The sequence below is a fragment of the Roseateles aquatilis genome, from assembly GCF_002205645.1.
Classification (GTDB): domain Bacteria; phylum Pseudomonadota; class Gammaproteobacteria; order Burkholderiales; family Burkholderiaceae_C; genus Roseateles; species Roseateles aquatilis.
Window position 1 is genome coordinate 337,687 of record NZ_NIOF01000002.1, and the last position, 57,671, is coordinate 395,357.

General features: G+C 71.1%; 40 protein-coding genes (2 of these 40 only partly in view). 18 read left to right on the plus strand and 22 right to left on the minus strand.

Translation table 11 applies throughout. The annotated features are described in order from the left end of the window. A protein-coding gene (locus tag CDN99_RS07025) for a response regulator (RefSeq protein WP_238139405.1) crosses the window boundary here: on the minus strand, nt 1-1,084 show its start. The gene continues 1,139 nt to the left of window position 1, outside the view; the window shows 1,084 of its 2,223 coding nt (coding positions 1-1,084); its start codon is at nt 1,082-1,084; its stop codon lies off the left edge, out of view. After that, a complete protein-coding gene (locus CDN99_RS07030) occupies nt 1,081-6,189 on the minus strand; it encodes a HAMP domain-containing protein (protein ID WP_088383994.1) in 5,109 nt (1,702 codons plus the stop codon). The genes CDN99_RS07025 and CDN99_RS07030 overlap by 4 nt, the downstream gene beginning before the upstream one ends. A gap of 171 nt (nt 6,190-6,360) precedes the next feature. Between CDN99_RS07030 and CDN99_RS07035 the strand changes: the two genes are divergently transcribed. Next, nucleotides 6,361-6,828: a response regulator gene (locus CDN99_RS07035; RefSeq protein WP_088383996.1), complete on the plus strand. Its 468-nt coding sequence runs from the start codon at nt 6,361-6,363 to the stop codon at nt 6,826-6,828. A gap of 37 nt (nt 6,829-6,865) precedes the next feature. Here the strand turns inward: CDN99_RS07035 and gbd are convergent, their stop codons facing one another. Next, nucleotides 6,866-8,026: a 4-hydroxybutyrate dehydrogenase gene (gbd, locus tag CDN99_RS07040; protein ID WP_088383998.1), complete on the minus strand. Its 1,161-nt coding sequence runs from the start codon at nt 8,024-8,026 to the stop codon at nt 6,866-6,868. Between the two features lie 119 nt (nt 8,027-8,145). Between gbd and CDN99_RS07045 the strand changes: the two genes are divergently transcribed. From CDN99_RS07045 to CDN99_RS28975, 3 genes are all read left to right on the plus strand, one after another. After that, a complete protein-coding gene (locus CDN99_RS07045; protein WP_088384000.1) occupies nt 8,146-9,102 on the plus strand; it encodes an alpha/beta hydrolase in 957 nt (318 codons plus the stop codon). 101 nt (nt 9,103-9,203) lie between these two features. Continuing rightward, nucleotides 9,204-10,079 (plus strand): YbgC/FadM family acyl-CoA thioesterase, encoded by an 876-nt coding sequence (locus CDN99_RS07050; protein WP_088384002.1) that lies wholly within the window; start codon nt 9,204-9,206, stop codon nt 10,077-10,079. 173 nt (nt 10,080-10,252) lie between these two features. Then, a complete protein-coding gene (locus CDN99_RS28975; protein ID WP_193531696.1) occupies nt 10,253-13,543 on the plus strand; it encodes a hypothetical protein in 3,291 nt (1,096 codons plus the stop codon). A gap of 16 nt (nt 13,544-13,559) precedes the next feature. Here the strand turns inward: CDN99_RS28975 and CDN99_RS07060 are convergent, their stop codons facing one another. From CDN99_RS07060 to ygfZ, 4 genes are all read right to left on the minus strand, one after another. Further along, on the minus strand, nt 13,560-14,837 hold the full coding sequence (locus CDN99_RS07060; protein WP_088384004.1) for an alpha/beta hydrolase family protein: 1,278 nt from the start codon (nt 14,835-14,837) through the stop codon (nt 13,560-13,562). Nucleotides 14,838-15,036: 199 nt separating this feature from the next. Then, on the minus strand, nt 15,037-16,767 hold the full coding sequence (locus tag CDN99_RS07065; protein WP_088384006.1) for a cation:proton antiporter domain-containing protein: 1,731 nt from the start codon (nt 16,765-16,767) through the stop codon (nt 15,037-15,039). Further along, nucleotides 16,767-17,102 carry a DUF4936 family protein gene (locus CDN99_RS07070; protein WP_088384008.1) on the minus strand — a complete coding sequence of 112 codons (336 nt, stop codon included), beginning with the start codon at nt 17,100-17,102 and terminating at the stop codon, nt 16,767-16,769. Before CDN99_RS07070 ends, CDN99_RS07065 begins: the two co-directional genes overlap by 1 nt. Then, nucleotides 17,099-18,079: a CAF17-like 4Fe-4S cluster assembly/insertion protein YgfZ gene (gene ygfZ / locus CDN99_RS07075; protein ID WP_088384010.1), complete on the minus strand. Its 981-nt coding sequence runs from the start codon at nt 18,077-18,079 to the stop codon at nt 17,099-17,101. The genes CDN99_RS07070 and ygfZ overlap by 4 nt, the downstream gene beginning before the upstream one ends. A gap of 136 nt (nt 18,080-18,215) precedes the next feature. Between ygfZ and mltG the strand changes: the two genes are divergently transcribed. From mltG to CDN99_RS07120, 9 genes are all read left to right on the plus strand, one after another. Continuing rightward, on the plus strand, nt 18,216-19,211 hold the full coding sequence (mltG, locus tag CDN99_RS07080; protein WP_375134424.1) for an endolytic transglycosylase MltG: 996 nt from the start codon (nt 18,216-18,218) through the stop codon (nt 19,209-19,211). A 38-nt stretch (nt 19,212-19,249) separates the two neighbouring features. Beyond that, on the plus strand, nt 19,250-19,861 hold the full coding sequence (gene tmk, locus CDN99_RS07085; protein WP_088384014.1) for a dTMP kinase: 612 nt from the start codon (nt 19,250-19,252) through the stop codon (nt 19,859-19,861). Further along, nucleotides 19,855-20,916 (plus strand): DNA polymerase III subunit delta', encoded by a 1,062-nt coding sequence (gene holB / locus CDN99_RS07090; protein ID WP_088384016.1) that lies wholly within the window; start codon nt 19,855-19,857, stop codon nt 20,914-20,916. Before tmk ends, holB begins: the two co-directional genes overlap by 7 nt. A gap of 52 nt (nt 20,917-20,968) precedes the next feature. Next, nucleotides 20,969-21,361, plus strand: a complete 393-nt coding sequence (locus tag CDN99_RS07095; RefSeq protein WP_088384424.1) for a PilZ domain-containing protein — start codon at nt 20,969-20,971, stop codon at nt 21,359-21,361. Between the two features lie 91 nt (nt 21,362-21,452). Then, on the plus strand, nt 21,453-22,235 hold the full coding sequence (locus CDN99_RS07100) for a TatD family hydrolase (RefSeq protein WP_088384018.1): 783 nt from the start codon (nt 21,453-21,455) through the stop codon (nt 22,233-22,235). A 3-nt stretch (nt 22,236-22,238) separates the two neighbouring features. After that, a complete protein-coding gene (locus CDN99_RS07105) occupies nt 22,239-23,000 on the plus strand; it encodes an ankyrin repeat domain-containing protein (protein WP_088384020.1) in 762 nt (253 codons plus the stop codon). 141 nt (nt 23,001-23,141) lie between these two features. Further along, nucleotides 23,142-23,414, plus strand: coding sequence for a hypothetical protein (locus tag CDN99_RS07110; protein ID WP_088384022.1), 273 nt, complete (start codon nt 23,142-23,144; stop codon nt 23,412-23,414). A gap of 157 nt (nt 23,415-23,571) precedes the next feature. After that, nucleotides 23,572-24,252: a YiaD family glycine zipper/OmpA-like lipoprotein gene (locus CDN99_RS07115; RefSeq protein WP_088384024.1), complete on the plus strand. Its 681-nt coding sequence runs from the start codon at nt 23,572-23,574 to the stop codon at nt 24,250-24,252. Between the two features lie 25 nt (nt 24,253-24,277). Further along, a complete protein-coding gene (locus CDN99_RS07120; RefSeq protein WP_088384026.1) occupies nt 24,278-25,069 on the plus strand; it encodes a hypothetical protein in 792 nt (263 codons plus the stop codon). A 123-nt stretch (nt 25,070-25,192) separates the two neighbouring features. On the opposite strand, the gene CDN99_RS07125 is transcribed toward CDN99_RS07120, so the two are convergent. Next, nucleotides 25,193-25,810 (minus strand): PaaI family thioesterase, encoded by a 618-nt coding sequence (locus CDN99_RS07125; RefSeq protein WP_088384028.1) that lies wholly within the window; start codon nt 25,808-25,810, stop codon nt 25,193-25,195. Between the two features lie 84 nt (nt 25,811-25,894). Between CDN99_RS07125 and CDN99_RS07130 the strand changes: the two genes are divergently transcribed. Beyond that, the gene (locus CDN99_RS07130) at nt 25,895-26,416 is read left to right on the plus strand and encodes a MarR family winged helix-turn-helix transcriptional regulator (protein WP_088384030.1); all 522 of its coding nucleotides are present in this window, start codon (nt 25,895-25,897) and stop codon (nt 26,414-26,416) included. Between the two features lie 318 nt (nt 26,417-26,734). After that, nucleotides 26,735-28,171 carry a YXWGXW repeat-containing protein gene (locus CDN99_RS07135; protein WP_088384032.1) on the plus strand — a complete coding sequence of 479 codons (1,437 nt, stop codon included), beginning with the start codon at nt 26,735-26,737 and terminating at the stop codon, nt 28,169-28,171. Between the two features lie 48 nt (nt 28,172-28,219). On the opposite strand, the gene CDN99_RS07140 is transcribed toward CDN99_RS07135, so the two are convergent. The 13 genes from CDN99_RS07140 to CDN99_RS07200 form a co-directional block, all read right to left on the minus strand. Further along, on the minus strand, nt 28,220-29,644 hold the full coding sequence (locus CDN99_RS07140; protein ID WP_088384034.1) for a methyl-accepting chemotaxis protein: 1,425 nt from the start codon (nt 29,642-29,644) through the stop codon (nt 28,220-28,222). Nucleotides 29,645-29,832: 188 nt separating this feature from the next. Further along, nucleotides 29,833-30,624 carry an exodeoxyribonuclease III gene (locus CDN99_RS07145; RefSeq protein WP_088384036.1) on the minus strand — a complete coding sequence of 264 codons (792 nt, stop codon included), beginning with the start codon at nt 30,622-30,624 and terminating at the stop codon, nt 29,833-29,835. A 93-nt stretch (nt 30,625-30,717) separates the two neighbouring features. Continuing rightward, the gene (locus CDN99_RS07150; RefSeq protein ID WP_088384038.1) at nt 30,718-32,301 is read right to left on the minus strand and encodes a hypothetical protein; all 1,584 of its coding nucleotides are present in this window, start codon (nt 32,299-32,301) and stop codon (nt 30,718-30,720) included. Nucleotides 32,302-32,438: 137 nt separating this feature from the next. Next, nucleotides 32,439-33,017 carry a DUF4337 domain-containing protein gene (locus CDN99_RS07155; RefSeq protein WP_088384040.1) on the minus strand — a complete coding sequence of 193 codons (579 nt, stop codon included), beginning with the start codon at nt 33,015-33,017 and terminating at the stop codon, nt 32,439-32,441. A gap of 133 nt (nt 33,018-33,150) precedes the next feature. After that, on the minus strand, nt 33,151-33,654 hold the full coding sequence (locus tag CDN99_RS07160; protein ID WP_088384042.1) for a dihydrofolate reductase: 504 nt from the start codon (nt 33,652-33,654) through the stop codon (nt 33,151-33,153). A 60-nt stretch (nt 33,655-33,714) separates the two neighbouring features. Further along, entirely contained in the window at nt 33,715-35,184 is a 1,470-nt protein-coding gene (locus CDN99_RS07165; RefSeq protein ID WP_141100681.1) for a hypothetical protein, read from the minus strand. Between the two features lie 217 nt (nt 35,185-35,401). Continuing rightward, complete coding sequence (locus tag CDN99_RS07170) at nt 35,402-38,224, minus strand: DUF11 domain-containing protein (protein ID WP_088384046.1); 2,823 nt, start codon at nt 38,222-38,224, stop codon at nt 35,402-35,404. Beyond that, a complete protein-coding gene (locus tag CDN99_RS07175) occupies nt 38,221-43,689 on the minus strand; it encodes a DUF11 domain-containing protein (RefSeq protein ID WP_088384048.1) in 5,469 nt (1,822 codons plus the stop codon). Before CDN99_RS07175 ends, CDN99_RS07170 begins: the two co-directional genes overlap by 4 nt. Before the next feature lie 167 nt (nt 43,690-43,856). Beyond that, nucleotides 43,857-46,457 carry a beta strand repeat-containing protein gene (locus CDN99_RS07180; protein WP_088384050.1) on the minus strand — a complete coding sequence of 867 codons (2,601 nt, stop codon included), beginning with the start codon at nt 46,455-46,457 and terminating at the stop codon, nt 43,857-43,859. 27 nt (nt 46,458-46,484) lie between these two features. After that, a complete protein-coding gene (locus CDN99_RS07185) occupies nt 46,485-47,039 on the minus strand; it encodes a hypothetical protein (protein WP_088384052.1) in 555 nt (184 codons plus the stop codon). Between the two features lie 295 nt (nt 47,040-47,334). Then, entirely contained in the window at nt 47,335-49,113 is a 1,779-nt protein-coding gene (locus tag CDN99_RS07190) for a TolC family protein (protein WP_088384054.1), read from the minus strand. Continuing rightward, nucleotides 49,110-52,160, minus strand: a complete 3,051-nt coding sequence (locus CDN99_RS07195; protein ID WP_088384056.1) for an efflux RND transporter permease subunit — start codon at nt 52,158-52,160, stop codon at nt 49,110-49,112. The genes CDN99_RS07190 and CDN99_RS07195 overlap by 4 nt, the downstream gene beginning before the upstream one ends. After that, nucleotides 52,157-53,527, minus strand: coding sequence for an efflux RND transporter periplasmic adaptor subunit (locus tag CDN99_RS07200; protein WP_088384058.1), 1,371 nt, complete (start codon nt 53,525-53,527; stop codon nt 52,157-52,159). The genes CDN99_RS07195 and CDN99_RS07200 overlap by 4 nt, the downstream gene beginning before the upstream one ends. 207 nt (nt 53,528-53,734) lie before the next feature. Here CDN99_RS07200 and CDN99_RS07205 point away from each other — a divergent pair, with 207 nt between their 5' ends. Together CDN99_RS07205 and CDN99_RS07210 are read left to right on the plus strand one after the other, a co-directional pair. Beyond that, nucleotides 53,735-55,117, plus strand: a complete 1,383-nt coding sequence (locus CDN99_RS07205; RefSeq protein ID WP_088384060.1) for a sensor histidine kinase — start codon at nt 53,735-53,737, stop codon at nt 55,115-55,117. Next, on the plus strand, nt 55,114-55,749 hold the full coding sequence (locus CDN99_RS07210; RefSeq protein ID WP_088384062.1) for a response regulator: 636 nt from the start codon (nt 55,114-55,116) through the stop codon (nt 55,747-55,749). Before CDN99_RS07205 ends, CDN99_RS07210 begins: the two co-directional genes overlap by 4 nt. Nucleotides 55,750-55,913: 164 nt before the next feature. On the opposite strand, the gene CDN99_RS07215 is transcribed toward CDN99_RS07210, so the two are convergent. Then, nucleotides 55,914-56,672: a phosphoribosyltransferase gene (locus tag CDN99_RS07215; protein ID WP_088384064.1), complete on the minus strand. Its 759-nt coding sequence runs from the start codon at nt 56,670-56,672 to the stop codon at nt 55,914-55,916. Between the two features lie 158 nt (nt 56,673-56,830). On the opposite strand from CDN99_RS07215, the gene ku reads away from it, so the two are divergent. Further along, on the plus strand, nt 56,831-57,671 hold the 5' portion of the coding sequence (gene ku / locus CDN99_RS07220) for a non-homologous end joining protein Ku (RefSeq protein WP_088384066.1). Its footprint extends 155 nt past the window's final position; only the first 841 of its 996 coding nucleotides appear in the window; it begins with the start codon at nt 56,831-56,833; its stop codon lies off the right edge, out of view.

Consider the following 57,671-nt stretch of genomic DNA (forward strand, 5'->3'; position numbering starts at 1 on the left):
GTTCATGCGACAACATCGCGAGGAACTCGTCCTTGCGCCGGCTCGCTTCCAGCAGCTCGGCCTCGGCCTGGCGTCGCTCGACGATCTCCGCTTGCAGTGCACCGTACAGGCGTGCGTTCTCGAACGCGATCGCCGCGCGGCCGGCCAGTTCCTCCAGCGTGGGCCAGTCGGGCGGCTGATGCGGCTCGGCGAGCAGCAGGCCGCCGAGCAGGCGTTCGCCGGCCACCAGCGGCAGCACGGCGCCGCTGGCAGTCTCGCGGTGGAGCAGGGCGCGCGGCGAGGCCTCGTCCGCGCTTGCCGGGCCGCTCGTGGGCACGACCGGCTCCAGCGCGTTGCGCGTGGCGTTGTAGAGCACCTCGGACAGCATCTGCTCGCGACCCTCGGCGAAGAGGGGCACCTCCTGTGCCGACGGCGCGTCGCAGCGCAGCACGCGTTCGTGGCCATGGCCGGCGTCGCGCAGCCACAGCAGCGCGCGCGGCGCGAAACGCGGCACCAGCAGCGCCAGCAGCTTGCGCATCGCGACGTCCGCGTCCAGCGAGTCGGCCAGCTCGCGCCCCGCCTGCGCCAGGAAGATGGAGCGCCGCGTGCCTTCCTCCGCGGCGCGCTGCGCGGCCTCGGCGCGGGCGATGGCGATGCGCTCCAGCGCCTGCTGCCGCAGCCGCTGCTGCATCAGGAACAGGTCGACGAAGACCCGCACCTTGCTGCGCAGCACGTCGGGGATCACCGGCGACAGGATGTAGTCGACCGCGCCCAGCGAATAACCCTGCGCCGTCTGCAACTCGTCCGCATAGGCGGTGACGAAGATGATGGGCGTGTGTGCCGAGCGCCGGTAGCCGCGGATCAGCCGGGCCGTCTCCAGGCCGTCGATGCCCGGCATGTTGACGTCCATCAGGATCACCGCGAATTGCTGCCGCAGCACCTCGCGCAGCGCCTCGCTGCCGGAGCGGGCGATGACCAGGTGCTGGTCCAGGTCGGCCAGGATGGTCTCGAAGACGAGCAGCTTCTCGGGCAGATCGTCGACGATCAGGATGCTGGCGCGCTCGGCGGCGTCGGGCGCCGCGTAGCCGTCGAAGAGCGCGCTCAATGGCATAACCAGCCCCGCAGCACCGTCAGCATGTAGGCCGGATCGACAGGCTTGGAGAGGTAGTCCCACGCGCCCGCCTCGATGCACTTCTGGCGGTCGCCCTTCATCGCCTTGGCGGTCACCGCCACCATCGGCAGCTCGCGGCCGCGCGGCAGGCGGCGGATCTGCTGCATGGTCTCCAGCCCGTCCATCTCCGGCATCATGATGTCCATCAGCACGATGTCGATGGTCGGGTCCTCCTGCGCGATGCGGATCGCCTCGCGGCCGTTGTCGGCGGAGACGATCACCATGCCGTGCCCGTCCAGCACCGTCGCCAGCGCGAAGATGTTGCGCATGTCGTCGTCGACGATCAGCGCCTTCTTGCCCGCCAGCGGACATCGGGCCTGCTGCACTTGATGAAGCGCCTCGCGCTCCCGGTCGCCCAGGTCGGCCGGCGCGCGGTGCAGCGCCAGCGCCAGGTGGGCCAGCGCGGCATCGGTGTCGGCGGCATGGTGCACCGGCAGGCCGTGCGGCCGGGCCCAGCGGTGCGCGCCGAGTTCGTCCGACCGGCCCAGCGCGTCGCCGGCGCCGGAGTTCAGCGCCACGACCGGCAGCGGCAGCGTGCCGGAGCGCCGCTCCAGCGCGTCCAGCACGTCCTGCGGCCCGAAGCCGCAGGCGGCGGCATCCAGCAGCAACGCGTCGACGCCGGGCAGCACGGCCCGCGCGTCCTCGACCGAGTCGACGAAGACCGTCTCGACCTCGTGCGACAGCGGCGCCAGCGGGGCCAGCATCGCCATGCGGGTCGGCCCGGCCGGCATCGCCACGGCCAGGCGCCGCACCGGGCGGTCGACATAGCGCTGCAGGTCGCGCAAGGCCGCGTCGACGTCGTCGCGCGACTGCAGCGGCTTGGACAGGAACCCCAGCGCGCCCGCCTGCAGCGCGCGGTCGCGCGACTCGTCGGTGGAGACGACGCACACCGGCAGGTGACGGGTGTCGGGATCGGACTTGAGCCGGTCCAGCACGCGCCAGCCCTGCATGTCGGGCAGGAAGATGTCCAGCGTGATCAGGCTGGGGTGGAACTCCTGCGCCATCGTCAGCGCGCCGGCGCCGGTGGTGCTGACCAGGCCCTTCATGCCGGCCTGGCGTGCCGAGTCCAGCAGCACGCGTGCGAAGGCCAGGTCGTTCTCGACGATCAGCAGCACGCGGTCGCCGTTGGCGATGTCGTCGCGGTCGTCCTTGGCGACGTTGGCGAAGACGATGCTGTCGGGCGGCGAGTCCAGCTGGACCTCGCCGGTCGCCAGCGGCGGCGGCGCGGCGCCGGTCGTGCCCGGCCCGTCGGCGCTGGTCGTCCCGGGACGGGGCCGGCGCGCGGCGGCGCGCTGCACGGCGGCCTCGGCGAGCTCCGCGGCGCTGATCGGCGGCATCGCCCCCGGCGCAGGGCCGCCGACCGCGGCACTGCTCGCGGCGACATCCGTGGCGTCATGCCCGTCGTCGCCGTCGCCGTCGCCGCGGGCTGGCGGCGCGCTGCTCGGCCGCGGGCGCGCGTTGCGGGCCGGCGAGTAATGCTGCGGCAGGTACAGCGTGAAGGTCGAGCCGCGGCCCGGCGCGCTGACCAGCCGGATCTCGCCGCCCAGCAGCCGCGCCAGCTCGCGGCTGATCGCCAGGCCCAGGCCCGTGCCGCCGTATTTGCGCGAGGTCGAGCCGTCGGCCTGCTGGAAGGCCTCGAAGATGATCTGCTGCTTGTCCGCGGAGATGCCGATGCCGGTGTCCGCCACCGCGAACGCGATCACCTGCCCGGCGTGGTTCAGCACCTCGTGGTCGGCTGACCAGCCCTCGCTCGCCGCCGCCACGGTGAAGGTCACCTGGCCCTGGTGCGTGAACTTGAAGGCGTTGGACAGCAGGTTCTTGATGATCTGCTGCAGCCGCTTGACGTCGGTGACCAGCGACTTGGGCAGCGGTTGCTCGACCTCGACCGCGAAGCCCACGTGCTTGGACTCCGCGAAATGCCGGAAGCTGCGCTCCACCGAGCGCTGCAGCTCATCCAGCCGCAGTTCGCTGACGTCCACCGCCACCGTGCCGGACTCGATCTTGGACAGGTCCAGGATGTCGTTGATCAGCATCAGCAGGTCGTTGCCGGACGAGTGGATGGTCTTGGAGAACTCGACCTGCTTGGACGTCAGGTTGCCGTCGTTGTTCTTGCAGAGCTGGTCCGACAGGATCAGCAGCGAGTTCAGCGGCGTGCGCAGCTCGTGCGACATGTTGGCCAGGAACTCCGACTTGTACTTGGAGGTCAGCGCCAGCTGCTCGGCCTTTTCCTCCAGCGCCTGCCGGGCCTGCTCGACCTCGGTGTTCTTGCGCTCCACTTCCTGGTTCTGGTGGGCCAGCAGGCGGGCCTTCTCCTGCAGCTCCTGGTTGGTCTGCTGCAGCTCCTGCTGGCGGCGCTGCAGCTCCTCGGCCAGCGACTGGGACTGGATCAGCAGGTCCTCGGTCCGGGTGCTGGCCTCGATGGTGTTGATCACGATGCCGATGGATTCGGTCAACTGGTCGAGGAAGGCCAGGTGGGTGGAGCTGAAGCGCTCCAGCGAGGCCAGCTCCAGCACGCCGCGCACGCGGCCCTCGAAGATCACCGGCAGCACCAGCACCTCCATCGCGGCCGACTCGCTCAGGCCGGTGGCGACGCGGAAGGCCGTCGACGGCACGTTGGTCAGCAGGATCTTCTCGCGGTCCAGCGCGCACTGGCCGACCAGCCCCTGGCCCAGGTCGAGCTCCTTGCCGTGCGTGGCCTCGCCGCCGGAGGCGTAGCTCGCGAACATCTTCAGGCGCGGCGTGTCGCCCCGCATGTTGAGCACGTAGAACTCGGCCTGCTGCACATCCACCACCGGCGCCAGCTCGCTGAGGATCAGCCGGCCGACGGTGTCCAGGTCCTTCTGGCCCTGCAGCATGCGGCTGAACTTGGCCAGGTTGGTCTTGAGCCAGTCCTGCTCGGTGTTCTTCTGCGTGGTGTCCTTCAGGTTGCGGATCATCTCGTTGATGGTGTCCTTCAGCGACGCCACCTCGCCCTGCGTGTCCACCGTGATCGAGCGCGTCAGGTCGCCCTGCGTCACGGCGGTGGCCACCTCGGCGATCGCGCGCACCTGCGTGGTCAGGTTGGCGGCGAGCTCGTTGACGTTCTCGGTCAGGCCCTTCCACGTGCCGGACGCGCCCGGCACCTTGGCCTGGCCGCCGAGCTTGCCCTCCACGCCGACCTCGCGCGCCACCGTCGTGACCTGGTCGGCGAAGATGGCCAGCGTGTCCGTCATCGAGTTGATGGTGTCGGCCAGCGCGGCGATCTCGCCCTTGGCCTCCACCGTCAGCTTCTGCGCCAGGTCGCCGTTGGCCACCGCCGTCACCACCTTGGCGATGCCGCGCACCTGGCCGGTCAGGTTGCCGGCCATGAAGTTGACGTTGTCCGTCAGGTCCTTCCAGGTGCCGGAGACGCCGCGCACCGTGGCCTGCCCGCCCAGGCGGCCCTCGGTGCCGACCTCGCGCGCGACGCGGGTCACTTCCGCGGCGAAGGAGGACAACTGGTCCACCATCGTGTTGATGGTGGTCTTGAGCTCCAGGATCTCGCCCAGCACGTCGACGGTGATCTTCTTGGACAGGTCCCCGGCGGCCACCGCCTTGGTCACGTCGGCGATGTTGCGCACCTGGGACGTGAGGTTGGACGCCATCGAGTTGACCGAGTCGGTCAGGTCCTTCCACGTGCCGGCCACGCCCTGCACGTCGGCCTGGCCGCCGAGCTTGCCCTCGGTGCCGACCTCGCGCGCCACGCGCGTCACCTCGGCGGCGAAGGACCGCAACTGGTCGACCATCGTGTTGATGGTGTTCTTGAGCTCGGAGATCTCGCCCTTGACGTCGACGGTGATCTTCTTGGAGAGGTCGCCGGCGGCCACCGCGGTGGTCACCTCGGCGATGTTGCGGACCTGCGAGGTCAGGTTGCCGGCCATGAAGTTGACCGACTCGGTCAGGTCCTTCCACGTGCCGGCCACGCCCTGCACGTCGGCCTGGCCGCCGAGCTTGCCCTCGGTGCCGACCTCGCGCGCGACACGCGTCACCTCGGCGGCGAAGGACCGCAGCTGGTCCACCATCGTGTTGACGGTGTTCTTGAGCTCCAGGATCTCGCCCTTGACGTCGACGGTGATCTTCTTGGACAGGTCGCCCAGCGCCACCGCCTTGGTCACGTCGGCGATGTTGCGCACCTGCGAGGTCAGGTTGCCGGCCATCGAGTTGACCGAGTCCGTCAGGTCCTTCCACGTTCCCGACACGCCCTCGACGCGGGCCTGGCCGCCGAGGATGCCCTCGGTGCCGACCTCGCGCGCCACCCGCGTCACTTCGGACGCGAACGAGCGGAGCTGGTCGACCATCGTGTTGATGGTGTTCTTGAGCGTCAGGAACTCGCCCTTGACGTCCACGTCGATCTTCTTGGACAGGTCGCCCTGCGCCACGGCGGTGGTCACGTCGGCGATGTTGCGGACCTGGTCTGTGAGGTTGCCGGCCATGGAGTTGACCGAGTCGGTCAGGTCCTTCCACGTCCCGGCCACGCCCTTGACCTCGGCCTGGCCGCCGAGCTTGCCCTCGGTGCCGACCTCGCGCGCCACGCGCGTCACCTCGGCGGAGAAATCGCCAAGCTGCTCCACCATCCGGTTGATGGTCTTGGCGGTGTGCAGGAATTCGCCCTGCAGCGGCCGGTTGTCCACCTCCAGCGCCATGCTCTTGGTCAGGTCGCCCTCGGCCACGGCGCCGATCACGCGCGCGGCCTCGCTGGTGGGGTGGACCAGATCGTCGATCAGCGCGTTGATGCAGTCGATCTGCTGGCCCCAGAAGCCCCGCATCTCGGGCAGGGCGGCGCGCTGCTTGAGCCGGCCCTCCTTGCCCACGACCTGTCGCAATCGGGAGAGCTCGGCGGCCATGCTGGCGTTCTGCTCGACGACCTCGTTGAAGGCGTCGGCGAGCTTGCCCGCCACCCCCGTCCAGTGAAACGGCAATCGCACGTCCGGGTCGCCGCGCCGCAGCGCATGCAAGGCCAGCAGCATCGCGTTCAGGTGTTCGGCCGGCACGACGGCGACACCTTCCTCCAGCACACTCATGGGCTTCTCCGGCCGTTTGAAAGCGGCATAACCTGAGAACTTTAGTCGTGCCCGACCTGAGCGGTGCCTGGGTTTTGGAGGGGGCGGGTGGGCACGCCGGTTGCCGATGCAAGGGATCGCCGGACGCCTCGCCGCCCGCGTGATGTCGCACTTGAAAATTGAGACGCCTCGATGCCTGAACAATCGCCCCACGCCCTGCGGGTGCTCGTGATCGATGACGACCCGGAAGGGGCGCGAAGCCTCAGCGAGCTCTTTCGCTGCTACGGGTGCGCGACGGCCGTCGCGTACAGCGGGCGCGTGGGGCTGAGGCTGTCCAAGCTGTTCAAGCCGGAGCTGGTGTTTGTCGATTTCGACATGCCCGACATGAACGGGCTGGCGGTGGTGGCGGAAGCCAAGCTCATCGACGCGGAGGGCGGCCGCCGCGCGATGTATGTCTGCCTCACCGGCGGCGGGCCCGAGATCACCGAGGAGAACGCCGGCGCGGCGGGTTTCAACCGGCTGCTGTACAAGCCGCTGAAGGTGACCGACCTGCTGGCGGTGCTGCTCGCGGCCCGGCCCGGCAACTTCGTCGCCGGAAATGCCGCCCCGGCGATCCGGCCCGCGCGATCACCGCACGGCGATCGTTCCCCCAGGCATTGAGGCTATGGCGCCGATGGGCGCGAGCGTCATCGGCGTGTCACATCGACTCGTCGAGCATGCGGCGGTAGTCGCTCGGGGAGGCCTCGCGCGGATTGGTCTTGTGGCAATGGTCGTGCAACGCGCGGTCGATGATCTGCTCGAACAGGGCCGTCTGCACGCCCATTTCCGCCAGGCCTACCGGCAGCCCCAGCCGGGCGCTCAGCGCCTTGACCGCGTTGGCCAGCTCGTCGGGCGGCGTGCCTTCCTGCAGATTCATCGCATGGGCCATGCGGGCGATCTTGTCGTCGCGGCGCATGCTCTCGTGCTGCCCGTTGAAGCGGATCACCGCCGGCAGGAACACCGCGTTGAGCGTGCCGTGGTGCAGCCGCGGCATCAACCCGCCGAGGGCGTGGCTGAGCGAGTGCACGCAGCCCAGCCCCTTCTGGAAGGCCATCGCGCCCATCATGCTGGCGGCCATCATGTCCAGCCGCGCGTCGATGTCGTCGGGGTGCGTGGTGGCCCGCTCGATCCGGCCCCAGCCGCGGCGCAGGCCTTCGAGCGCGATGCCGTCGGCCGGCGGATTGAAGGCCGCCGACATGAAGGTCTCCAGGCAATGCGCGATCGCGTCCATGCCGGTCGCCGCGGTCAGGCCGGCCGGGAGCTTGCGCGTCAGCTCGGGATCGCAGATGGCGGACTTGGGCATCAGCTCCCAGCTGTGGAAGCCGAGCTTGCGCCCGTCGTCGACGATCAGGATCGCGCCGCGCGCCACTTCCGAGCCGGTGCCGGCCGTGGTCGGCACGGCGATCAGCGGCGCGGCCCGGGCGGTGATGTTGCCGGCGCCGCCGAGGATGGTGGCGTAGTCCGTCAGCGGGCCGTCGTGGGTGGCGGCGATCGCCACGCCCTTGGCCAGGTCGATGCTGGAGCCGCCGCCGACGGCGATCAGGCCGTCGCAGCCGTGCTCGCGGTACAACGCCACCGCCTCGCGCACGGCGGTCTCGGTCGGGTTGGGCGGCGTCCCGTCGTAGACGGGCAGGGTGGCGGGGTCGACGGGGGAGGCGGTCCAGTCGTCGAGGACCAGGTCGAGCACGCCGGCCGCGCGCACGCCGGCGTCGGTGACGATCAGCGGCTTGCGCAGGCCGATGCGCGCGCATTCCGCGCCGATGGCGCGGCGCGCGCCGGCTTCGAGATGGATGTGGGTCAGGTACTGGATCAGGGCCATGTCGTGTCCTTCGACGCCGTGAGGAGCGATGTCTGGGAAAATCCCGCCTTTGCGGCTTGGCGGACGGCCGAGCCTACGTCCTGGAGTTCCCGTTGAGTAGCACCTTGTTGACACCGCGGATGGCCGCGGTGCTGGAGCGCATCCACCGCGCCAACCGGCCTTCGTTCCACCACCTGTCGCCCAAGCAGGCGCGCATCGCCTATCTGATGGGCGCGGAGATCCTGGACCTGCCGCGGGCGCCGCTGGCGCGCATCGAGAACCTGGCAATTCCCGGACCCGCGGGCGACATCGCGGCGCGCCTTTACGCGCCGCTCACGCGCGAGGACGCCGCCGCGCGCGACGACCTCGGCCTGCCGGTGCTGCTGTACTTCCATGGCGGCGGTTTCGTCATCGGCTCGCTGGAGACCCACGACAGCCTGTGCCGGCAACTGGCGCTGCGCAGCGGTGCCGCGGTCCTGGCCGTCGACTACCGGCTGGCGCCCGAGCATCCGTTTCCGGCCGCGGTCGACGATTGCTGGGCCGCGCTGGCCTGGCTGGCCAGGACCGCGCCGGACCTGGGGCTGGATCCCCGGCGCATCGCGGTCGGCGGCGACAGCGCCGGCGGCACGCTGTCGGCGGTGACCGCGCTGCATGCGCGGGACGTCCGGCAGGCGCTGGGCGTCGACCTGGTCCTGCAGTTGCTGGTGACGCCGGGCGCGACGGCGCACGCGGACACCGACTCGCACCGCCGCTTCGCGCAGGGCCACCTGCTGGACGCGGACACGATCGCCTGGTTCTTCGGGCAGTACATCCCGCCGGAGCGGCGCGAGGACTGGCGCTTCGCCCCGCTGCAGGCGGACGATCACGAAGGCGTGGCGCCGGCCTGCTTCATCCTGGCGGAAGCCGATCCGCTGATCGACGAGGGCGTGGCCTACGCCGACGTGTTGCGCGCCCACGGCGTCGAGGTGCAACTGGAGCTGTACCGTGGCGTGACACACGATTTCATCAAGATGGGCCGTAGCATCCCGGAGGCGGAGCAGGCGCTCGATGCCTGCGCCGGCGCGCTCAGGCGAGCGTTCGGCCTGGACGGCGCGTGACCTGGCGCCACGCCGTCGCGCCCGCCTCTGCCTCGCTTCACCACGACCCGATCTCCGACCGCTTCCGATCCGTTCATCGATCGCCTCACCGACCGCCCCGCATGACCAGCAGCCCCGTGCCCACCCGCGACCGCTTCCGTTTCCTCGATCGCCTGCGCGTGCGCTGGTCCGAGATCGACGCGCAGCAGATCGTCTTCAACGGCCACTACCTCACCTACTTCGACACGGCGGTGGGCGGCTACTGGCGCGCGCTGGCGCTGCCGTACGCGCCGACGATGGCGGCGCTGGAGGGCGACCTGTTCGTCCGCAAGTCCACGATCGAGTACCTGGGCTCCGCCCATTACGACGAGCTGCTGGACATCGGCGTGCGCACCGAGCGGGTCGGCACCTCGTCGCTGACGGTGGCTTGCGCGGTGTTCCGGGGCGACGAGTGCCTGGTGCACGGCGAGCTGGTGTATGTCTTCGCCGACCCGGCGGTGCGCGTGCCCAAGGCGGTGCCGCAGGCGCTGCGCGACCTGCTACTGGGCTTCGAGCGCGGCGAGGCCATGACCGAGGCGCGCGTCGGTGGCTGGGCCACCCTGGGCCAGGACGCCCACGGCATCCGCCAGTCCGTGTTCGTCGAGGAACAGAAGATTCCCGCCGAGATGGAATGGGACGCCGCCGATGAAAGCTGCACGCACGCCGTCGCCTACAACCGGCTGGGCCGGGCGCTGGCGACGGGGCGTCTGCTGGAGCACGTGCCGGGCGTCGCCAAGATCGGCCGCATGGCGGTGCTGTCGCCGATGCGCGGCAGCCGCGTCGGCCGCCAGGTGCTGGACGCGTTGATGCAGGCCGGCCGCGAGCAGGGCTACCGCGAGGTCCTGCTGCATGCGCAGCTCAGCGCCGAGGGCTTCTACACGCGCGCCGGGTTCCAGCGCCGCGGACCGGTGTTCGAGGAGGCCGGCATCGCACACGTGGAGATGGTGCGCATCTTGTGACCGTGTGCCGGCCGCACGGCGTCGGCTTCGATCCGAACGAGGGTGACCTCGATCCCGGGAGGCGTGCCCGCATGGGTTGCGCTTGAGGGTCGTGAAGCAGTCATTGACGACTGCGCCGGGACGATCCGCTTTCCATACTTTCGGCTTTGCCCGTCGGGCGAGGTGCACGAGAGATGAAGAAGAATCGAAACGTTGCGAGGCGTGAGGCCGTTCTCCGAGGCAAGCGTGTCGAACTGACGGACGACGATGAGCGCGTCGCGGACGCGCAGGGTGGGACCGCCGTCGATGACGGGCCCACATCGGCGGCGGCCGGCGCCGTCGACTCGGCCATCGTGGTCGCCTCGAACGAGGGAACGGCCGTGGCCGAGAAGGGCGCTGGCGACGATGCGGACGAGGACCGCGGGCCCGTCGGCCTGGCATGGGGAACCCTGCCGGTGCTGGCGTTCGCAGGCCTGACCACGGCGGGCATGGGTGCCAGCGTGCCGCCGGTCGCGCCGACGCCGAAGCCCCCACCCGAGCCGAAGCCGGAACCAACCCCTGAGCCGAAGCCAGAACCGGCCCCTGAGCCGAAGCCAGAACCAACCCCTGAGCCGAAGCCGGAACCGGCCCCTGAGCCGAAGCCAGAACCAGCCCCTGAGCCGAGGCCAGAACCAACCCCTGAGCCGAGGCCAGAACCGGCCCCTGAGCCGAAGCCGGAACCAGCCCCTAAGCCGAAGCCGGAACCAACCCCTGAGCCGAGGCCAGAACCAGCCCCTGAGCCGAGGCCTCTACCGAAGCCCGAGCCCGAGCCCGAGCTGCCGGCACCGAATCCCGTTCCGAAGACTGAAGACCCACCTTCCGCGCCCGAGCTTGGATTGGTCAATGACAGCGGCATCGATCCCACGGATCGCCTGACCAACGATCCCACGGTGATGGTGTCGGGGCTGCTCGACGGCGCGACCTGGTCCTACAGCGTCGATGGAGGGCGCACCTGGCGGCAAGGGGAGGGTGATCGCATCCCGGAGACGGCCTTCGACGGGGACGGGGTCCAGGACCTGCTCGTGCGGCAGCAGTCGGGCACGACGGGGATGACCAGTCTCCCCAGCGGACTCTCCTTCACGTTGGACAGGACGTCGCCGACGGTGCCGCCTTTCGATGCGCGCCCCACCACCATCGATCGCGACACAGGGGATCGCGCCCCAGCGTTCTTCCTGTTCGCGAAGGGGCCGGACGAGTCCGGCACGTTGCGGTGGCAGGCGGGCGACCAGGAAGGCTCCGGAACGTCGCGTTCCCTGCGTCTGCCCGACATCGTCCTGCGGCGTCCCGGCGATGTTGTTTACTGGCATGAGGACGCCGCCGGCAACGCCAGTCCCAAGGAAACTCAATACCTGGATGGGGCTGCGCCAACGGTCCTGTCCATGATGCCGCGCGGTGGCTTCGTCGACGGGTCGACGCCGGAGCGCCCGCGCATGCGGGGGGGCGACTTGCTGATCCAGGGGCTGGAGCCGGGCGGGCGGTGGTCCTACGCCATCGACGACGCTTCATGGAAGGACGAGGTCGGGGACGTGCTCTCGGATGCCTTGCTGCGGGTGCCGGGGAAACACGTGGTGCGCACGATTCACACGGATTCGCATGGCAACGAAAGTGATCTGGCCCGCTGGCAGGTGGAGGTTGTCGACAGCTTCAAGCTGCGCCTGAAGAACGATACGGGCCGGACCGAGGCGCAGAAAACGGATCTATACACGTTCGATGCCACGGTCCTCGTCGAGCAAGCGAATGGCGGCTTCCACAGCGCCTTCTTCAGCATCGATGGTGGGAACTCCTGGCAACCTGTCGTCGGATCGAGCATTCCCTCTGACCATTTCTCGGGTGACGGCAAGAAACAGGTGATCGTCAAGGGCTTCGTCGGGGATGGCGTGCCCATCGGCGAGGCGACGTTGGATTTCGAGGTGGATCGCACGCATCCCGGCCCGGTCAGGCGTGTCGCCCCTGAGGGGATCTTTGTGTCGGACACAGGCGAGCCGTGGACCACCGCGTCGACCGGTCGCAACCTGCTCATTTCGACACCGGGACTCAGCGTGCTCGATCTGGAGGAAGGGACGTCGCTGCTGTACACGACGTACGCCGCGCAGGAGCAGTCGCAACAGCTGTCCATGTCGCGCTGGAGACCGGACGCGTCGATTCCCGCCGACGCGTTTGAAGAGGGGCGGCAACTGTGGGGCCTGTCGGCGGTCGACCGCGCCGCCAATGCGTCGGACCCCATGTTCTTTGGGACGTGGCTGGACACCCTCCGCCCTCAAGCACCCCAGGTCGTCCTGACCCGGACCGCGGAGGCATGGATGGCCACGGACGAGTCGCTGGAGGCGCATGGCCGTCTGGAGTACCGAAGGCCGGAGGGCGAGTGGCGTCCCTACGAGCCCGCTGGCATTGTGGATGAGCCGCGAGTCGACGCGCTGCTTTTCCGGCAGGTGGACCTGGCGGGCCATGCCAGTGACGAACGAGCGCCGATTCACATCGAACGGGCCAGTCCGATCAAGTTGCGGCTGAAGAACGACACGGGCGTGACCGAGCCGCAGAAGTCCGACCTCTACACGTCGGACGCGACGGTGGTGGTGGCTGGCATCGAGCCGTGGATGGGCCACGTGGAGTACCGCATCGACGGCGGCGACTGGAAGCGTCTGGGCGACGGCAAGGAGATCGGCGCCACGTCCTTCGCGGGCGATGGGAAGCCGCGTGTGGAGGCGCGGGTCCACGACAAGAGTGGGGGCGTCTTCGATCCGGTGAGCTTGAGCTTTGAACTGGACACGACACCGATGAACACGACGACCTTGCGTGTCGTTCACAATAAGGGGCTTGTCTCTGAGCTTGGTCAACTCGATGCGAAGGGCGAATACACCCTCTCCAATCAGGCGCTCGTGCAGTTGGTCGATCTGGAACCGGATGCGACGTGGACGTATGCGTTCTACAACATCCAGGATACAAAGCAACGCGGCTCGCCGCTCGTCGGCAACGGAGAGTTCATTCCGAAGGAAACGATCGATGAAGGGGCGCAAGTGATTGGCGTCCACGTCAGTGATCGTGCCGGCAATCCAGACAATGTCATTCAGTTGATCAACCTGTGGCTGGACACCACGGCGCCGCGGCAACCCGAAGTGACTGTGCGGTCAGAGGGGGCCAGGTACAGCTTTATTGTCGAAAATCCGGTGGCCTCGGAGCGGTTGGAGTGGTTCAAGGACAATGACTGGATTCAGATGGACAACGCGAGGCTCGATACTCCGCCGCTCTCTTCGGTGACGAAGTTCTTGATTCGCGCGGTCGATCCAGCTGGCAATCCGAGTAAACCATTTGAGTGGGATGCGTGGCCGGAGTTGCCGGAGCGCCTTGACGAAGAACCGCTGAGCCAGCCACAAACCTGGGCATCACCGCCCACGCTGCCGCCATCCTTGTCGCCCTTGCCCGCCGACGCGGGACTTCCTGTGGTGTGACGCTTCGGCGCGAGCCTCACCGCCCGGTGCCGCCCATCACCGTCCCGACCCGCCCCATCCACGCCTGCGCCGGCCCCGCCAACCAGGCGCGGGCCTGGGGCGATTGCTTGAGCTGCACGTCGAGAAACGCCACGCTGACCTGCTGCGCAGCGATCACGCCGAGCTGTTGCTCGTGCAGGCGCCGGTAGTCGGGCACGGCCGGCACCGGGGCCATCCGCGTCGCGCCTTCCTGGGCCCGGCCACCCCGACCGCCGCCGCGGCGGCCCTGCCCCTGGTCCGAATCGGCCGCGCGGCCCCGTTGATTGGCCTTGTGCTCTTCCTCCGGCCGCGGCTCGTTGCCGGCCAGGGCGGTATGGCTGACCTCGGCCACGCTCAGCAGCCAGCGGCGGTCCGGCGGCATCGCCTGGAACGGCGCTTCCCGCCAGCGCGTGTCGCGGACCTGCCCCAGCAGGTCGGCATCGCCGGGTCCGGTGATGCTCAGCACGGGCATGGCGATGTCGCGATAGCGCTCCGCGCGGTCCGTCTTCAGGTCCGCGATCACCTGTGGGCTGATGACGATCGCCGCCAGCGGACGGACCGTCTTGAGGGCCAGCAGCGTGCCGTCGGCCTGTCGCTCGCCGGCCAGCGCCATCGCCGATTGCGCGCCGAGCTCGAAGCCCGCCACCACCGTCCTCGACCAGTCCAGCGAGCGCCAGGGCGCCTCGCCCTGACGGCCGAGCCGCTGCGCCTCGGCGAGCAGCTCGTCCAGGCGCGCCAGGCGCTTGCGCATCTCGGCCTCGGCGTAATGGCGGCGGCCCAGCTCGGTGAACTCCGCGGCGCGGGCGAGGTCGGAGGACCAGGCCGTCGCATCTTCGTCCAGCGGCTGCAGCGACAACACCGCGTAACCGGCGCCGGCCCAGGCGCGGCGCCAACGCAGGCCGGCGGTCTCCGATTCGCCCAGCCCGGGCAGGTACAGCACGACCGGTCGCGGCGTGGCCCCGGATCCGGCCATCGCGACGCTCAGGCGCACCTCGTCGCCCCGCAACCGCCAGGTCAAGCTCTGCACGGCGACCGCATCCCCCTGCGGCGCATAACCGCGCGACGCGAAGTCGCGCTGCTGCTCTTGTTCCTCCGCGCGGGCCTTGGGCGGGCCGCCGCAGGCGCTCAGCAGCAGCGCGGTGGCCAGCAGCAGGCCGCCGGCCACGCCACCGGCCAGGGCGCGGGCCGCCGCCCGCGGACGGCCGCCGGCCCCGGAGGCGGCGAGACTGGCGGCGGCGGGACTGGCGGCGGACGTATCAATGAGGCGATCGATCATGGGCCGCGACGCTATGCGCGCGATGTAAAGCCGCGATTGCTGAGCGTGCAGGGCAGGGCGCGCACGCCCCCGCCGCTCACCCCCCGCCGCTCAACCCCGGCCGCTCAACCCCGGCCGCTGAACTCCGGCCGCTGAACTCCGGCCGCATGCCCCGGCCACATGACCGTGGCCGCATGACCCGGTGGCGGGGGCCGGTGCCTCAATGCGCCGGCGTCATCGCCGGCGCCATGTCGTCGGGCACGGACGCGTTGAAGCGCTGCAGCACGTGCCGGCTCATGCCCTTGGCGAGCTCTTCCTCGCCGTAGAACACGGTGCCGAGGTTCTCGCTGCGCAGCAGCTCGGACTCCTCCTCGCCATGGGTGCGCAGCACGATCTCGATGTCCGGATTGAGCTGGCGAGCCGTGTCGGCCATCTGCCGCGACTTCATCGAGTCGGGCGTCGCCACCACCAGCATGGCCGCGTTGGCGATGTGCGCCTGCACCAGCACCATCGGATCGCTGGCGTCGCCGCTGACCGCCGCGATGCCGCGCTTGCGCAGCGCCTCGACCGTCTCCCGGCTCTGCTCGGCGACGACGAACGGGATCTGACGCTCCGTCAGCGCGTCGGCGATGCGCCGCCCGACGCGGCCGAAGCCGACGATCACCACCTGGCCTTCCAGGAACTGGCGCTCGGTCGTCTGAGGCAGCTCCGCGTAGGGATCGTCGCGCGCCTCCAGCTTGCGCGCGAAGGCCGACCGGCTCAGCACCCAGCGCTGCAGCGGCTTGATCATCGCGAACATCACCGGGTTCAGCGCGATCGAGATCAGCGCCGCCGCCAGCACCAGGTTCATGCCCGCCTTGGGCAGCAGACCCAGTTGCAGGCCCAGGCCGGCCAGGATGAAGCTGAACTCCCCGATCTGCGCCAGGCTGGCGGACACCGTCATCGCCGTGTTCAACGGATACCGGAAGACGATCACGATCGCCATCGCGGCGATCGCCTTGCCGATCATCACGATGGCCACCACCGCCAGCAGGTGCAGCGGCTGGTCCACCAGCGTCATCGGGTCGAACAGCATGCCCACCGAGACGAAGAACAGCACCGAGAACGAGTCCCGCAGCGGCAGCGATTCCTGCGCGGCGCGGTGGCTGTACTCGGACTCCCGCATCACCGTGCCGGCGAAGAAGGCGCCCAGCGCGAAGGACACGTGGAAGAGCTCCGACGCGCCGTAGGCGATGCCGATCGCCACCGCGATCACCATCAGCGTGAACAGCTCGCGCGAGCCGGTGCGCGCCACCTGCCACAGCATCCAGGGCAGCACGCGCCGCCCCACCACCAGCATCAGCACCACGAACGCGGCCATCTGCGCCAGCGTCTCGGCCAGCGTCTGCCACAGCGGCGTGCCGGCCGGGTCGACCGCGGCGCCGCTCAGCACCGGTGCCAGCGGCGGCAGCAGCACCAGGATCAGCACGGTGGCCAGGTCCTCCACGACCAGCCACCCGACGGCGATCCGGCCGTTGACCGACTCCAGCGTGCCGCGCGACTCCAGCGCCTTGAGCAGCACCACCGTGCTGGCGCAGGACAGCGACAGGCCGAAGACCAGCGCCGCGCCGGTCGACCAGCCCCACCACATCGCCAGGCCCAGGCCCAGCAGTGTGGCCGCGCCCATCTGCACGATGGCGCCGGGCAGCGCGATGCGCTTGACCGCCATCAGGTCGCCGAGCGAGAAATGCAGGCCGACGCCGAACATCAGCAGCATCACGCCGATCTCGGACAACTGGGCCGCGATGCCGACGTCGGCGACGAAGCCCGGCGTGGCCGGTCCGATCGCGATGCCCGCCAGCAGGTAACCGACCAGCGCCGGCAGCTTCAGCCGCTCGGCGATGAAACCCAGGATCAGCGCCAGGCCGAAGCCCGCCGCCAGCGTGGAAATGAGGGAGACGTTGTGTTCCATCAGCGTGCCGCTCCCACCGGGGCGACGGCGGCGAAGGCCTCGCGATGGCGGGGGCCCTGCGCATACGCGCCCAGGGCGGCGGCGATCCGGCGCTCCGCGTCCGCCGCGTCGGGCAGCTCGGGGCCGTAGATCTCCATCCAGGTCCGGAAGACCGGATCGTTGTCATGGCGCTGGAGCAGCCGCACCGGCCGGCTCCCTCGCGCCTGTTCGAAGGCCGCCTGCGCGACCGCCAACTGGTCCGCGTGGACCTTGTAATAGACGTAGAGCTCGATCGGCGCGGCGATCGAGCCCGCGGCAGGATGGACGGTGGCGCGCGTCGGCGGCGATGAGGTCATGGCGAGGTTTCTCCGAGGGGATAGGGCAGGGAACGGGGCGTCAGCAGCGCACCCTGGGCGCTGCCCAGGTGCAGGGTGCCGGACTCGAGCGCGGCGAGCTTCACTTCGGCCAACAGCAGCGGGCGGCCTTCCTGGCGGCCGAAACCGGCCACCATGCCGGCCGGCTGCTCGGGATCGCCGCTGTGGAAGATCTCTTGGCCCGGCCGCGCGTCGGCGTCGACACCGTCCAGCGCGAACAGATGGGTACGGCGCTTGATCGTGCCGCGGTACTGGCTGCGGGCGACGATCTCCTGGCCGGGGTAACAGCCCTTTTGGAAGTTCACGCCGCCGATCAGTTCCAGGTTGATCATCTGGGGCACGAACTGTTCCACCGTGCCTTCGCGCACCCAGACCAGTCCGGCCGTGACGTCCAGGCCCTGCCATTCCTCGGGGTCGATGGTCGGCAGCGCCGGCGCCGGGGCGTCCGCGGGCTGCAGCAGCAGGAAGCGCGGGGTGAGGCCGTCGTCGGGCAGCCGCGTGGCGAACGCCTGGCGGCCGTCGGGCAGCGCCGGGCGGCCCACCGACCAGACCTCGACCGGCGCCGCGGCGCCGAGCCAGTCGCGTGCCTGGGCGCCGGACAGGCCCCACACGGCCCAGGCGGCGCCGTCGTCGGTCAGCTTGGTCTTGGCACGCAGCACGAACATCGACAGGCGCTTGAGCGTGGCGGGCAGCACGTCGGCGGGCAGCGCCAGGAGCACCGATTGCTCGTCCGGCTTGACCGCCAGCATCGTCGCCAGCAGCCGGCCCTTGGCCGAGCAGAAGCCCGCCAGTCGCGCCTGGGCGGGCGCCTGGAGGGCCAGGTCTTGCGTCAACTGGCTGTGCAGGAACTTCGCGGATTCCTCGCCCTGGGCGCGGATCACGCCCCAGTCGGCGAGGCGGACGGCGCCCAGGGCCGAACCCGGGACGGCGGGGGTGGCGTGGTGGAGGTCTTCGATCATGGGGCCGATTATCATCAGCCCCGCATTTCATAGAGGGTGTTGGGTCTTGGCACGCGCGAAAAACAGATCGAGAACACAGGCCGCCGGGCGCGGCACGGGCGACCACCGCGGCCGACGCGGCGCGCAAGGCGGCCGGATCGGCCGCTGGCTGCTGTCGGTGCTGGTCGCCGCGGCGGTGCTGGCCGGCGGCGCGGCGGGCGCCGCGTGGTGGTGGCTGGGCCAGCCGCTGGTGCTGGCGGGGACGAGCGTGGAGCTCTCCATCGAGCCCGGCACCGCCCCGCAGCAGGTCGCGCAGGCCTGGGTCGGGGCCGGCGTGCAGACCGATCCGCGCTTGCTGTACGCCTGGTTCCGCTGGTCCGGCCAGGCCCGGAAGATCCGCGCCGGCAGCTATGAAGTCCATGCCGGCGTCACGCCGCGCGAGCTGCTCGACAAGATGGTCAAGGGCGACCAGGTGCTGGAGCAACTGCGCCTCATCGAGGGCTGGAACTTCCGCCAGGTGCGCGCCGCCATCGCGGCCGCGCCGGCGCTCAAGCAGACCACCGCCGGCATGACCGACGACCAGATCATGACCGCGCTGGGCGCGCCGGGGCAGGCGGCCGAGGGGCGTTTCTTCCCCGACACCTATGCCTACAGCCGCGGCGTCAGCGACCTGACGGTGCTCAAGCGGGCCCACGCGCTGATGCGCAAGCGGCTGGACAGCGCCTGGGCCGGGCGCGCCGACGGGCTGCCGCTCAAGAGCGCCGACGAGGCGCTGGTGCTGGCCTCTATCGTCGAGAAGGAAACCGGCGCCGCCGCCGACCGCGGGCTGGTGGCATCGGTGTTCGTCAACCGGCTCAAGGTCGGCATGCCGCTGCAGACCGATCCGACCGTGATCTACGGGCTGGGCGAATCCTTCGACGGCAACCTGCGCAAGATCCACTTGCAAACCGACACGCCGTTCAACACCTACACCCGCGGCGGCCTGCCGCCGACGCCGATCGCCTTGCCGGGGCTGGCCGCGCTGCAGGCGACGCTGCATCCGACGCCGTCCAAGGCGCTGTATTTCGTGTCGCGCGGGGACGGCACCAGCCAGTTCAGCGAGGACCTCGCCGCGCATAATCGCGCCGTCAACAAGTACCAGCGCGGCCGCTGAGGCGCCCGCGCTTTCCTGTTTCCAGAGAGCAAACACGCGTGAGCGCCAGATTCATCACCTTCGAGGGCATCGACGGGGCCGGCAAGTCCACCCACATCGAACGCGTCGCCCAGCACCTGCGCGCCCAGGGCGCCGACCTGGTCCAGACGCGCGAGCCGGGCGGCACGGCGCTGGCCGAATCGCTGCGCGGGCTGTTCCTGCACCAGGACATGGACGGCCTGACCGAGGCGCTGCTGGTCTTCGCCGCCCGCCGCGACCACCTGCAGCGCGTCATCGCGCCGGCATTGGCGCTGGGCCAGACGGTGCTGTGCGACCGCTTCACCGATGCCAGCTTCGCCTACCAGGGCGGGGGCCGGGGCATGGACTGGCAGGTGCTGTCGACGCTGGAGCAGTGGGTGCAGCAGGGCCGGCGGCCCGACCTGACCTTCTGGTTCGACGTGGATCCCGCGATCGCCGCGGAGCGCCGCGCGCAGGCGCGCGAGGCCGATCGGCTGGAGAAGCTGGACCTGGACTTCTTCGAGCGGGTCCGCGCCGCCTACCAGCGCCGCGCGGACGAGGCGCCGGATCGTTTTGCCCGCATCGACGCGGGTGATTCGATCGAGGGCGTCGGCCGGCAGGTCGTGGCCGTGCTGGAGCAGCGCGGATGGTGACCGAGACCACCCTCGGCGCCGAGGGCGCCGCCGCGCTGGCCGAAGGTGGCCGGCTGCCGCTGCCGTGGCTCGCCGGCCCGCTGCATCAGGCGCTGACGCAGGGCCGCAGCCACGCGCTGCTGCTGCAGGGGCCGGCCGGTGTCGGCCAGTTCGACCTGGCGCTGCTGCTGGCGCAGGCCTGGCTCTGCGAGGGCCGCGCATCGAGCGACCAGCCGGGCTGCGGCCGCTGCGCGAGTTGCCATCTGCTGCGCGCCCGCTCGCATCCCGACTTCCAGGTGCTGCTGCCGGAGGCGCTGCGCGAGCCGCTCGGCTTCGGCGCGATGGAGGCGGAGGGCGAGGGCGCGTCGACCAAGGCCGGCAAGGCCAAGCCCAGCCGCGAGATCAAGATCGACGCCGTCCGCCAGATGCTGTCCTTCGCGCAGGTCAGCGCGGCGCGCGGCAAGGCCAAGGTGGTGCTGGTCTATCCGGCCGAGGCGCTGAACACCGTGGCGGCCAATGCGCTGCTGAAGACGCTCGAGGAGCCGGCCGGGCTGCTGCGTTTCGTGCTGGCCAGTGCCGCGCCACAGCAATTGCTGCCGACCATCCGCAGCCGCTGCCAGCCGCTGCAGATGGCGCTGCCGGCGCGGGAGGCGGCGCTGGCGTGGCTGACCGCGCAGGGCGTCGACCAGGCGGGCGTGCTGCTGGACGCCACCGGCGGCCGGCCGCAGGAAGCGCTGCTGTGGAGCGAGGAAGGCATCGCCGCCAAGACCTGGCTGGAGCTGCCGCGCCGCGTCGCCCGCGGCGAGGCGGTGGCGCTGACCGACTGGCCGGTGCCGCGCGCGATCGCCTCGCTGCAGCGGCTGGTGCACGACCTGATGCGCATCGCCCATGGCGCGGCGCCGGCGTACTTCCCGCGCGACGCGCTGCCCAAGCTGCCGGCGGTGCGCGCGGCGCTGGACCAGTGGGCCCGCACCTTGCAGCAGGCGGCGCGTCACGCCGATCATCCGCTCAACGCCGGCCTGCTGATGGAATCCCTGGTCGCCCAGGGGCAGCAGGCGATGCGGCCGGCCCGCTGAGCGGGCGCCGCGAGTAGACTCGCCCCTCATGAGCGAACTCACCCTCAAGCCGATGAGCCCCACGCCTGCTTCCGCTCCCGTTCCCGCGCCGGCCCCCGCCGGCGGCGCCCGGCCCAGCGTGATCCAGCTGGTGTTCAAGGAAAAGGGCGCCCTGTACGCGGCCTACATCCCGATCTTTTCCGAGGGCGGCGTGTTCGTGCCGACCACCCGCGAATACAAGCTGGGCGAGGACATCTACCTGCTGATGACCCTGCCCGAGGATCCGAACCGTTATCCGGTCGCCGGCAAGGTCGCCTGGCTGACGCCGCCCAACGCGTCGGGCGGCCGCACCCAGGGCGTGGGTGTGCGTTTCCCCGGCGACGAGAAGACCCGCCTGATCAAGCTCAAGATCGAGGAAGTGCTGGGCACGGCGATCTCTTCCGCGAAGCCGACGCAGACGATCTGAGCGCGGCGCCGCCGGTTGTTTTCCTGAAGCGCGCGGCCGGTCCGCGCGTTGTGTTTTCCGCAGCGTCCGTCGACGCGAACCCCTGGTCCCGATGTACATCGATTCCCACTGCCACCTGAGCTTCCCCGAGCTCAAGTCCCAACTGCCCGACCTGCTGGCCGCGATGGCGGCGGCCGATGTCCGGCAGGCCATCTGCATCTGCACGACGATGGAGGAGTTCCCCGACGTCCGCGGCCTGGCTGAAGCCCACGAGCCGTTGTTCGCCACCGTCGGCGTGCATCCCGACAGCGACGAGGTGCACGAGCCCACCGTCGACGAGCTGGTGGCCGGCGCCGCGCATGCCAAGGTCGTCGCCATCGGCGAGACCGGCCTGGACTACTACCGCCTCAACGGCCGCACCATCGAGGACATGGCCTGGCAGCGCGAGCGCTTCCGCAACCACATCCGCGCCGCCCGCCGCACCGGCAAGCCGCTGGTGATCCACACCCGATCGGCGGCGGAGGACACGCTCCGGCTGATGCGCGAGGAACAGGCCGGCGAGCCCGGCGGCGTCGTCCACTGCTTCACCGAGACGATGGACGTGGCGAAGGCGTCGCTGGACCTGGGGTTCCACATTTCGTTCTCCGGCATCGTGACCTTCAAGAACGCCGCCGACCTGCGCGAGGTGGCGAAAATGGTCCCGGACGACCGCCTCCTGATCGAGACCGACAGCCCCTACCTGGCCCCCGTGCCGTACCGGGGCAAGCTGAACCAGCCGGCCTACGTGCCGCATGTGGCCAGGTTGATCGCCGACGTGCGCGGCGTGCCGGTCGAGACCATCGCCGCGCTGTGCACGCGCAACACGCGGCGCCTGTTCCGCCTGCCGGAGGCTTGAGGGATGACTCGGCGAGAGATTCGAACGGCACGGGCGCCGCGACTGTCGGCGGCCGTGGCCGGTCTGGCGCTGGTTGTCGCGGCAGGCTTGCCGGGCGGCGAGGCGAGCGCGCAGACGGGTTTCGGCGGACGATCCGCGCCGGTGCCGGCGGTGACCGACACCACCCCGCCGCCGGAGCTGCACGTCGCCGCCCGCAACGACCATGGCCGCACGGTGATCAGTTTGCTGCTGGCGGGCGTCGACCCGAACGTTCGTGATGCGCAGCGCAACACGGCGCTGCACGTGGCGATCCGGGAGGAGTCCGGCCATGCCTTCGACGAACTGCTCAAGAGCCCGGCGACCGATGTCAATGCGATCAACCAGGCCGGCGAGACGCCGCTGATGCTGGCGGCCATCAAGGGGCGGCTCGACTGGGTGAAGACGCTGGTCAAGCGCGGGGCGCTGATCAACGACGCCGGGTGGTCGGCGCTGCATTACGCCGCCGCCGGTCCGAACGAGGCGGTCGTGCGCTGGCTGGTGGAGCAGGGCGCGGAGATCGATGCCCGTTCGCCCAACGGCACGACGCCGCTGATGATGGCGGTCGGTTATGGCGGGCTGAGCGGCGCGGACGTGCTGATCGACGCCGGCGCGGACGCCGCGCTGCGCAACGACCAGCAACTGACGGCGGCCGATTTCGCCCGCCGCGCGGGGCAGGACGAGTACGCCGAACGGCTGGACAAGCTCGCCAAGGTGGTGAAACCCACGCCTTCCCGCACGGCGCCGTGAGGCGCCTGCTGGCAAATCCCTAGGAATCCGTCTGACACGCCGTTTGGCGGGGGGCCGACTGTCGGCGCCCCGGTCCGGTCCCTACAGTTCACTCCAAGCCGACACACCGTGTCGACACCTTGTGGACCTCTGGAGATCGACATGCAGACCACCGCTCAAGACTTCGTCGCCAACCCGTTCGCGATGCTGCTGGATCCGGCCGGCGTCGCCCACGAGGTGGCGTGCTCCGAACGCCTGGCCCGCCTGCGCAGCCGCGTCTACCGTCCGTTGGACAAGCCCCTGATCGCGCGCCGCGGCGCCGCCGACCAGTCGAGCTACGACGACATGATCGACGCCTCCGAGCTCTCCGAGGAAGACCTGCCGCCGCTGGACGACGAACCCGCCATCACCGATGGCGCGCCGCTCAGCGCCTGAGGCGGACGCCGGAGCGCCGGCATCCCGGCGCCGCGTGTCAGTCCCGTCTGACTTGCGCTTCCGACAGCCGACTACATCCGCCGGCCCCTGATCTCCCTAGCATGGCACTGAGACGGTCACGCAGACCGCAGACCCCCCAGCCGACACGGAGACCCTCATGCGCCGCCCTCAAGCTTTCGCCGCCGTTCACCCGATCCGCGACCGCGGGGTCCTTGCCCAGGCAGTGAGCCTGCCGGCGCTGGCGATCGGCGTGATCCTGGCCCTGACGGGCTGCGCTTCGATGACCGAGCGCCAACGTGATACCGCCGGCGGTGCCGCCGCCGGGGCGGTGGTCGGAGGGGTCGTCGGCGGCAAGTCCGGCGCCGTCATCGGCGGCGTGGTGGGCGGGGTGGCCGGCAACCTGTGGTCCCGCCACATGGAAGACAAGCGCGAGGCGATCGCCCGCGCCAGCGCCGGGACAGGCATCGAAGTTGCCCGTACCCAGGACAACCAGCTCAAGGTGAATGTGCCGGCCGACTTCTCTTTCGATGTCGGCCGTTCTGAAATCAAACCATCGATGCGACCGGTGCTCGACGAAGTCGGCCGCAATCTGGATGCCGATGTCCGCGTGACGATCGTGGGCCATACCGACAGTTCCGGCAGCAACGCGGTCAACGACCCGCTGTCGCTGGAGCGCGCGGAGGCGGTCCGCGAGTACCTGGTGAGCCACGGCGTGCAGCGCGGCCGACTGCTGGTGGAGGGCCGCGGCGCCCGCCAGCCGCTGGCCAGCAACGCCACTGAAGCCGGACGGGCCGCCAATCGTCGGGTGGAGATTTTCCTGTCGCAACCCGCGTCCTAAGCTGTAACGAGATCGGGAGTGAGTCATGAACGCCTTCTTCCCCTTCCCCTTGCTCTTCCCCTTGCTCTTCCCCTTGAGCCGCGGCTCGGTCGAAGCCGCCGGGGGATGCGCCGAACGAGCGGCGATCCGGGCCCTGTGCCGGCGCGCCGTGCTGGCGGCGCTGTTGCCGGCCGGACTGAGCTGCGCGCAGGCCGCGTCGAACGGGGACTCGTCGACGCCGACATCGCTCGATGACCACGTGGAGCTGACCGGGCGCTCGCTGGCGGATCGCGCGCAGTTGCCGCGTGCGCAGGCGTCCTCCCGCTTCACCGTCACCCAGAGCGCGGCCGAGCCGCTGGCCACCGCCAATCAGCCGTCCGGCGCCGCGGGCTGGTATGGCCGCGCGCCGCAGGCCACGCAGACGATGATGTGGGCCAAGCCGCTGCGCGCCAGCGCGTTGCGGGTGGGTTTGGGTGTCGAGCAACGCGCGGCCATGATCGGCGGCGGGCTCTACGCGACGCCGTATCAGAACCTGCGCCCGGGCGCGAGCACCGATGCCGGCGTGCTGGTCGGCCTGGCGATGCCCACCGGTCCGCGGTCCCATGCGTTCGTGCAGACGCCGCTGATCGACGCCCCGCATCCGCAGTTCGACGACCTGAACACCGCCGGCCTGGCGGGCCGGGATGCGCGCCAGGTGCGCGTGGGCATGGTGTTCAACTCCAGCAAGCCTTACGCGGACCTGCGCAAGGGCTTCAAGATGGAGCTCAGCGGGCAGTCGTCGCTGACGCTGCGACCGCGGGGCGGTCGCGTGGGCGTGACGTTCCAGAAGATCTGGTGACGCGTGGCGGCGCGGGATGCGCCGCCTTGTCATCGCGACTCGGACGCCGGCCCCCCCAGCCGAGCCCAGCGCGACCCGGCCGGTCCAGTTCAGCCCAAGCCCGGGCGCGGATTCCCGGGGCGATCAGCGCTTGGGCGGATCGAAGATCAGGCAGGTCGTGCTGCCGTGGGCGTAGAGCTTGCCGTCGTGTCCGATCAGGTCGGCTTCCGCCGTGGCCATCTGCCGCCCCACATGCCGGACACGGCCGATCGCGCGCACGACCGGCACCCGCTCGTTGAGCGCGCGCACGAGGTTGATCTTCAACTCCAGCGTCGTGTATCCGCGTCCCGCGTCGAGCGTCGTGTGCACCGCGCATCCCAGCGCCGAATCCAGCAGCGTCGCGTACCAGCCGCCGTGCACCGTGCCCATCGGGTTGTAGTGCCTGAACTTGGGCGTGCCCTGGAAGATCACCTCGCCCTTGTCGGCGCGCAGCAGCGTGAAGTCCAGCGTCTGGGCGATCGGCGGCGGCGGAAGCTTGCCGTCGAGCATGGCCCGCATCTGCTCCAGGCCGTTCATGCCAGCGATCTCCGCCATTGTGGCGACGCCGTGCTCGGGCCGGAAACGGGCGCGGACGGCGGCGTCCTCGGCCAGCCATTCGGCCAGCGCGCCATCGCCGGCGTTGGCTGCCGGATCGGCGGCCGGGCGGGACGCGGGGTGGGATGAGGGATCGTTGGGCGAGGTCGGTGAAAGCGCGGCGCTCATGAGCAACTCCATCTCGTGTCGAAAGCTTGTGGCTGCAATGGTTGCAGCTACAATCATCCGCTGTCAAGCAGGAAGGTGACATCGATGAACGCGACCAGCACCAGGTCGAGCGCCGGCGCCTTGGCGCCGGCCTCGCAAGGCGAGCCGATCTCGCCCAAGGGCTGCACCAATTTCAAGCTGAGGCAATTGACGCGGCTGGTCTCCAACCATTGCGAGGGCCACTTCGCCGAGACCGGCCTGAAGACCACGCAGTACGCGCTGCTGTCGCACATCGTCGTGCTCGGCCCGATCCAGCCCAGCGAGCTGGCGCGTCGCATGGACCTGGACCTGTCGACCTTGTCGCGCAACGTGCAGCCGCTGCTGGCGATGGGCCTGGTGGAGATGCTGCCCGGCGCCGATGCCCGCAGCCGCCAGTTGCAGGCCACCGAAGAGGGGCAGACCCGTCGTCGCCAGATGAAGGCGACGTGGAAGCGCGCGCAGCTGTCGCTCAACGAGCGCCTCGGGGACGAGCGCGTCCAGCGCCTGCATGCGCTGCTGGACGAGTGCGCGGCGCTGATGCGGGGTGATCTGCGCGTGGAGGAGGTCGACGCGGCCGACTCGGGCTGAGCGCCGAAACGCCATGGAACCATGGAGCCAGCCATGGTGCCGCTGCGTTTGCCGTGATCCGCAGTCCACGAGCCGCGCCGCCGACGTGCCGGATGCGCCCGAGGCACGCCACACGACATCGCGCTTGCAAAGTGAGGATCCCGTGAGGATCTCGCCGCGAATCATCATGAACGCGTGAAGGCCGGCGACAGGCTGCCGCGGCTGCGATTGGTTACTTGCTTGCGAGCACCTGTCGCTTGTGTGAAGCGATGGTCCGCGCGTCAACGACGAGGTTTTCGAGCCCGTTGGGCGTGACATCCATCACTTCAACCATCCCCCATGCGTCTCAGGCTCATCTATTCGCCGCTCGCCGCGGCCGCGCTGGTCGGCCTGCTGGCCGGTTGCGCCGAACCGCGCCGCACCGTCGTCCATGCGGATGTGAGGGTCGCCCCGGCCGCCCCCGCCTGGGTGCCGCCACCACCGGCGCCGGTCGTCAGCGTCTATGTGGAGCCGCCGCTGTCTCAGCCGGCGCCTGTTTTCGTCGACGTCGCCCCGCCGCCGATGCTGGTGGAAGTGCCGCCGCCGTCGCCGTACGCCGAGGCGGTCTGGGCCGGCGGCTACTGGGGGTGGCGGGGCCGGTGGGTCTGGATCGCCGGCCGCTGGATCGCGCCGCCGCAGCCCGGTTACGTCTGGACCCAGCCGTACTACGAGCATCGCGACGGCGCGGTGATCTTCGTTTCGGGCTTCTGGGCCGCGCGCGGCGTGGCCTTCGTGCCGCCGCCGCCGGGACTGCATCTGTCGCTGGAGGTGTCGATCAACGGCGGCGTCCACCCGATCGGACCGGCCGGCGTGTTCGTGCCGCCGCCGCCGGGATCCCGTCCCGGACTGCTGATTCCCGCGCCCATCGGCACGCCGCCGGCCGTGGTGGTCAGCGCGCCGCCGGTGGTCAACGTCGGCATGCGGATCCAGAACACGCGCATCGACAACGTGACCAACAACGTCGTGAACAACACGACCAACGTCAATCGCGTGACCAATGTGACGAACGTGACCAACGTGACGCAGGTGACGGTGGTGGCACCGCCCGGGGCCACCGCCAACGGGCAAGCCTTCCAGCGCAACGTGCCGGCGCAGGCGCATCTTGCGGCGGCCCTGCCGGCCATGGTCCACGCGCCGGCCCCGGTGCCCACCGGGGCCGCGCCGTCGGCCCATGGCGCGATGCCCCCGACGCGCGAGGAGATGCCGGCGCATGCCGATCGGGCGGGACCAGGCGGGGCCGCGCAGGCCGCGCCTTCCTTCGCCCCCTCGCCGGGCGCGTCGCATCCGGCCGAGCGCGGCGCCGCTGCGATACCTTCGGCGGCGATGCCGCCTGCCTCGATGCCGCACGCCCGGGATGACGGCCGCGCCTCGATGGAACAGCGCCAGCCAGAGCAGCGCCAGCAGGATCAGCGCATGCAGGAACAGCGTGCGCAAGAGGAGCATCAGCGGGAGCAGCGCATGCAAGACCAGCGCGCGCAAGAGCAGCGTGCGCAAGAGCAGCGCATGCAGGAGCAGCGTCGGCAAGAGCACGGGCGGGAAGCGCCACCACGTGAAGCCGCGCCCCGACCGGCGCCTGAAGCCGCCCGTCCCGCGCCCGAGAAGCGCGCCGAGCCGCATCCGAAGCCGGCCGCCAGGGATGCCTCGGCCCCGCGCGGCCACGAGCCGCCGCACCAGGACAAGAAGCGCGATCCCAAGGAAGAAGAGCGCCGCGAACACCGCGGCGAGGAAACGCGCTGAGCGCCAGGGGAGGTCGGTCGACCTTCCCCGGGCCTGGCGCGCGGCGCGTCAGGCCTCCAGCCGGAACACGTTCAGCGCCGACGTCACCTCCTGCGCCTGCGCGCGCAAGCGGTCGGAGGACCGCGCCAGGTCCTCGACCATCTCGACGTTCTGCTGCGTGATGCTCTCCAGTTGCCGGACCGCGTCCGACACTTGCGAGATGTCGTCCAGCTGAGCCTGCGCGCTGCGCTCGATGTCCTCGATGACGCCGCCGAAACGCTCGACCGTCGCCAGCGTGTCGGCCATGCTGCGGCGGGCCTCGTCGGTCTGGCGGGCGCCGGCCTCGACCTTCTCGCCGGATGCGGCGATCAGCTGCTTGATCTCGCGCGCCGCGTCGGTGCTGCGCTGCGCCAGCGCGCGCACCTCGCCGGCGACGACGGCGAAGCCCCGGCCGTGCTCGCCCGCGCGCGCCGCCTCCACCGCCGCGTTGAGCGCCAGCATGTTGGTCTGGAACGCGATGCCCTCGATCAGCTGCGTGATCTCGCCGATCCGCGTGGAGGCCAACGCGATCGCCTGCATCGTGTCGTTGACCGAGCGCACGTTGTCGTCGCTGCGCCGCGCCGCGGCGCCCAGCTCCGAGGCGACCTCGCGGGCGCGGTGGGCGGCATCGCGGTTGCCGCGGACCTCGTCGGTGATCTGGCGCATGCTGCTGGTGGTCTGCTCCAGGCTCGCGGCCTGCGCCTCGGTGCGGCGGGCGAGGTCGTGATTACCTTGCGCGATCGCGTCGGAGACGCCGCGCATCTGCGCCAGCTCATGCTGCGTGTCCGACACCAGCGCGCGCAGATTGACGCGCAACTGGCCCAGCGCGCGACCCAGCAAGCCATCGCGGGCAACCCCGGCCGTCGCGATCCGCGGCGCGCTCAGGTCGCCGGCGGCGAGCCGGTAGGCGGTGCGATGGCCGGCCCGCAATTCGGCCCGCTTCATGCCCGGCCGCAACGCACCGCCCACGACGGCGATCGCGCGCCGCCACAGCGGCGCCAACAGACGCCCCTGGCGCAGCGCCGGCACGCGCGTGCCAGCAAGCTCGGCCGTCTTCATGCGCGCGTAGAGCGCCTCCGCGTCCCGGACCTGCGCCCGCGTCGGCTGGCTGCGCACCGACAGGTAGGCCACCGGCGCGTCGCCCTGCAGCAGCGGCGTCACGTTGGCCATCACCCAGTAATGGTCGCCGTCCTTGCGGCGGTTCTTCACCACCCCCGACCAGGGGCGGCCGCCCTGGATCGTCGCCCACAGATCGCGGAAGGCTTCCTCCGGCATGTCCGGGTGGCGGATCAGGTTGTGCGCCTTGCCCAGCAGCTCGTCCCGGGTGAACCCGCTGACCGCGACGAAGGCGTCGTTGCAATGAAGGATCCGCCCCTTCAGGTCGGTGGTGGAGACCAGCGCGCGGCCCTCGGGAAACGGGAATTCCCGCTGCGTGACCGGCAGATTCGTTCTCATCGATGCGTCCCCTGTACGGCTAGTCTTGACATGGATCAAGACGAAGCATCGTCGAGGTCAGAGGACGCAAACTTGAGTCAAATCAAGTCATTGAGGGACAACCCGATATCCGCTAGGCGATCGTGACGAATGCCGCAGCCGGTCGGGGTGGGCGCGCGAGGGGCGCCCGTCATGTGGGCGGCAAGCGGTCAATCGATCGTCACGATCACCGGCGCATGGTCGCTGGGGCGCTCGTTCTTGCGCGGCAGCTTGTCGATGACGCAGGCGGTGACGCGCGGGCGCAGCGCCTCGCTGACGAGGATATGGTCGATGCGCAGGCCCTGGTTCTTGCGGAACGCCAGGTTGCGGTAGTCCCACCAGCTCCAGCTCTTCAGCGGCTGCTCGAAGAGCCGGAAGGCGTCGGTCATGCCCAGATCGACCAGGGCCTTGAAGTGGTCGCGCTCCTGCGGCGTGCAATGGATCTGGCCGGCCCAGGCGACCGGGTCGTAGACGTCCCGGTCCTCCGGCGCGATGTTGAAGTCCCCCATCAGCACGAGGTCGGGGTGCTGCTTGAGCTCCTCCGCGACCCAGGCCCGCAGGCCGTCCAGCCAGGCCATCTTGTAGGTGAACTTGTCGCTGTCCGGCGCCTGTCCGTTCGGGAAGTAGGCGCCGATGACGCGCACGCCGCCGACGGTGCCGGCGATCACACGGGCCTGCTCGTCGGCGTAGCCCAGGATGTTGCGGACGATGTCGGTGGCCGGCTCGCGGCTCAGCAGCGCCACGCCGTTGTAGGTCTTCTGGCCGAACCACTGGACCTGGTAGCCGGCCTCGTTGATGGCCTGCGCGGGGAACTTGTCGTCGGTGAGCTTGGTCTCCTGCAGCACGATCGCGTCGACCGGGTTGGCGGCGAGCCAGTCGAGCAACTGCGGCAGGCGCACGGCCAGGGAGTTGACGTTCCAGGTGGCGAATCGCCTGGACGGCGTGGACGGCGTGGACGACATGGGCGTGTGGCGCGGCGCGCAGGAATGGAGTCGGAGGCGGATTGTCGCCGCTCCCCGGCCCGTGCGCCGCTGGTCATCGGTCCGTCCGGGTCCTCAAACCAGCCGCTCGACGAACTGCCGATCCTGCGGCGCGCCGGAATGCGCCCGGGAGCGGAAGTTCTCGATCTCGTCGATGGTCTTGAGGCTGTGCTCGTCCGTCTTGCGCAGGGCGCGCGCGATCTGGCCCTTGGCGGTGTCGATCAAGGTGGTGACGGTCTTGCTGTCCTGGACCTTGTAGGCGTCGTAGTTGCCGCGGCCGGTGTCCAGCATGAGCGTGCGCGTCTTCTGCCAGTTGGCGTCCAGCGTCTCGGTCTGCGTCTGCGTGATGGACATCGCGTCGGGCGCGGCGGCGGCCGGATCGGCGCGGGTGGTGGTCTTCTGGCCGATGCGGTACTCGGCGTGGCCCTTCTCCTTGACGCCGCCGAAGCGGTTGGTCTTCTCGAAGTCGCCGCTGAAGTGCGCGTCGAAATCCGCCAGCCCGCTGCGCAGCGGCTGCACCTGCTGCTCCAGCGCCGGCGAGAGCGCGGAGACGGCCGGCGTCACCGCGATCGAGGCCGGGTCCTGGTCCTTGCGGGCGCGGGCCGCGTCCGCGGCGGCCTTGTCGGCGTCCGCCGGCGGCGCCTGCAACTGCTTGAACGCGTCCTTGAAGAGCCCGACGAGCAACTCGTCTGCATGGCCGCGCTCGGCCGCGGCATCGATCCGCTCCAGCGACTTGAGGATGGCTGCCTGGCGCTTGGCGGGATCAACGGTGCCGATGGGCGCGGTCGCATCGACGTTCATCGACAGCTCCCCCGAGGCGCCCTTGAGCGCGACGGTCTTGCGGTCCGACCCCAGGTGCAGCGCGAAGGAGCCCAGCGAGGCCGTGCTCGACACCGTGCCGTCGGACGTGGCGACGTTGGGCGTGTCGACCTTCAGGTCCAGGCTGCTCAGCACGGTGCTGTCGTAGTTCATCAGGCCAGAGAGATCCAGGCGCGGCGCGCCTTGCCCCAGGCCCTCCAGCGCGCGGTCCAGGCCACCGGCCAGGTCCGACAGCGCCGAGCGCTCGGCGGCGCTCAGCGTGCCCGAGCTGGTGACCTCGACCTCCAGGCCCGACGCGCGGTTCTGGCTGCCGTCGTTGACGGCGATCTTGAGCTGGACGGTCTGGCCGGAGCGGGTCTGGATCTTGAGCTCGACCTGGGTCGCGTTGATGGACACGCCGCCGAGCGCCTGCGCCTGGGCTTCCTCGGGGCTGACGGCGGCGGTCGGGTCGGTGCCGTCCGCGCCGGACACGGTCGGCACGAAATCGGCGAGCGTCTGCTTGTAGCTCGTGCCGTCCTTCGCCAACTGCGACAGCAGCGCGCCGCCCAGGCCGCGCCAGCGATCGGCCAGGCCGTGGGCGTCGCGGCCGCTGTTGCGGGCCATCAGGGTGCTGATCGTGTCCTTGTCGTTCGGGGGCGTGGTCCAGGCGCGGGTCGATCCACCGGTGGCGGGACGGACGTACACGACGTCGTTGGCGGCGCCCAGCGAGACCCGCGTGGAGGCAGCCGGCGACGTCGCCTGCGCGCGGGACGAGGCCGCCGCCGTGGACGACTGGAGCGCCGCGCGGCTGGCGGCGACGCGATCGAGCAGGCCGGTGCCCGTCGAGGAGATGAAGGTCATGCGAGCGCCTCCCTGGCGATGACTGCCCGCGCTGCTCTGACGGCTGATGCGGGCCTTGCCGTTCTATCGGCCGCTCAGCGGAGAACTGAAGGCGTTCGACAAGGGGAGGGCGCGGGCGGGCGTTGCCCGCCCACGGCTCACAGGTGCAGCCAGGCCGCGACGCCCAGGGCGGTGCCGACGAAACCGACGCCGACGGTGGCGTACTCCATCCAGCGGCGCCGCGTCAGCAGCGCGATCGCGGCCAGCGCGATGCCCACCTGCAGCGTGGTGGTGGCCTGCGCCCAGCGGTGGTGGAGGTGCATCTGCTCGTCGCTCTTGCGGTCCCAGTCGGCGGACTCGGCCTCCAGCTTCTCGGCGTGCAGCTTGATCTCGTTCTTCTCGGTCTCGTAGCGCGCGATCTTGTCGCGGTACCTGGCGCGCTGCTCCTCGGTCGGCGCCAGGTCCACCGCGAGCTCGGCCAGGTTCTGCTTGCCGCTCTTGGCCTGGTAGTAGTTCCAGCGGTTGGCGGCCTCGGTCTTGGTGATCGCGGCGTTGTTCTTGTAGAGGCCCGCATTGGCTTGGGTCGCGCCGCCCATGTAGGAGAAAAACGCGCCCAGCGTCGCCAGGATCGCGGTGATGACCGCCAGTTGGCCCGCCAGGCCTTTGGGCTCGTGCTGGGCGGCGTGTTCGAGTTCGTGGTCGTGAGGACCGTGGACGTGGAAGTCGGAGCCGGACATGGAGGATTCCAGTGCAGGAGAGCCGGGTGGAGCGGCCCGGGGGTGGTCGAAGAAGGCGGAGGGCGATGAAGAAGGGCGGGGCGCAAGGGGGAGGCGCCGTGCGCGAGGTTGCGTTCCGAGGCGTGCGGTGAGCTCAGCGCCGCTCGTAGCGGACGAAGTCGTAACGCCAGCCATGACCGCGCTCGGCCGGGCTGTGATGGGCCTGGCGCGCGACCTCGGCGAAGACGTGCGGATCGACGGTCGGGAAGAAGGCGTCGGCGTCGAAGGCGTGGTCGATCTCGGTCAACTCCAGCGCGTCGGCGGCCGGCAGCGTCAGCGCGTAGATCTGCGCGCCGCCCATGACGAAGACGCGCTCGTCGACGCCGCAGGCCGCCAGCGCGTCGGCCAAGGTCGCGAAGACCTCGGCCCCGTCCAGCGTCAGCCCCGGCTGGCGCGACAGCACCAGGTTGCGCCGCTGCACCAGCGGCCGGAACTTCGCCGGAATCGAGTCCCAGGTCTTGCGGCCCATGACGACCGTGTGGCCGAGCGTCAACGCCTTGAAGCGGGCCATGTCCTCGGGCAGTCGGACGAGCAGTTCGTTGTCGCGGCCGATGCCGCGGGCGCGGTCGAGGGCGGCGATCAGGGTCAGGTGCGGCATGGCGGTCTTCAGCGGGAGCAGGGGCGTGAGTTTACGGACAAGCGCGTGAGGCGCGCGTCATCACTGCCCGTTGTCGACCTTGATTTTCTTGGTCGCGGACTGCCCGGAGTCGGCGGCGGTGGTCGCGGTCGAGCTGGCGTCGATCGTCGCTAGCGGCGTTTCCGCCGTTCGCTTCTTCGCGGTCTCAAGGATGCGTGTTCTTTCGGCTTGGTTCTTTGTTTTCAAGCGGCCAGCGATGCTTGAGAACGTCTTGAGGTCGGTGCGTCCAGTCTGGAGCGCGAAGCGCAGGCAATCCGGCGCGGCGACATGTTGAAGATCCGCGAGCAACGCGGCGAGCTGCCGCTTGTTCAGCGTCGCCAAGCCGTCGATCGACCCCTGAGCCGCCTGGAGCTCATCGTCCAGATTGTGGTTCCGGCCCAAGGTGGTGAGCTGGGCGCGAATGTCGGCCAGGAATGCGTCGGTGGGTCGCCATCCCGCCGACTTGTGATGGCTGATGAGCGAAGGCGTGCCTTGATCGTCATGAACGACGAACGGACGCTTCGATTGCGCCGCATTCTTCATCTCCTTCGCGGAACCGAAGCGGTACTGGTCCGCGTTCACGTGGCCCTGCAGTCCGACGATGGGTGCCTCCCAGGTGCCGTTGGGCGGGGTCACTTCGCGCACCGTGTCGGGGTCGGGTCCGAGGGCATTCAACGCGGGATGCGCCAGTCCAGGCTTCTGGATGAAGGTGGTGGACACGGCGTCGGCATTCAGGCCGAGCTGCGAGGCCATCAGGCGATGGGGGTCCGAGATCGTTCCGGAGTATTGAAGCGCGTCCGCTCCATCCAGCCAGAGCGCCGAGTTCAGTCCGTTCACATTGCCGAAGTCCCTGACCGTCCGATTGACGTCGTCCTGCGAGTGAGCGTATTGCCCCGCCGTCGGCATCCAGCCCAGTCGTGCATCGCCGGGGCGCGGTGCCTGGTACCGGCTGTAGCTGTCCTGCACCGGGAGGGGCGGCGCGGCGATCGATTCAGCGAGCTTGTTGAACTGGGCCTCGCCCCAACTCGTGTGCAGCAACGCGAGATCGGTGGCGAACCCCGAGGCCGTCGGCGTATCGGCGGTTCTCGCGAAGTCGAAGCGTCCGATGGCCGAGATGAGGTCGGTCACTTCCTGGGCGTGCTCGTTCACGGCTTCACGGTCGCTCAAGAGGTCGAGCAGTTGTCGCAACGTCCGCGTGGACGTGTCGACGTTGTGCCCGTTCACCTGGATCGTCGCCCGCTGGACGACGCCGCTCATGGCGCCGGCCTCGGCAGGCATGGCATGGGGCGCGGAGACATCCGATGCCCGCATGGCGTCGAGCTGGCGACGCTGCGCGACCATGCGCGGCGAGCGAGCGACCCATGCCTGGCGTTGCGCGGGGCCGCCCTCGGGCGAGGTGTCGCGCAACGAAGCCGCCGCCTCGCTCTCCGCACCCACGGCCGAAGGTTTCGCCGCCGCGGCTTCCCGAGGCGCGGCTGCTTGGGGCCTGGGCGCTTTCGCTGCTCGTTGCATCAGAGGGTCCTCGGGCGCCGTGGGATGCCCGAGAGGACATGGCGAGATCCTCGCGTTGTAGCCCCGTTCGCGGCCCCGGGCCATCGGTGGAGTGCTGAATCGGGGCTTCAGGAATTCTTACCCGTCCGGCGACGATGCCGGGACGGGTGTGATGGGGCTCGACGGCACGGGCGTGTCGGCGGGCGGCTTCGCGCGCGCGGACGCCACCGACCCGGCGTCACTGCAGCTTCACCGCAAACGTCACATTGCCCGACAAGCCGCTGCCCAGCGTGCCGGTGAACGTCCACTCGATGCGGCCGCTGGCGCCGACCGCGGGTTGCGTCGACACCGCGCAACTGATCTGCGCGTTCGGCACCGGACCGCAGGCCACGGTCTGCAGGACGGTGTAGGCCGGCGTCGCGTCCTGGATCTTGAGCGTGGCCAACGCCGCGGTGCTCTGGTTGGTGTATGTGATCGTGTACGTGATGACATCGCCGCTGACGGCCGAGGTCTTGTCCACCGTCTTCACCAGCTTCAGGCCGGTGGCCGCCGGCTCGCCGACGGTGGTGAGGTCGCTGCGTTGCAGGTCGCGGGTCAGCGCGCTGTTGGCGTAGACGTAGTGCGCGCTCAAGGTGAGCGGCAATTGCGCGCCGTCGGTCGCGCCGGCCGGCGAGGTGACCTTCACCAGCAGGCACAGCTTCTGATCCGCCACCATCGTGATCGCGCCGCTCACCACCACCTCGCCGGGATCGATCAGGCCGTTGCAGTTGGCGTCCAGATAGACCAACTGCGTCCAGCCCGGCGTCGCCGGCGCCGACGCGCTCAGCGTCACCGTGCCGCCGGTGCCCGACGTGAAACTGTGCGCGTAGACCACCGCGCTGCCCGCCAGGACGCTCTGCTGACCGTCGGGCTGGAGCACGTTGACCGGCACGTCGCCGAAGTTCAGGCCGGTGTAGACGGTGCCGGCGGTCGGCGTGAAGCTGACGGTCCCGTTGGCCTGCGAGAAGCTGCCGCCGGTCGTGCCCGGCGCACCGGAAACCACCAGCCAGCTCGCGTCCAGTCCGGCGTGGGCCACCTGGACGGCGCCGCTGGCGGAGGCCGGGATCCAGAGCGTGTAGGTGCCGAGATCGGCGCTGACGGCGCGATCCAGCAGCGTCGCGCCAGCGTCCGTCGCGGTGATCACGCCGCCGGACAAGGGCGGTTCCGTGCCGTCCCGGATGCCGTTGTTGGCGATGCCGCCGCCCAGGCCGTTGTCCTTGAAGATCGTGCCGCTGAGCTTGCTGCCGTTGAACAGGCCGAAGCGCTGGTTCGGGACGTCGGCCGTCGACAGCGTGAAGCTGCGCGTCAGCGTGGGCGCCTCCGTGCCCAGCCAGCCGGCGGGCGTGGCCGGGACCAGGTCGGTGGCCGAGGCCGTTGCGTTGATCACCACCGAGTAACCCGCCGCGGCGACGCTGGTGAAGCTGAAGGTCCCCGCCGACGGGCTGATCGCCGCCACCGCCACCGCGGGGCCGGCCGGTTGCGTGGCCGGGATCAACTTGGCGTAGAGCGTCAGCCCGGTGCCGGCTTCGCCGCCGTCGAGCGCGCCGTTGTGGTTGACGTCGCTGTAGACGTTGCCCGACACCGCGCAGGCCATCACCACGCCCTCGGTGCTGATGTCGGTCTCGCCCAGGCGGATGCCCAGCAGGTTCAGCAGCGGATCGATCAGGCCCGTCACCAGGCTGTTCACCGTCGTGGTCAGCGCCGTCTGCAGGATGGGCTTGAGCAGGTTGATCACGCTGGTGACCAGGCCACCCGCAAGACCTGGCCCCAGGTTGACCTGCAGATTCCCGATTAGCGTGCTCACCAGCGTGGTGGCGAAGCCGGCGTTCGAGTAGACCGTGGCGGTGGGGCTGCCTGGCGTCAGCGTCACGGTGGACGCGCCGACCGCGCTGCCGACGGCGGCGGCCTGCGCCAGGATGTCCACCGTCAGCGCGCCCACCGACAACTGGCCGATCGTGCCCCAGGTCAGGTCGGAGGCGACGTTGATCGCGTGGTTGCGATTGAAAAAGAGCGAGTCGCTGATCGTGCCGAGGTACAGCGCCGCCACGCCCGGCGTCGCTTGCACGGTGACCGCGCTGGACAGCGCGTTGATGGCCGTGAGCACGCCGTCGGTGCGCGCGACCTCCACGTAGACGTCCAGATGCGCGATGCTGGCCGACACCGTGCCGCCGAGCAGGACGTCCAGCACCGACACATTCAGGGCGACCGAGACCAGGTCGATGGACAGCTTCACGCGGATCGCCGCCGAGTGGAAGCTGGTCCCGACCGCGCCGCAGTTGATCACCGGCGGCTCGACCACCTGCGCCTGCAGCGCCACGTTGCCGATCAGCGAGCCCAGGCCCAGGCTGCTGCCGGACAGCGTGATCGGGTTGGGTGTGGTGGCCACGTTGCTGCCGTTGTAGAGCTGGATCACGCCGGTCACCAGCTCCAGCGCGTTGATGCGCGTCGTGCCCAGCACGCCGTTGCTCTGCAGCAGTTGGCCCAGCTGGATCGGCGTGCTCAGGCCGTTCAGCGCGATCGCCAGCGCGTTGAGCGAGGCGGCGAGCTGTGTCCGGCCCTCCGCCGTCGCGCCGGTGGAGGCGGCGGTCAGGATCTGCGCCACCGTGGCGTTGGCGGTCAGCGTCGATGCCGGCGTCGACGCGTTGACCGACGCCTGCAGCGCGCTGACGGTGCGCAGCAGACTGAGGTCGCCGGTGGCCAGCGTGTTCCAGTCCAGCACCGTGAGCGTCAGCGTCGAGTTGGTCAGGCCGCCCAGCAGCGCGTTGAGCAACACGCCCTGCGTGGAATTGACGCTCGCCAGGCGCGGGCCGGCCGAGACGCAGCCCAGGCTGCCGCAGGCGGCCCGCGCGGGGCCGGCGCTCAGCGCCAGCACGAGCATCAACATCAGGGTCAGGCCGATGGAGACCGCGCGCATCCAGGCGCGTCGCGGCGGGCGCCGGACCGGACGGAGCAGGGCGATCATCGGCGCGGCCGTCGCGGGGACGGTCCAGGCTGGATCCGGCGGGGTGAAGGAGGCGTTCATGAGTTCAGGCGCGAGAACAACGTCTCGTCGAATTTGAAGCGCAGCCGCAGATAGACGCCGCGGGCCGTCGCGTTGTCGGCGCTCAGGTCGCGGTCCTTGAAGCCGCGGACGTTGTAGCCGACGGAGATCCACAGGTTGTCCTTGGCGCGATAACCGACCTCCGCGCCCAGCGAGGTCTGGCGGCTGCGCAGCCGCGCGTCGCCCATCACGCTGGCGGAGGCGCCGACGTCCCAGCGCTCGCCCAGGTCCCGGGTGACGCGCATGCTGGCGAGCTGCGCCGTGGTGCGCTGGCGCATGCCGCCGAAGGCTTCCTCGACCAGCTTGGCGGCGTAGCGCCCGGTGACCGCGACGCCCTGGCCGACCTGACGCTCCGCATGCACGCTGACGATGTGGGCCCGGCGCGAGTCCACGTCCCCCAGCGTGCCGCGCTCGTCCTTGTATTCATAACGGCCCAGCGCGTTGAGGCGGTTGTCCGCGCCGCGGTAGGCGGCGCCCAGCTGCAGGCGTTCCTGCCAGCGGTCGGGCTGCCGGTTCCCGTGCGCCAGCGTGCCGGCCAGCACGTTCTTGCCCAGCAGGGTCCATTGGTCGTCGAGCTTGTAGGCCAGCCCCAGGGTGGACAGCAGACCGGTGCTGCCAGCGCCTTCCCGCACTTCCAGGCGGGCGGTGCCCTTCCAGCGCGGGTCGGCGGTGTATTCGACGCCCGCGGTGGCGGCGCTGCTCTGGTTCTCGCCGGTGCCGCCGCGCAGCGCCTGGACGCGCTCCAGGCTCGCGTTCAGGCGCAGGCCGGGCCGCACCAGCCACTGGTTGCGCAGGCCGATGGCGGCCTCCGTCTCGCGGCCGGAGAAGGCCTCGCGGCCGCGGTACTCGCTGAACACGCGGCCCTCGCCGCCGACCACGGTGGTGCCCGCGTCCACGCCCAGTACGGTGGTGTTGTGGCGCACCGTCGGGTCCAGCGAATAGGGGCCGGTGAGGGACGACACCAGCTCGTGCCGCAGGTAGACGCGGCCGCGGCCCGCCACCTGGTAGTCGCCGCCGACGGCGAGCAGGTGCTTGTCGGAATCGCGCACGTCCTGCTCGCCCTCGATGAACACCGACGCCTGCGGCAGCCCCGGCACCGGCGTGCTGAACTTGCCGCGCACGCTGGTGGTGGTGCCGCCCTGGATGCCCAGGCTGTTGCCCTGATCGTCGGTGGTGGCGCCGGGATGGTCGTTGAGGTCCTTGACGTGGCGCACCCCGAGCTCGACCTTGGCGCCGCTCTCCAGGCTGCGCTCCACGCCGACCAGCACGCCCAGTCGGCGCGCGCCGCTGGCGACATCGGCCGTGTACAGCGCCTCGCCGGTCAGCCGGGTGCGCTCATCGACGCGGTAGCTGGCCTGCGCGCCGCCTTCCGCGCGGCCGCTGTTGATGAGGGCGGAGCGATTGTCGAAACCCACGTCGCTGCGCGCCGCATGCACCCGCGCCTTCAGGTCCTGGCCGTCGTGCGTCAGCGCGAAGCGCTCGGCATTGCCGGCGTGCGCGGCGGTGCCGTCGACGGCGGACGCGTCGCGGTCGATGCGGGCGACCTCGGCGACCAGCGCGGTGCGCTCGCCCAGCGCGACCTTGGCGTTGGCGCTGCCCATGCGCATCGGCGCCAGCGGATTCCAGTCCTTCACCAGGGAGCCGCCCACCTGCACGGACTCGGTGGCCTGCCATTGCGCGTCGACGCCGGCCACCCAGAAGGACGGGCCGCCTTGCTCGACCTCGTAGGTCACGCGGATGGAGATCGGGTTGAGGTCGGCGTCGACGCTGGGCACCGGCGCGCGGAACAGCAGGCGGCCGGTCAGCGGCTCCAGGTCGTAGTCGGTGAAGCGGTCCTTGGGCGTGGTGCTGATGATCAGCGCCGGCTGGTTGCGGTCCCGCACCAGCAGCTCCACCTTCTCGCTGTTGGGCACCAGGCCGACGCCGAGGGCATAGGGGCCGGAGGTGCCGTCGCCGCGCAGCTCGACGATGTTCTGACGCGTGCTGTCGCGGGCGGCGAAGGCGTTGGCGCTCAGGCCGCCGATCTGCAGGTGGTGCTTCAGGCCGTTGAGGCTGCGCTGGTAGGTGCCGAGCTGGCGGATCGGGTCGTCGCTCTGCGTCGTGTAGTCGCCGTACAGCAGCCAGGACTGCTTGCGGTCGATGCGCGCGTACAGGCGGCCGGTGGACTGGGCATCGAAGCTGCGCGCCGACGAATCGCCGTAGACGGGGTAGAAGGCGTCGGGCTGGATGTCGCGGAACAGCCGCTGGTTGCCGTCCTTGTCGGAGTCGTAGACGAGCGTCAGCAGCGTGTCCTGGTACACCTCGCCCTTGACGAACACGGCGCCGCGGCCGTCCGCGCCCTTCTTGTCGCCGGCGAAGGCGCGCAATTGATCGTCGAAGCCGTCGTCCCCGGAGGACGTGCCGTTGCCCCGGACGCGGCGCAGGTTGACCACGGCATCGATCACGCCGACGGCGATCAGCGGACGCAGCGCGGCGGCCACCGCGACACGGGTCTCGGCGCGGACGCCGTCCACGGCGACACGCAGCAGGGCGTCGCCGGGCACGTCGGGCGCCTTCCAGGCCAGTTCCACCGTGCCGCCCTCGACGAAGCCTTGCACGTCCGGCAGGCGCGGGTCCAGATCGTCCACGCCCCATCGGCCCGGCCCGGCCAAGGTCACCGGCAGGCGTGAGGTGACGGGCAGGCCGCGCTCATCCTCGAAGCGCAGCCGCACCGCCGCGGTGGCGCCGGCCTCCACCGATTCCGGCGCGACGATGACGATGCGCGCCAGCGCGCCGGCCAGCAGTACCGTCGCCTCCCGCGTGGCACGCAACTGGCCGAAGGCGTCGTGCTCGGTCAGGGTCAGCCGGTTTTCGCCGGGGCGCAGCGGCAGGCCGAGGTAGGTCCGGGTCTCGGTCTGGTCGTCGATGGACCGGGTGCGCTCGCCGATCTTGGCGTCGCCCACCGGTTCGCCGTTGACGCTGAGCGTCAGCGTCGTGCCCAGGTGCCCCGCCAGCTTCACCGGCGGGGCCGGCGAAGGCAGCACCTGGCCGTCGCGCAGGCCGATGAAATGCGGCAAGGGGCCGTTGTCGCTCATCGCGTTCGAGGTCGCCGCTTCCGCAGCCGGCGCCACGGGAGACGTCGCGACCAGGACAGCAGCCGAAGACGACTTGGAGGAAATCGACGATGCCGGTGCCGGTGCCGGTGCAGAGGCAGAGGCAGAGGCAGAGGCAGAGGCGGCTGTGGGTGCAGGCGCAGGCGCAGGCGCAACAGCCGCTGCAGGCACGGGAGCAGGAGCCTCGGTGCCAGGCGTGACCGCGATCGGGGTCGGCGTGATGACGGCGGCCCGGCTGGTGGCCGCGGCGGCCAGCGCGGCCACCGCCGCGTCGACGGGCGGGGCGGCGAGATTGGCCGAGGCCGAGGGGGCGGTGATCGGCATGTCCGCCGCGCTCATGGCGCCGATCGACTGCCTCGATCCCATGGCACTCGTGGACCCCATGGACCCGAACGGCCCCATCGATCCCATCGACCCCATCGCCATCGACCCGAACGACGCGGCCGATCCGAGCGACCCCGCCAGGCCGGGCGAGCCGATCGAGCCGGTGATCCCGGCGGCTCCGCCGAAGCCGCCGAGGCCGCCGGACGTCGGCGCATCGCCGAGCCGGCCGCTGGCGGGCAGGGCGCGGACGTCGGACGCGATGGCGGTGGCGGTCGGCGACAGCGCGGTGCGCAGCGTGCCGGTGATCTCATCCCCTTGCTGACCGGCCGTCGCCACGCGCAATCGCACCTCGTCCCGCAGCGCGGGCGAGCAGCCGCCGAGGGCGAAATCGGCGCGTTGCAGCTCGCCCGGCGTCAGGTCGACGAAGCGGCTGCGGCCGTCGCCCGCATGGCGATGCGAGATCGCCAGCGGCGTGGCGCCGGCGGGCAGCGTGACCGGATCCAGCTTGAGCACATGCGTGCGCGGGCTCAGCCCGTACAGGCTGTAGCGGCCGGCGCCGTCGGTGACGACCGAGGTGCCGTCCTCCATCCACAGCCGCACGCCGGGGATGCCGGGCTCGTCCGCGTCCTTGACGCCGTTGGCGTCGCAGTCCGCGTAGACGGTGCCCATGACGATGGCGCGGTCCGAGAACACGCCCGCCTCGACCTTCACCTTGGCGGTGGCCAGGTTGCTGGTGATGGTCTCCGGCGCCTGCGCGAACGCCTGCGCGCGGTTGATGCCGTCCCCCTGCATCGCGCCCGTGCCGATGCGCACGCGGTAACGCAGCGTGTGGGCCACGGCGGCGGGCAGGCTGTCGATGAGCGGCCACTCCAGGCGCGGGCCGGCGCTGCCCGTCGGATCCGCCACCGCCTTGCCGTCCAGCCGCGAGGTGCCGGGCACGTAGCGGAAGCCCAGCGGCAGCCGGTCCTGCAACCGGACGGCGGTCAGGGCCTGCTGCCCGACGTTCTTCACCGTCACGACGTATTCGAGCGTCTCCGCCACCTCGGCGACGGTGCGCGAGGCCGTCTTCTGCACCGACAGGCCGCGCGGCAGGGGATCGAGCGGCACGTTCACGATCACGGCGTTGGTCTGCGCGCCGACCGTGAAGACCGCGCCGAACGAGGCCGGCACCGTGGCATAGGTGAAGTTGCGCGCCGCGCCGTTGGCGACCTGCGCGGCGGGGAAGCCGTAGCCGTCGACGGGGCGCACCACCAGCCGGTAGTCGCCCGCGACCAGGAACGGAAAGACGTAGCCCCCGTCCGCGTCGGTGACGAGGCTGCCGGACATCGGCGTCACGCCGTCGGCCTGGAACACCACCGCCGGGCCGCCGGGGTTGCCGCCGTTGCTGTTGCCGCTGACGTCGATCAGCTGCACCAGCTCGCCGGCCAGCGGCCGGCCGCTGCCGGCGTCGAACACGAAGGCGCGCGCCTCGATGCGCAGCGAGGCGCGCATCGTCTGGCCGGTGCAGTCGGGCGCGCTCGCTTCGACCATGTCGCCGGGCAGCACGTCCAGCGCGTCGGCGTTGGGCGGATTGTTGGGGGTCCACAGGCGCGCGATGACGTCGTCCTTCAACTCGAACATGCCCGTGTTGGGCGCCGTCTCGATGGCGGTGAACTGCTTGGTCTGCTGCGCCTGCACCGAGTGCATCGTCACGGACAGCGTCTCGCGGACCAGCGGATCGACGTTGCAGGCGCTGGCGCGCAGCCGCGGGAACATCAGCTTGCCGGGGCTGGACATCCACATCCGCGTGTTGGCGGTGTCGCTGGAGAAGAAGCCCAGCGTGGGCACGGCCTCCGGGGTCATGGCCTCGACGCGGTTGGACATCGTCGTGACCGTGATGCCGGTGACCGGGTCGGTGTAGCTCAAGCGGGCCTGCGCCAGGATCTCCAGCATGACCTCGTCCGCCCGCGCCGGCGACAGGCCCAGCAGCCCCAGCAGCAGGACCAGGAGCGCGCACAGGCGCGTCGGCAGGCGATGAGGGGTGGGCGACATGATCGAGACAGCGTGGTGGCGGAGGTCGTCGATGGGCGGGGCGATGTCGGCGGTGGGCGTCGGCGTGGATGAAGGTCGTCAATCAGGTCGAAGGGCGAGGGCAGGGCTCCGCCCGCCGCGGCTCGAAAGCCGCGCGGTGGAGCGGGATCGGCGGGGAGGCGTGGGCGTCAGGGGTCGATGCGCACGCCGAAGCGCAGCACGACCGAGGCCCCCGCGGCGAGCGACGCGACCGTGGTCTGCACCGTGCCGCGGGCCCCGTTGGCCGGCGCGGTCACCGTGCCGGCGGTGGCCGAGGCCGGCACGGTCGCGCTGTAGGTCGTGTAGATCGGCGTCGAATCGCTGACGACGACGTTGGTCACGGCCACCGGCCCGACGTTGGTGGCGGTGATCTCGTAGCGCAGGCAGCCGCCGGGGGCCGCGCCGGTCAGGATCGCCACCGGCGAGAACGCCGTATCGGCGATGCCGTCGCAGCCGGCGTCCAGCGCCTGCGTCTTCACCAGCGTGACCTGCGAACTGATCACCGCGCTGGTGTCGGTGGCGACCGCGGCCGCCGGCGGCGCGGCGCCGCCGTTGGTGCCGGTCAACGTGACGGTCAGCGTGGTGATGTCGGACGCGCCGGTGACGGCGGCGGCCGGCGAGGTCACCTTCACGAAGAGCCGCACGCTCTCGCCCGGCGACAGGCCGGCCGCGGTGCTGGCGCCGTTGGTGCCGCCGACCAGTTGCGACAGGTCGGTGATGACCGGGTCGTTGGGGTCCAGCACGCCGTCGTTGTTCTTGTCCCAGTAGACGACCGAGGTGAAGCCGGTGGTCGAGTCGCTGGTGGACAGCGTGCCGGTGCTGGCCACCGCGTCGCCCTCCAGCACGTTGCCGACATTGGTCAGCGTGTGGGTGTAGATGGCGCCGCCGCCGGGGGTGAGCTGGGCGGTGTTGTTGGGCGTGATCACCAGGCCGCGCACGGTGCCGACGGCGACGGCGTCGTGCAGCGTGTCGGTGGCGCCGGTGGTGGGCGACTTGGCGTTGAAGTACAGCTGCGTGGTCGCGGCCGCCGCGTTGGCCGGCACGGTGACGTCGGCATAAACCGTCTTGTTGGTCCCCGCGGCGACGACGCCGGTGTTGCTGATCACCGCGCCGGTGCTGTCGTGGAAGACCACGGTCCAGCCGGTCGGCAGCACGGTGGTGGCGAAGGTGGGGTCGGTGCTGGCGCTCAGGGCGAAGGTGTCGGCCACCGTCGCGCCGTTGGCCGCCACCAGCGTGACGCGGGTGGTGCCGCCCGGGGCCACGGTGACGGTGGCGGCGGGCGAGGCCTCCGGCCCCGCGCCGTAGCCGGGCGCGCCCGGACCCGCGGCGTTGTTGGTCAGGTCCACGGTGCTGGTGCTGATCGCCGTCAGCGTGTTGGTGGCCGTGCCGCTCTTGGTCGGGTCCAGGCCCGAGGTGCCCTTGACCACGACGTTGAACGGACCGCCGGTGGCGGACGTCGGCAGGATCGCGCGCACCACGACGTTGACCGACGCGCCGGCCGCCAGCGGCCCGGTGTCGGGCGTGCCGTTGCCGTTGTGGTCCACCATCGGCGTGACGCCGTCGGCCAGGAAGAACTGGAAGGTCGTGCCGGGCGGGAAGGTCGAGCTGAGCACGCTCAGGTCGATGGTGTCGGTGGCATTGCCGCCGTTGGTGACGGTGTCGGTGAAGTTGACGACGCCGCCCTGCGGCGCGCTCGGCGCGGTGCCGCCCGTCAGGCTGACCTGGGCGCTGGCCACCACCGTGTACTGCGCGGTGTTGGTGTTGCTGGCCGCGATGTTGACGGAGCCGTCGTTGTAGCTGAAGACGCCGGTGGTGGCGGTGGCCGCGTTGGCGCCGGCCGGCAGGTTGGCGTTGATGTTGACCTGGTAGCTCAGCGTGCCGCTGGCGCCCGGCGGCACCGATGCGATCACCGCGTTGACGCGGTTGGCGGTGGTGACGTTCCAGTCATAGACGATGCCGCCCTGGTTGTCGGTGTTGTCGGCGTCCGAGAGCACGGTGGACCCGGTGACGCTCCAGCGCCCGCTGCCGGCGACGTAGGTCATGCCGCTGGGCACCGCCTCGGCCAGGATCACGTTGACCGCGGTGGTGTTGCCGGTGTTGGTGTACGTCAGCGTGACGGTGCGCGCCGAGGTGGACGGCGACGGCCCGCTGGTGACGTCCAGCGCCTGGGTCACGTTGATCACGGCCTGCGCGGTGACGGTGGTGTTGTCCGTGACGCTGGCGCTGGTGGAGGCGTTGAAGCCGCTGGTGGCGGTGGCGATCAACGCGTTGGTCGTGCCGGCCACGGCGGTGCCGGGCACGACGCCGGCGACGACGAAGCGGAAGGTCTGCCCCGCCGCCAGCTGGCCGGTGCTGGTGATGGGCGTGGTGTTGTCCGGCACGCCGTCGCCGTTGGCATCGGCATAGAAGAGCGTGCTGGAAAAAACAAAGCCACCGGAGTTGGTGGCTGAGAGCGCGAAGGTGTCGGTGCCGTTGCCGGTGTTGGTCAGTGTCTGCGGAAAGTAGACCTGGCCGCCCACTGAGACGGTTTTGTTGCCCGGCGCGGTGAGGCTCACGCTGGCCACCTGCTGCACCGTGGTGGAGACGGTGTTGGAGGTGACGGTGCGCACGACGGAAGTGCCGTCGGCATAGGTGGCGGCGGCCTGGTTGCCGATGACAGTGCCGGCCGGCGCGGCGGCGAACGCGGTCATGGACACCAGCATGAGGGCGAGCGCGACCACGCCCGCCAGAAGGCGGAGGATGTTTTTCATGACGATGCTGAGGTGGCGATCGGTGGATTACGGGCGGCCGACGCCGACCAGCGGCGGCAGCTGCATGCGGGCACGCACCGTGCGCTCCGCGCCGGCGGGCAGGTCACCCAGTTGCCATCGCAGATAGCGGTACTCCGACAGGGGTACCGGCTCGACGGCGACGTGGCCGTCGGCCCGTCGCACTTCGCGTTTCAAGGGGATGGGATCGAAGCGTCGCCCGTCGAGGCTGGCCCAGCGGGCCCGGGACGGCAGCGTGTCCAGGCTCGTGAGCTCCAGGCCGCCGGCCGGCACGGGCAAGGTCAGCTGCACGTTGCTGACGGGCCTGGCGGTGGTGTTGATGTAGCGGGCCTCGTACTCGACGACGTCGCCGGGGCGGACGTCCTTGAGGGGCTGCAGGCGCTCCTGCACCCGGGCCTGTTCAACGACGGTCTGTACCAGCCACGCTTGCAGGCGCACTTCCGCCTGGGGTGGGGGATCCGCGGCGACGGCGGGCGACATGGCCAGCGTCAGGGCGGCGAAGAGGGACAGCGTCAGAATCAAGACGAGCAGACGCCCGCCGACCGAGAACGATCGAGATGACATTGCTAACTCCCTTGAGAACGGCTGCCGGTGCTCTTTATCGAGATCTACTCGTCAGCGTTTCGGGAGAGTAAGAATCGTAAATGGGCGTACCAATCAGGCTTCTTCCATCGATCCTGTCAGGGTTTGGCCCGGCGGCTTGTCAGGCAAATTCCTACGCGGGTTATCCGCTGTAAGGGCCATGGCAGCGGGATGAGGCCCGTATTCACGAGGGCGTGGCAGGTCGAGGCCGAGGATCTGCCGAGGATCGGCGGAAGCGTTGCCGTGCACATGTCCGCGGACCGTCGACGGCGGCGCGTCACGGCTCGGACGGGCCGCCGCTGGGCTCGATCAGCGCCAGCGCGCGGTTCAGGTCCAGCGCGGCCAGGCAGCGATCACGCGTCAGCGCGGTGTGCTGCAGGCCGCGCTCCAGCGCCTCGCGTCGCAGTTGCAGCGCGGCGAGCCGGCTGTCGATGCCAACGCGCAGGCGCTCGTTCCCCAACATCGCCGCTGCTTCGGCCTGCCGTCGGGCGCGCAGGCTCGCGTTGGCCGCGGCGTCGACCACGGACCGACGCGCGAGCGCGCCCTCGGTCTCTTCGGCCGCGAGCAGCACGATGCGCGTGAACTCGGCCGCCGCCGCCTCGGCGCGGGCTTGAGCGGCGCGGGCCTCGTCGGCGCGTCGTCCGGCGTCGAACAGCGTCGCGACCAGCTCGACGCCGATGAAGCGCTGCGTGGTGTGGGCCAGCAGGTCGCCCAGGTCGCGCGAGCGATCGCGCCGCGTGCTCCCGCCGGCGGTGAGCGCGACGGCCGGATAGATCGCGGCGCGCGCGCTCTCGGTGTCGGCGACGCCGGCGCGCAGGCGCGACTCGGCCGCGGCCACGTCCAGACGTCGGCGCAGCCAGGCCAGCGGCACCTCGGCCGGAAGGTCCTCCAGCGCATCGAGACGGCAGACGTCGTCACTGCTCGACGCCGCGTTCCGCGTCGCGCCCGATGTAGCGCCCGATGTCACGTCTGATGTCGCGCCTGATGTCGCGCCAGGGGCTGCGTCATGGATCGCGCCCCACGTTGCACCTGGCGCCGCATCCGGTGGCGTGCGCGGTGCCGCGTCTGGGCTCACGAGTGCGGCCAGATCGGCCAACGGCAGGTCGCCCAGCGTGCGCAAGCGCAGCGGCGCCAGCGCGGCCTCCAGCCGCAGCGGCACGAGCGCCGATTCCTGCGCGGCGATGCTGCTTCCGAGCTGGCCCAGGTCGACGTCGCTGCGCAGCCCGACGTCGCGCAACTGCGTTTCCAGCGAGGCGATCTCGCGCAGCGTGTCGAGGCTGGACTGGGCCAGGCGTGTCTCCTCGACCGCCGAGCGCAGCCGCACGATTTCCGCGCGCACGGCGTGGGCCAGCAGCACCCGCGCCGCGGCCAGGTCGGCGGCGGCGGCCTCGTGCTGCGCGGCGGCGGCGCGGCGGTCGGCCGCCAGTCGGCCGAAGAGGTCCAGCTCCCAGCGGAACTCGACCGCCGCTTCCAGACGCCGCAGGCGCGACCGGCCGCGCCCGTCGGCCACGGGCTCCGTGGCGTCGTTGACGACAGCCGGTCCGCCCTTGGTCGAGAGCACCGGCCAGCGGCCGGCGGCCGCCGCGTCGCCGGCCGCGCGCAGCTCGCGCAAGCGGGCGGCGACGCGCGCCAGATCGGGACTGCCGGCCAGCGCGCGCCGCACCACGGCCTCGGCGGTGGGGTCCAGGCGCAACGCGGCGGGCGGTGGGTCGGCGTCGGCTCGGGCCGAATCGCCGGGGAGGGGCGATGCGGTGAATGCAGCAGCTGCCGATGCTGCTGACGCCGACGCTGACGCTGACGTTGCCGTTGCCGTTGCCGTTGCCGTTGCCGTCGATGCCGGCACCGCGGCCGATGTGGTCGATGTCTCCGATTTCGCCGATGCCGTCGCCGCAGCCGCAGCCGCAGCCGCTGCGGCAGCAGCCGATGCGGCCGATGCGCCGGGGAGCGCGCGCGGCGCCAGCGATGCGGGCATCGTCGCCGTGGGCAGCGGCGCCGTGCCGCAGGCGCCCAGCAGCAGCGCCAGGAGGCAGGTCAGGAGGGGCGGGATCTTGTTCATGTGCGTTGTCCTTGGCCGGCGCGGCGGCCCGTCCAGGCGCGGACGCGGTGTTCGAGGGCGTCGATCAGCTGATAGATCAGCGGCACGAAGATCAGGCTGAGCAGCGTGCTGGTGAGCAGTCCGCCGATCACGGCGATGGCCATCGGCGCGCGGAAGCCGTCGTCGTTGCCCCAGCCCAGCGCCGCCGGCAGCATGCCGCCGGCCATCGCCAGCGTCGTCATCACGATCGGGCGCATGCGGTCGCGGCCGGCGTCCAGGATCGCCTGCCCGCGCGCGGTGCCGGCGCGGCGCGCCGCCACGATGAAGTCCACCAGCAGGATCGAGTTCTTGCTCACGATGCCCAGCAGCATCAGCAGCCCGATCACCGTGGACAGGTTGAGCGAATGGCCCGTCATCAGCAGCCCCGCCGCCGCGCCGCTGAGCGACAGCGGCAACGCGACCATGATGGTCAGCGGCTGCAACCAGTCGTCAAACAGCAGCACCAGCACCGCATACACCGCGACGAGCCCGGCCAGCGCGGCGATGGCGAACTGCGTGAACATCTCGTCCATGTACTCGGACTCGCCGTAGGCGGCCTGGCGCACCTCGGGCGGCAGCGCCTGGAAGGCGGGCAGCGCCTGCACCGCCTCCATCGCCTGCCCGAGCGTGGCGGGGCCCACCAGGTTGGCCTGCAGCTGGATCTGGCGCTCGCGGTTCAGGCGGCTCAGCGAGGACGGCACGCTGCCGTGCGCGAAGGTCGCCACCGCGCCCAGCGCCACGGTGCCGCCGCTCGCGGTGGCCACCGGCAGCTGGCGCAACTGGTCCAGGCTCAGCGCCTTGCCGCCAGCCAGGCGGGCGCGCAGCATCAGCGGGCGACCGTCGACGGGCACGCGCGTCAGCGCCGTGTCGAGGTCGGACAGCGTGGCCAGCCTCAGCACATCGGCCACCGCGCTGGTGGTCACGCCCAGGCGGGCCGCCTCGTCCGCGAGCAGGCGCACGTCGACGGTCGTCACGCGCGGCCCCTGCGAGAGCGCCACGTCGGTGAGCATCGGCAGCTCGCGCGCCTGCACCAGCAACCGCGCCATCGCGGCCTCCAGCGCGTCGACGTCGCGCGAGACGAAGCTCAGGTTGACCTCCTTGCCGCCGTCGCCCAGCAGCAGCGTCGCCCGCAGATCGGGCACGCGCGTCAGTCGCGCGCGCACCCGCTGTTCGAGCTCGGCCTGCGACAGCACGCGGTCGCCGAGCGGTGGCAGCAGGATCAGCAGGCCGCCCAGCTCGGCGCTGCCGCGGTCCTGCGCGAACACGCCCTGCACATCAGGCACGTCCTGCAGCTCGCGCCGCAACGCTTCGGCCGCCCGCACGCCGTCGGCCAACGTGGCGCCCGGCGGCAGCTCGTATTGCGCCTGCAGCGACAGCGGCCGGGTCTTGGGCATGAAGCCCGTAGGCACCTGGTCCAGCAGCACTGCGGTGGTCACCAGCACGGCGGCGCCCGCCGCCAGCGTCCGCGCCGGATGGGCCAGCACGCGACCCAGCAGCCGCAGGTACAGCGCCTCGGCGCGCCCGCTCCCGCCGTGGTGCCCGGCCGACGCCGGCTTCAACCACCGGGCGCACATCAGCGGCGTCATCAATCGCGCCACCACCAGCGACGAGATCACGGCGAAGGTGGTGGTCAGGCCGAACTCGGTGAAGTACTTGCCGACGACGCCGCCGATGAAGCTCACCGGCAGGAACACCGCGACGATGGTGGCCGTGATGGCGATCACCGCCAGGCCCAGCGAGTCCGCGCCGACCGAGGCGGCCACCCGCGGCGCGTCGCCCGCCTGGATGCGGCGCTCGATGTTCTCGATCTCGACGATGGCGTCGTCGACCAGGATGCCGATGACGAGGATCAACGCCAGCAGCGTCACCGCGTCGAGCTGGAAGCCCTTCAGCTGCATGACCAGGAAGGTGGGCAGCAGCGACAGCGGGATGGCCGCCGCGGCGATCCAGGTGGCGCGCGTGTTGCGCAGGAAGCCCCAGATCACCAGCACCGTCAGCAGCGCGCCCTCCAGCAGCATGTCGCGCGCGCCGGCGAAGCTCAGGCGCGTGTCCTGCACGCCGTCGTCGAAGAGCTCGAAGCGCACGCCGGGATGCCTTGCCTCGGCGCGCGCGAGCGCCGCCGCCACGCCGTCGGCCAGGGCGATCTCGGATGCGCCGCGCTTCTTGTAGAGCTCCAGCGCCACGCCCGGCTCGCCGTTCAGCAGCGCGTAGCCGCGCGGCTCGGAGGCGACGTCGATGACGCGCCCCAGCTCGCCCAGCGTGAGGGTGCGGCCGGTGGCCAGCGTCAGCGGTCGCCGCGCCAGTTGGGCGGCGTCGGCGCTGGCGCCCATCACGCGCACCGGCAACTGCTGGCCGGCGGCGTTGGCGGCGGTGCCGCCGGGGATGTCGGCCTCGGCCAGGCGCAATTGCCGCAGCACGTCGGCGACCGACAGGCCCGCGGCGGCCATGCGCGCCGGATCCAGCTCCAGCCGCAGCTCGCGCACCGTGCCGCCGACGCGCTTGAACTGCTGCACGCCGGGAACGCCCAGCAGCGACGGCCCGACCTCCTCGTCGACGAGTCGGCCGAGCTGCGCCTCGTCCAGCGTGTCCGATCGCACCATGTAGCGCTGCAGCGCGCCGCCGCTGACGTCCACCCGGTTGACCACCGGCTCGCCGATGTTGCCCGGCAGCTCGGGCCGCACCTGCGCGACGGCGTCGCGCACGTCGCTGACGGCGCGGTCGATGTCGGCGTCGAGCTGGAACTCGGCGACCAGTTGCACGTCGCCGCCGGTGATCGTCGTCGTCAGGTGCTTGACGCCGGAGATGCCGGCCACCGCTTCCTCCAGGCGACGCGCGACGTGGACTTCGAGTTCCCGCGGCGAGGCGCCCGGCTGAGCGACGCCGACGCTGACGATGGGCAGCTCCACGCGGGGGTTGCCGGCGATGGGCAACTGCCCGTAGGCCAGCAGCCCGGCCAGCGACAGCAGCAGGAACAGCAGCAGGACGGGCGTCGGGTGCTCGATCGCCCAGGTGGAGATCTTGAGTTTCATGTCCTCGGTGCCTCCAGGCGGATGCGGCTGACGGCCGGGGGGCGCACCGGCTCGATGACCTGGCCGGGGCTGAGCAGCGCGGCGGCGGCCCGCACCACGGTGTCTCCGGCCGCGAGGCCGCCCAGCACGACGGCGCCGTCCTCCGACAGCGCGACGCGCCGCTTGGCGACGCGGTGGCCGGCCTCGACGACGTACACCCAGGGCTCCGGGTCGAACTGCAGCGCGGTGGCCGGCACCGGCCATCCGGCGACGGGCGCGCCGCGGACGGTCGCGGTGGCGGTCGTGCCCAGCGCGGGCGGCGGCGCATCGGGCGGCCAGGCGTCGGGCAGGGCGACGCGCACGCGGCCCCGGCGGCTGTCGTCGGCCAGCGCCTCGTCGATGGCGCGGACCTTCCCGCGCACCGTCAGCGGCACCACCGAGCCGGTGGGCGTCAGCGTCACGTCGACCGCGTCGCCCACGCGCAGGCCGGCGAGGCGGCTGCCGTCGACCCAGGCCTCGAACTCGCGATCGCCGCGACGTGCCAGCTTGAACAACGGGCCGGCCGCGGCGTCGGTCACGGTGCCGACCTCGACCCGGCGCTCGCTCACGATGCCGGCCACGGTGGCGCGCAGCACGCCGTCGCGTTCGCGTTCGTCGGCCAGTTGCAGCGCCGCCCGGGCCGCGGCCAGATCGGCCTGCGCCGCGGCCAGCGCCTGCGCGGTCGCGTCGCGCTCGGCCATCGCCTGCTCCAGCTGCGTGCGCCGCTGGCGGTGCTCGATCTCGCTGACGGCACCACCGCCGGCCACCGCGGCGAAGCGACGGGCCTCGTCCTCGGCGCCGCGCCAGCGTGATTCGGCCTGCATCTGCTGCGCGCGGGCGACGGCCACCTGCGCCACGGCGCGCAGGCGCTGCTGCTCCGCCTGTTGCCGCTCGCCGCGCAGCGCGCGCGCATCCAGCCGCACCAGCGGCTGGCCGACGGTCACGGCCTGGCCGGCCTCGACGAACACGTGCTCGACGCGCAGGCCCTCGTGCCGGGCATGGATCAGCACGGGCTCGCGGGCGACGACGCGGCCCACGAGCTCGACCGTGCGGTCCCGCGTGCCGGGCTCGACGCGAAACACCTGCACCTTCATCGCGCCGGGGCCCTGCGGCATGGCGCCGGGTCGGCCATCGCAGGCGGTGAGCAGCGCCGCCGCGCTCACGGCGGCGGCGATCAGCAGCAGGGGCGGTGGGATCCAGGGACGGGACGGGCGCGACGGCCCCGACGGTCGTGACGGCGGCGCGGAAGGCGCCGGAGTCGATGGACGCGGCGGACGCGGGAAGGGCGATGCGGGGCCGCGTGGCGGCGTGACGACGGGCGCGAAGTAGGAGAAGGCGGGCAAGGGCATGTCGCTTCCTGCAGCGGTTGGAGTCGACGGTGCCGACGATGCCGTCACTGTAGGAATCGACCTCGCGCCGCGCCTGAGACCGAGGACGCCCGGCCCGGGCCCGTGGTCCCGGGTCGAGGCCCGTCAGGTCCCGACCGGACCGGGACTCTGGTCCCAGGCGCGGACCGGGCGGCGGCGATATGCTGGCGACCCCTCCCGTGGCCGCCCATGAAGACCCTCGTCAGATCCCTTTGGTGGAAGCTCACCGTCGCCAACGTGGTCGTCACGCTGCTGGGCTCGCTGCTGGCCGTGATGACGCTGGGGCCGGCGCTGGATGCGCCCGCCTTCCGCGAGAGCGTGCGGCCGGAGCACCTGGCGACGCTGCTGGAACGCGAGCGCGTGTTGCTGGAAGGCCGGCTGGACGATCCCGCGCTCGCGGCGGGCCTGCTGCGCGCGATCAGCGACCAGCTGGAGGACGTGCAGGGGCCGCATGGGATGTACGGCATCGCGTACTCGTCGCAGCCGCGGGTGAGCCTGGCGGTGTATGCCGAGGACGGACGCGCGGTGGCCCGCATCGACGCGCCCGGCCTGGCCCTGCCGGCCACCTGGCTGCGCGGCCCGCGCCGGCTGGAGGCCGTCTCCGACGCCGAGCGGCTGCTGGTGCTGCCGCTGCAACCGGCGGGCATGCTGGTGGTGCGCCACTTCGCCGAGTTCAGCGTCGTGCAGAACCTCAAGAGCACGCTCGACGACACCGGCGCGTCCCTGTGGTTCCTGGTGGTGATGGTGTCGATCCCCGGCTCGGTGCTGGGCGTGGGCCTGACGCAATGGCTGGCGCGACGGCTGCGGCGCATGGCCGCGGCGTCGGATGCGTGGGCCAAGGGGGACTTCCGCCCCCGCATCGACGACCGCCGCGCCGACGAGCTGGGCCGGCACGCGTTGGCGCTGGACACGATGGCCGCGCGGCTGGACAACCATCTGCGCACCGAGCAGGCCCTGGCCACGCTGCAGGAGCGCCAGCGGCTGGCGCGCGAACTGCATGACGGCGTCAAGCAGCAGGTGTTCGCGACCGGCCTGCAACTGCACGCCGCCGCGCAGTGGCTGACGCGCGACCCCGAGCGCGCGGCGGAAGCCTTGCGGCGGGCACAGGCCATCAACCAGTCGGTCTCGGGCGACCTGGTGGAGATGCTGTCGCGGCTCAAGCCCGACACCGCCGACCAGCCGCTGGGCGACGTGCTGCGGCGCGCGCTGCTGCCCTGGGCCGGTCAGATCGAGATCCAGGTCGCGGCGCCCCCCGACCTGGTGGTCTCGGCCGACGCCGCGCACGAGCTGTCGCGCATCGTGGCGGAGGCCGCCGCCAATTCGGTGCGCCACGCCGATGCCCGGCGCATCGACGTGCGCGTCGCGCTGAGCGAGGACGAGCTGGTGGTCGAAGTGGCCGACGACGGCCGCGGCTTCGACCCGGCGCGTGTCCGCGAGGGCATGGGCCTGGCATCGATGCGCCAGCGCGTGACCCTGCTGCCGCAGGGGCGCCTCGACCTGGACAGCTCGGGGCAGGGCACGCGGCTGATCGTGCGCAGCCGGCATGCGGCGCGGGCGGAGGCGCCGGCATGATCTCCATCCTCATCTGCGACGACCACGCGGTGGTGCGCTACGGGATCATGGCCGTGCTGGAGGCGCAAGGCGAGTTCCGACTCGTCGGCGCCGTGGGCGACGGCGATGCCGCGATCGCCGTCGCGGCGCGCGAGCAGCCGCAGGTGGTGCTGATGGACCTGCTGATGCCGGGCCGCAACGGTGTCGACACCACGCGCGAGATCAAGCGCGTGAGCCCCGGGTCCCACGTCATGCTGCTGACCAGCCACGAGGGCGACGAGCATCTGGTGGAGGCGATGCAGGCCGGCGCCATCAGCTATCTGCTCAAGGACACGCCGCCGGGCGAGCTGGTGCAGGCCATCGAGCGCACCGCGCGCGGCGAGCCCGCGCTGCATCCGCGCATCGCCACGGCCATGATGCGGGCGCTGTCCGGCCCCGCCGCCGAAGTCGCGCCCGACCTGCTGACGCCGCGCGAGGCCGAGGTGCTGGGCCTGATCGCCGAGGGCCTGCCCAACGCCGCCATCGCGGCGCGGCTGGGGCTCAGCGAGAAGACGGTCAAGAACCACGTCACCAGCATCCTGGCCAAGCTGCAGGTCGACGACCGCACCCAGGCCGCCGTTTTCGCCTGGCGCCAGCGGTTGAAGGATCGCTAGCGGAGGTCTGCACAGCTCGCCGCGGCTGACGCCGCTCCGATTCGGGCTGCGCTGCAAGGCGCGAACCGCAGCCATGGCTATGGCTGTGGCCATGGCGAGGATTCGCAGCGCCGCAGAGCGCCCGAAGCGTTGCGGCAGTCGTGGGGGCGTTGTTTGGACCTTCGCTAAGGGAGGTGGGCGACCGCGGCGCGGCGCTCGTCCGCGGCATCCAGCCAGCGCCGCACCTCGTCGTCCGAGGTCTGCTCGAAACGCTCGTACCACTGGCCCACCGAGCGGAAGCGCTCGGGCGTCTGGCCGCAGACGACCTCGTCGGCATCCTGGCCCAGCAGGTGGCAGGTCTCGGCCGCGGCGACCGGCACCGCGACCACGATGCGGGCGGGCGCCATGACCCGGAGCGCCTGCACGGCCGCGCGCATCGTCGCGCCGGTGGCCATGCCGTCATCGACGACGATCACGCGGCGCCCGCGCAGCGGCGGCATCGGGCGATCGCCGCGATAGAGCTTCTCGCGGCGATGCAGCTCGCGCACCTCGGCGCGCGTGACGATGTCGATGGCCGAGGCGCTGATCGCCAGTTGCTGCAGCACCTGCGCGTTGAGCACGCGCACGTCGCCGGAAGCGATGGCGCCCATCGCATATTCCGGCTGGCCGGGCAGGCCCAGCTTGCGCACGACGAGCACGTCCAGCGGCGCGCCCAGCGCCCGCGCGATCTCCGCGGCCACGGGCACCCCGCCGCGCGGCAAGGCGAGCACGGTCATGTCGTCCTGATGCGCGTAGACGGTGAGTCGCGCCGCCAGATGGCGTCCCGCATCCCGACGGTCGGCATAGAACGGATGCTGGGGCGCCCGCGGCTGCGGGCGCCCCTCGGCGAGCCGGGTGTCCGCAGAGGCGCGGAGCGGGAGCAGGGCGTGAGTTTCGGGCGTCATGAGGCGTTTCGGGTGCGGCCACGGCGGGCGCTGACGCCGACGAAGCAGCAAGCGGGATGCCCGAGCCGCGCGGGCGGCCGATGCCGCGGGCGCGTCGATTGCCGATTCCGGGCCCTGGGAGGAGCCGCCGGCCCTCCGCAACGACCTCGAGGCGCCGCATGCCCACCCGCACCGCATCCTCCTCCAGCCGCTCCGCCCCTTCCGCCCGCAAGGCCCCGGCGCGCGCCGCGTCGCCCCGGCGCGCCTCCAACGCCGACCGCGCCGGCAAGGCGGGCCGCGGCGGCGCGGGCCACGGCAAGTCCGCTGCTGGTGACAGCGACGACGCGCCCAGCGCCCGACGCGCGATCTGGAAGGGCGCCATCAGTTTCGGGCTGCTGCACGTGCCGGTGGCGCTCTATCCGGCGTCGCGCGACCAGGGCGTGGACTTCGACTGGCTGGACAAGCGTTCGATGGACCCGGTGGGCTACAAGCGCATCAACAAGCGCACCGGCAAGGACATCGACAAGACGCAGATCGTCAAGGGCGTCAAGCAGGACAACGGCGACTACGTGCTGGTCTCCGACGACGAGATCCGCAAGGCCTATCCCACCACCACGCAGACCATCGAGATCGAGACCTTCGTGCCCGCGACGCAGGTGTCCTTCGTCTATCTGGAGAAGCCGTACTACCTGGAGCCGATCGGCAAGTCCGCCAAGGTCTACGCGCTGCTGCGCGAGGCGATGGCCGATGCCGGGCTGATCGCGATCGCGCGGCTGGTCATCCACAGCAAGGAGCACCTCGCCGCGCTGCTGCCCGCGGGACCGGCGCTGATGGTCGGCATGCTGCGCTGGGCCAACGAGATCCGCCCCTGCGACGGGCTGGACCTGCCGGCCGAAGGCAAGTCCACGCACGGCTTCAAGGAAGGCGAGCTCAAGATGGCCCGCCAGTTGATCGACGAGATGAGCGGCGACTGGCATCCCGAGGATTACCACGACGAGTTCACCGCCGCGATCCGTCAGC

Excerpts from the sequence above, each read along its gene's own strand:
- CDN99_RS07030 (WP_088383994.1), bottom strand. The coding sequence starts at position 6,189 with ATGAGTGTGCTGGAGGAAGGTGTCGCCGTCGTGCCGGCCGAACACCTG.
- CDN99_RS07035 (WP_088383996.1), top strand. The coding sequence starts at position 6,361 with ATGCCTGAACAATCGCCCCACGCCCTGCGGGTGCTCGTGATCGATGAC.
- gbd (WP_088383998.1), bottom strand. The coding sequence starts at position 8,026 with ATGGCCCTGATCCAGTACCTGACCCACATCCATCTCGAAGCCGGCGCG.
- CDN99_RS07045 (WP_088384000.1), top strand. The coding sequence starts at position 8,146 with ATGGCCGCGGTGCTGGAGCGCATCCACCGCGCCAACCGGCCTTCGTTC.
- CDN99_RS07050 (WP_088384002.1), top strand. The coding sequence starts at position 9,204 with ATGACCAGCAGCCCCGTGCCCACCCGCGACCGCTTCCGTTTCCTCGAT.
- CDN99_RS28975 (WP_193531696.1), top strand. The coding sequence starts at position 10,253 with ATGAAGAAGAATCGAAACGTTGCGAGGCGTGAGGCCGTTCTCCGAGGC.
- CDN99_RS07060 (WP_088384004.1), bottom strand. The coding sequence starts at position 14,837 with ATGATCGATCGCCTCATTGATACGTCCGCCGCCAGTCCCGCCGCCGCC.
- CDN99_RS07065 (WP_088384006.1), bottom strand. The coding sequence starts at position 16,767 with ATGGAACACAACGTCTCCCTCATTTCCACGCTGGCGGCGGGCTTCGGC.
- CDN99_RS07070 (WP_088384008.1), bottom strand. The coding sequence starts at position 17,102 with ATGACCTCATCGCCGCCGACGCGCGCCACCGTCCATCCTGCCGCGGGC.
- ygfZ (WP_088384010.1), bottom strand. The coding sequence starts at position 18,079 with ATGATCGAAGACCTCCACCACGCCACCCCCGCCGTCCCGGGTTCGGCC.
- holB (WP_088384016.1), top strand. The coding sequence starts at position 19,855 with ATGGTGACCGAGACCACCCTCGGCGCCGAGGGCGCCGCCGCGCTGGCC.
- CDN99_RS07095 (WP_088384424.1), top strand. The coding sequence starts at position 20,969 with ATGAGCCCCACGCCTGCTTCCGCTCCCGTTCCCGCGCCGGCCCCCGCC.
- CDN99_RS07100 (WP_088384018.1), top strand. The coding sequence starts at position 21,453 with ATGTACATCGATTCCCACTGCCACCTGAGCTTCCCCGAGCTCAAGTCC.
- CDN99_RS07105 (WP_088384020.1), top strand. The coding sequence starts at position 22,239 with ATGACTCGGCGAGAGATTCGAACGGCACGGGCGCCGCGACTGTCGGCG.
- CDN99_RS07110 (WP_088384022.1), top strand. The coding sequence starts at position 23,142 with ATGCAGACCACCGCTCAAGACTTCGTCGCCAACCCGTTCGCGATGCTG.
- CDN99_RS07115 (WP_088384024.1), top strand. The coding sequence starts at position 23,572 with ATGCGCCGCCCTCAAGCTTTCGCCGCCGTTCACCCGATCCGCGACCGC.
- CDN99_RS07120 (WP_088384026.1), top strand. The coding sequence starts at position 24,278 with ATGAACGCCTTCTTCCCCTTCCCCTTGCTCTTCCCCTTGCTCTTCCCC.
- CDN99_RS07125 (WP_088384028.1), bottom strand. The coding sequence starts at position 25,810 with ATGAGCGCCGCGCTTTCACCGACCTCGCCCAACGATCCCTCATCCCAC.
- CDN99_RS07130 (WP_088384030.1), top strand. The coding sequence starts at position 25,895 with ATGAACGCGACCAGCACCAGGTCGAGCGCCGGCGCCTTGGCGCCGGCC.
- CDN99_RS07135 (WP_088384032.1), top strand. The coding sequence starts at position 26,735 with ATGCGTCTCAGGCTCATCTATTCGCCGCTCGCCGCGGCCGCGCTGGTC.
- CDN99_RS07140 (WP_088384034.1), bottom strand. The coding sequence starts at position 29,644 with ATGAGAACGAATCTGCCGGTCACGCAGCGGGAATTCCCGTTTCCCGAG.
- CDN99_RS07145 (WP_088384036.1), bottom strand. The coding sequence starts at position 30,624 with ATGTCGTCCACGCCGTCCACGCCGTCCAGGCGATTCGCCACCTGGAAC.
- CDN99_RS07150 (WP_088384038.1), bottom strand. The coding sequence starts at position 32,301 with ATGACCTTCATCTCCTCGACGGGCACCGGCCTGCTCGATCGCGTCGCC.
- CDN99_RS07155 (WP_088384040.1), bottom strand. The coding sequence starts at position 33,017 with ATGTCCGGCTCCGACTTCCACGTCCACGGTCCTCACGACCACGAACTC.
- CDN99_RS07160 (WP_088384042.1), bottom strand. The coding sequence starts at position 33,654 with ATGCCGCACCTGACCCTGATCGCCGCCCTCGACCGCGCCCGCGGCATC.
- CDN99_RS07165 (WP_141100681.1), bottom strand. The coding sequence starts at position 35,184 with ATGCAACGAGCAGCGAAAGCGCCCAGGCCCCAAGCAGCCGCGCCTCGG.
- CDN99_RS07170 (WP_088384046.1), bottom strand. The coding sequence starts at position 38,224 with ATGAACGCCTCCTTCACCCCGCCGGATCCAGCCTGGACCGTCCCCGCG.
- CDN99_RS07175 (WP_088384048.1), bottom strand. The coding sequence starts at position 43,689 with ATGTCGCCCACCCCTCATCGCCTGCCGACGCGCCTGTGCGCGCTCCTG.
- CDN99_RS07180 (WP_088384050.1), bottom strand. The coding sequence starts at position 46,457 with ATGAAAAACATCCTCCGCCTTCTGGCGGGCGTGGTCGCGCTCGCCCTC.
- CDN99_RS07185 (WP_088384052.1), bottom strand. The coding sequence starts at position 47,039 with ATGTCATCTCGATCGTTCTCGGTCGGCGGGCGTCTGCTCGTCTTGATT.
- CDN99_RS07190 (WP_088384054.1), bottom strand. The coding sequence starts at position 49,113 with ATGAACAAGATCCCGCCCCTCCTGACCTGCCTCCTGGCGCTGCTGCTG.
- CDN99_RS07195 (WP_088384056.1), bottom strand. The coding sequence starts at position 52,160 with ATGAAACTCAAGATCTCCACCTGGGCGATCGAGCACCCGACGCCCGTC.
- CDN99_RS07200 (WP_088384058.1), bottom strand. The coding sequence starts at position 53,527 with ATGCCCTTGCCCGCCTTCTCCTACTTCGCGCCCGTCGTCACGCCGCCA.
- CDN99_RS07205 (WP_088384060.1), top strand. The coding sequence starts at position 53,735 with ATGAAGACCCTCGTCAGATCCCTTTGGTGGAAGCTCACCGTCGCCAAC.
- CDN99_RS07210 (WP_088384062.1), top strand. The coding sequence starts at position 55,114 with ATGATCTCCATCCTCATCTGCGACGACCACGCGGTGGTGCGCTACGGG.
- CDN99_RS07215 (WP_088384064.1), bottom strand. The coding sequence starts at position 56,672 with ATGACGCCCGAAACTCACGCCCTGCTCCCGCTCCGCGCCTCTGCGGAC.